This window comes from Mycobacterium sp. NGS24 (assembly GCF_059813065.1).
In genome coordinates, this window is sequence record NZ_JCALDW010000032.1 from 1 (window position 1) to 41,736 (window position 41,736).

Annotated in this window: 44 protein-coding genes and 1 pseudogene; 26 read left to right on the forward strand and 19 right to left on the reverse strand. The window is 66.7% G+C overall.

Annotated features, from left to right (window positions below):
* The 3 genes and pseudogenes from AC5Y6Y_RS25095 to AC5Y6Y_RS25105 all read left to right on the forward strand — a co-directional run.
* Nucleotides 1-674: pseudogene (locus AC5Y6Y_RS25095) on the forward strand (hypothetical protein); the annotation flags it as partial.
* A gap of 58 nt (nt 675-732) precedes the next feature.
* Nucleotides 733-996: a hypothetical protein gene (locus AC5Y6Y_RS25100; RefSeq protein WP_499930788.1), complete on the forward strand. Its 264-nt coding sequence runs from the start codon at nt 733-735 to the stop codon at nt 994-996.
* 53 nt (nt 997-1,049) lie between these two features.
* Nucleotides 1,050-2,132, forward strand: coding sequence for a methyltransferase (locus AC5Y6Y_RS25105; protein WP_499930746.1), 1,083 nt, complete (start codon nt 1,050-1,052; stop codon nt 2,130-2,132).
* A gap of 83 nt (nt 2,133-2,215) precedes the next feature.
* On the opposite strand, the gene coaA is transcribed toward AC5Y6Y_RS25105, so the two are convergent.
* Nucleotides 2,216-3,154, reverse strand: coding sequence for a type I pantothenate kinase (gene coaA, locus AC5Y6Y_RS25110; protein WP_463828824.1), 939 nt, complete (start codon nt 3,152-3,154; stop codon nt 2,216-2,218).
* A 114-nt stretch (nt 3,155-3,268) separates the two neighbouring features.
* On the opposite strand from coaA, the gene glyA reads away from it, so the two are divergent.
* The 5 genes from glyA (at nt 3,269) to AC5Y6Y_RS25135 (ending at nt 9,461) form a co-directional block, all read left to right on the forward strand.
* Entirely contained in the window at nt 3,269-4,558 is a 1,290-nt protein-coding gene (gene glyA, locus AC5Y6Y_RS25115) for a serine hydroxymethyltransferase (protein ID WP_463828859.1), read from the forward strand.
* 111 nt (nt 4,559-4,669) lie between these two features.
* A complete protein-coding gene (locus AC5Y6Y_RS25120) occupies nt 4,670-5,497 on the forward strand; it encodes an acyl-ACP desaturase (RefSeq protein ID WP_499927876.1) in 828 nt (275 codons plus the stop codon).
* Nucleotides 5,498-5,749: 252 nt separating this feature from the next.
* Nucleotides 5,750-7,051 carry an RNA 5'-3' helicase PhoH2 gene (gene phoH2, locus AC5Y6Y_RS25125; RefSeq protein WP_499930748.1) on the forward strand — a complete coding sequence of 434 codons (1,302 nt, stop codon included), beginning with the start codon at nt 5,750-5,752 and terminating at the stop codon, nt 7,049-7,051.
* Between the two features lie 39 nt (nt 7,052-7,090).
* The gene (locus AC5Y6Y_RS25130; RefSeq protein ID WP_463828828.1) at nt 7,091-7,966 is read left to right on the forward strand and encodes a polysaccharide deacetylase family protein; all 876 of its coding nucleotides are present in this window, start codon (nt 7,091-7,093) and stop codon (nt 7,964-7,966) included.
* A 55-nt stretch (nt 7,967-8,021) separates the two neighbouring features.
* Complete coding sequence (locus AC5Y6Y_RS25135) at nt 8,022-9,461, forward strand: adenylate/guanylate cyclase domain-containing protein (RefSeq protein WP_463828860.1); 1,440 nt, start codon at nt 8,022-8,024, stop codon at nt 9,459-9,461.
* 7 nt (nt 9,462-9,468) lie between these two features.
* Here AC5Y6Y_RS25135 and AC5Y6Y_RS25140 read toward each other — a convergent pair whose 3' ends face one another.
* From AC5Y6Y_RS25140 to glpX, 3 genes are all read right to left on the reverse strand, one after another.
* On the reverse strand, nt 9,469-10,434 hold the full coding sequence (locus AC5Y6Y_RS25140) for a hypothetical protein (protein WP_499927873.1): 966 nt from the start codon (nt 10,432-10,434) through the stop codon (nt 9,469-9,471).
* A gap of 94 nt (nt 10,435-10,528) precedes the next feature.
* Complete coding sequence (locus AC5Y6Y_RS25145; RefSeq protein WP_463828830.1) at nt 10,529-11,944, reverse strand: class II fumarate hydratase; 1,416 nt, start codon at nt 11,942-11,944, stop codon at nt 10,529-10,531.
* 24 nt (nt 11,945-11,968) lie between these two features.
* Entirely contained in the window at nt 11,969-13,051 is a 1,083-nt protein-coding gene (gene glpX / locus AC5Y6Y_RS25150; protein ID WP_463828831.1) for a class II fructose-bisphosphatase, read from the reverse strand.
* A 53-nt stretch (nt 13,052-13,104) separates the two neighbouring features.
* Here glpX and AC5Y6Y_RS25155 point away from each other — a divergent pair, with 53 nt between their 5' ends.
* The gene (locus AC5Y6Y_RS25155; RefSeq protein WP_499927871.1) at nt 13,105-13,746 is read left to right on the forward strand and encodes a DUF4245 domain-containing protein; all 642 of its coding nucleotides are present in this window, start codon (nt 13,105-13,107) and stop codon (nt 13,744-13,746) included.
* Nucleotides 13,747-13,759: 13 nt separating this feature from the next.
* Nucleotides 13,760-14,557 (forward strand): dienelactone hydrolase family protein, encoded by a 798-nt coding sequence (locus AC5Y6Y_RS25160; RefSeq protein WP_499930750.1) that lies wholly within the window; start codon nt 13,760-13,762, stop codon nt 14,555-14,557.
* 159 nt (nt 14,558-14,716) lie between these two features.
* On the opposite strand, the gene AC5Y6Y_RS25165 is transcribed toward AC5Y6Y_RS25160, so the two are convergent.
* Together AC5Y6Y_RS25165 and AC5Y6Y_RS25170 are read right to left on the reverse strand one after the other, a co-directional pair.
* Nucleotides 14,717-15,154, reverse strand: a complete 438-nt coding sequence (locus AC5Y6Y_RS25165; RefSeq protein ID WP_499930752.1) for an NUDIX domain-containing protein — start codon at nt 15,152-15,154, stop codon at nt 14,717-14,719.
* A complete protein-coding gene (locus AC5Y6Y_RS25170; RefSeq protein WP_499930754.1) occupies nt 15,154-16,293 on the reverse strand; it encodes an AI-2E family transporter in 1,140 nt (379 codons plus the stop codon). The genes AC5Y6Y_RS25165 and AC5Y6Y_RS25170 overlap by 1 nt, the downstream gene beginning before the upstream one ends.
* Before the next feature lie 72 nt (nt 16,294-16,365).
* On the opposite strand from AC5Y6Y_RS25170, the gene AC5Y6Y_RS25175 reads away from it, so the two are divergent.
* Entirely contained in the window at nt 16,366-17,907 is a 1,542-nt protein-coding gene (locus AC5Y6Y_RS25175) for a carboxylesterase/lipase family protein (RefSeq protein WP_499930756.1), read from the forward strand.
* Here the strand turns inward: AC5Y6Y_RS25175 and AC5Y6Y_RS25180 are convergent.
* Genes AC5Y6Y_RS25180 through AC5Y6Y_RS25195 form a run of 4 tightly spaced genes read right to left on the reverse strand, consistent with a single transcriptional unit; the run spans nt 17,894 to nt 21,147 of the window.
* The gene (locus AC5Y6Y_RS25180; RefSeq protein ID WP_463828837.1) at nt 17,894-19,009 is read right to left on the reverse strand and encodes a 3-beta-hydroxysteroid dehydrogenase; all 1,116 of its coding nucleotides are present in this window, start codon (nt 19,007-19,009) and stop codon (nt 17,894-17,896) included. The genes AC5Y6Y_RS25175 and AC5Y6Y_RS25180 overlap by 14 nt on opposite strands.
* 59 nt (nt 19,010-19,068) lie before the next feature.
* Nucleotides 19,069-19,302, reverse strand: coding sequence for an exodeoxyribonuclease VII small subunit (locus tag AC5Y6Y_RS25185; RefSeq protein WP_463828838.1), 234 nt, complete (start codon nt 19,300-19,302; stop codon nt 19,069-19,071).
* Nucleotides 19,292-20,545: an exodeoxyribonuclease VII large subunit gene (gene xseA, locus AC5Y6Y_RS25190; protein ID WP_499930758.1), complete on the reverse strand. Its 1,254-nt coding sequence runs from the start codon at nt 20,543-20,545 to the stop codon at nt 19,292-19,294. The genes AC5Y6Y_RS25185 and xseA overlap by 11 nt, the downstream gene beginning before the upstream one ends.
* Nucleotides 20,542-21,147, reverse strand: coding sequence for a lipid droplet-associated protein (locus AC5Y6Y_RS25195; protein WP_499930760.1), 606 nt, complete (start codon nt 21,145-21,147; stop codon nt 20,542-20,544). The genes xseA and AC5Y6Y_RS25195 overlap by 4 nt, the downstream gene beginning before the upstream one ends.
* A 99-nt stretch (nt 21,148-21,246) precedes the next feature.
* On the opposite strand from AC5Y6Y_RS25195, the gene AC5Y6Y_RS25200 reads away from it, so the two are divergent.
* Complete coding sequence (locus AC5Y6Y_RS25200; protein ID WP_499927858.1) at nt 21,247-22,254, forward strand: 4-hydroxy-3-methylbut-2-enyl diphosphate reductase; 1,008 nt, start codon at nt 21,247-21,249, stop codon at nt 22,252-22,254.
* On the opposite strand, the gene AC5Y6Y_RS25205 is transcribed toward AC5Y6Y_RS25200, so the two are convergent.
* The gene (locus AC5Y6Y_RS25205) at nt 22,251-23,474 is read right to left on the reverse strand and encodes a DUF6542 domain-containing protein (RefSeq protein ID WP_499930762.1); all 1,224 of its coding nucleotides are present in this window, start codon (nt 23,472-23,474) and stop codon (nt 22,251-22,253) included. The two genes, AC5Y6Y_RS25200 and AC5Y6Y_RS25205, sit on opposite strands and share 4 nt — an antisense overlap.
* A gap of 84 nt (nt 23,475-23,558) precedes the next feature.
* On the opposite strand from AC5Y6Y_RS25205, the gene ychF reads away from it, so the two are divergent.
* Both ychF and AC5Y6Y_RS25215 read left to right on the forward strand, forming a co-directional pair.
* On the forward strand, nt 23,559-24,629 hold the full coding sequence (gene ychF / locus AC5Y6Y_RS25210) for a redox-regulated ATPase YchF (protein ID WP_463828843.1): 1,071 nt from the start codon (nt 23,559-23,561) through the stop codon (nt 24,627-24,629).
* Between the two features lie 55 nt (nt 24,630-24,684).
* Entirely contained in the window at nt 24,685-25,140 is a 456-nt protein-coding gene (locus AC5Y6Y_RS25215) for a DUF2834 domain-containing protein (protein ID WP_499930764.1), read from the forward strand.
* Between the two features lie 283 nt (nt 25,141-25,423).
* Here AC5Y6Y_RS25215 and AC5Y6Y_RS25220 read toward each other — a convergent pair whose 3' ends face one another.
* The gene (locus tag AC5Y6Y_RS25220) at nt 25,424-25,819 is read right to left on the reverse strand and encodes a DUF732 domain-containing protein (protein ID WP_499927852.1); all 396 of its coding nucleotides are present in this window, start codon (nt 25,817-25,819) and stop codon (nt 25,424-25,426) included.
* A 281-nt stretch (nt 25,820-26,100) separates the two neighbouring features.
* On the opposite strand from AC5Y6Y_RS25220, the gene AC5Y6Y_RS25225 reads away from it, so the two are divergent.
* Entirely contained in the window at nt 26,101-26,379 is a 279-nt protein-coding gene (locus AC5Y6Y_RS25225; RefSeq protein WP_473140304.1) for a hypothetical protein, read from the forward strand.
* Nucleotides 26,380-26,777: 398 nt separating this feature from the next.
* Nucleotides 26,778-27,290, forward strand: coding sequence for a hypothetical protein (locus AC5Y6Y_RS25230; RefSeq protein WP_499930766.1), 513 nt, complete (start codon nt 26,778-26,780; stop codon nt 27,288-27,290).
* A gap of 202 nt (nt 27,291-27,492) precedes the next feature.
* Here AC5Y6Y_RS25230 and AC5Y6Y_RS25235 read toward each other — a convergent pair whose 3' ends face one another.
* Nucleotides 27,493-28,182, reverse strand: coding sequence for a guanylate cyclase (locus AC5Y6Y_RS25235; RefSeq protein ID WP_463828848.1), 690 nt, complete (start codon nt 28,180-28,182; stop codon nt 27,493-27,495).
* Between the two features lie 42 nt (nt 28,183-28,224).
* On the opposite strand from AC5Y6Y_RS25235, the gene AC5Y6Y_RS25240 reads away from it, so the two are divergent.
* Nucleotides 28,225-28,428 (forward strand): hypothetical protein, encoded by a 204-nt coding sequence (locus tag AC5Y6Y_RS25240; protein WP_463828849.1) that lies wholly within the window; start codon nt 28,225-28,227, stop codon nt 28,426-28,428.
* On the opposite strand, the gene AC5Y6Y_RS25245 is transcribed toward AC5Y6Y_RS25240, so the two are convergent.
* Complete coding sequence (locus AC5Y6Y_RS25245; RefSeq protein ID WP_499927846.1) at nt 28,386-29,213, reverse strand: adenylate/guanylate cyclase domain-containing protein; 828 nt, start codon at nt 29,211-29,213, stop codon at nt 28,386-28,388. The genes AC5Y6Y_RS25240 and AC5Y6Y_RS25245 overlap by 43 nt on opposite strands.
* Before the next feature lie 153 nt (nt 29,214-29,366).
* Here AC5Y6Y_RS25245 and gnd point away from each other — a divergent pair, with 153 nt between their 5' ends.
* Nucleotides 29,367-30,389, forward strand: a complete 1,023-nt coding sequence (gnd, locus tag AC5Y6Y_RS25250; RefSeq protein WP_463828861.1) for a phosphogluconate dehydrogenase (NAD(+)-dependent, decarboxylating) — start codon at nt 29,367-29,369, stop codon at nt 30,387-30,389.
* On the opposite strand, the gene AC5Y6Y_RS25255 is transcribed toward gnd, so the two are convergent.
* Nucleotides 30,386-31,237 carry an alpha/beta fold hydrolase gene (locus tag AC5Y6Y_RS25255; RefSeq protein ID WP_499930780.1) on the reverse strand — a complete coding sequence of 284 codons (852 nt, stop codon included), beginning with the start codon at nt 31,235-31,237 and terminating at the stop codon, nt 30,386-30,388. The genes gnd and AC5Y6Y_RS25255 overlap by 4 nt on opposite strands.
* 634 nt (nt 31,238-31,871) lie before the next feature.
* Nucleotides 31,872-32,942 (reverse strand): NAD(P)H-dependent amine dehydrogenase family protein, encoded by a 1,071-nt coding sequence (locus AC5Y6Y_RS25260; protein WP_499927882.1) that lies wholly within the window; start codon nt 32,940-32,942, stop codon nt 31,872-31,874.
* A 128-nt stretch (nt 32,943-33,070) separates the two neighbouring features.
* On the opposite strand from AC5Y6Y_RS25260, the gene AC5Y6Y_RS25265 reads away from it, so the two are divergent.
* The 3 genes from AC5Y6Y_RS25265 (at nt 33,071) to AC5Y6Y_RS25275 (ending at nt 35,746) form a co-directional block, all read left to right on the forward strand.
* Entirely contained in the window at nt 33,071-33,544 is a 474-nt protein-coding gene (locus tag AC5Y6Y_RS25265; protein ID WP_463828851.1) for a VOC family protein, read from the forward strand.
* Between the two features lie 64 nt (nt 33,545-33,608).
* Complete coding sequence (locus tag AC5Y6Y_RS25270; protein ID WP_499927843.1) at nt 33,609-34,511, forward strand: alpha/beta fold hydrolase; 903 nt, start codon at nt 33,609-33,611, stop codon at nt 34,509-34,511.
* Nucleotides 34,512-34,519: 8 nt separating this feature from the next.
* On the forward strand, nt 34,520-35,746 hold the full coding sequence (locus AC5Y6Y_RS25275) for a WS/DGAT domain-containing protein (RefSeq protein ID WP_499930782.1): 1,227 nt from the start codon (nt 34,520-34,522) through the stop codon (nt 35,744-35,746).
* 3 nt (nt 35,747-35,749) lie between these two features.
* Here the strand turns inward: AC5Y6Y_RS25275 and AC5Y6Y_RS25280 are convergent, their stop codons facing one another.
* Nucleotides 35,750-36,355 (reverse strand): MarR family transcriptional regulator, encoded by a 606-nt coding sequence (locus tag AC5Y6Y_RS25280; RefSeq protein ID WP_499930769.1) that lies wholly within the window; start codon nt 36,353-36,355, stop codon nt 35,750-35,752.
* Entirely contained in the window at nt 36,352-37,824 is a 1,473-nt protein-coding gene (locus tag AC5Y6Y_RS25285; protein ID WP_499930771.1) for a pyruvate, phosphate dikinase, read from the reverse strand. Before AC5Y6Y_RS25285 ends, AC5Y6Y_RS25280 begins: the two co-directional genes overlap by 4 nt.
* A gap of 122 nt (nt 37,825-37,946) precedes the next feature.
* Between AC5Y6Y_RS25285 and AC5Y6Y_RS25290 the strand changes: the two genes are divergently transcribed.
* The 4 genes from AC5Y6Y_RS25290 to AC5Y6Y_RS25305 all read left to right on the forward strand — a co-directional run bounded on the left by AC5Y6Y_RS25290 (nt 37,947) and on the right by AC5Y6Y_RS25305 (nt 39,575).
* Nucleotides 37,947-38,459, forward strand: coding sequence for a DoxX family protein (locus tag AC5Y6Y_RS25290; RefSeq protein ID WP_463828855.1), 513 nt, complete (start codon nt 37,947-37,949; stop codon nt 38,457-38,459).
* Nucleotides 38,460-38,575: 116 nt separating this feature from the next.
* On the forward strand, nt 38,576-38,971 hold the full coding sequence (locus AC5Y6Y_RS25295; protein ID WP_499930773.1) for a hypothetical protein: 396 nt from the start codon (nt 38,576-38,578) through the stop codon (nt 38,969-38,971).
* Nucleotides 38,972-39,091: 120 nt separating this feature from the next.
* Nucleotides 39,092-39,277, forward strand: coding sequence for an excalibur calcium-binding domain-containing protein (locus AC5Y6Y_RS25300; protein ID WP_499930784.1), 186 nt, complete (start codon nt 39,092-39,094; stop codon nt 39,275-39,277).
* Nucleotides 39,252-39,575 (forward strand): excalibur calcium-binding domain-containing protein, encoded by a 324-nt coding sequence (locus tag AC5Y6Y_RS25305; RefSeq protein WP_499930775.1) that lies wholly within the window; start codon nt 39,252-39,254, stop codon nt 39,573-39,575. Before AC5Y6Y_RS25300 ends, AC5Y6Y_RS25305 begins: the two co-directional genes overlap by 26 nt.
* A gap of 38 nt (nt 39,576-39,613) precedes the next feature.
* On the opposite strand, the gene AC5Y6Y_RS25310 is transcribed toward AC5Y6Y_RS25305, so the two are convergent.
* Nucleotides 39,614-40,039, reverse strand: a complete 426-nt coding sequence (locus AC5Y6Y_RS25310) for a DUF222 domain-containing protein (protein WP_499930786.1) — start codon at nt 40,037-40,039, stop codon at nt 39,614-39,616.
* A gap of 149 nt (nt 40,040-40,188) precedes the next feature.
* On the opposite strand from AC5Y6Y_RS25310, the gene prpD reads away from it, so the two are divergent.
* Nucleotides 40,189-41,694, forward strand: coding sequence for a 2-methylcitrate dehydratase PrpD (gene prpD, locus AC5Y6Y_RS25315; protein ID WP_499930777.1), 1,506 nt, complete (start codon nt 40,189-40,191; stop codon nt 41,692-41,694).
* Nucleotides 41,695-41,736: the final 42 nt, after the last annotated feature.

Consider the following 41,736-nt stretch of genomic DNA (forward strand, 5'->3'; position numbering starts at 1 on the left):
GGGTGGAAGGAGCTACCATCCCGATCAACTTCCCGGCGATTCCGATCGATCTGGTGGCGGCTACCAACGTGGCCATCCCCATCACCGGATTCTTCTACCCGATCACCATTCAACCGATCCCTCAGTTCGGCATCCCAGTCGACGTCTCGATTCAAGTTCTCTTCACTTTCACTTTCGAGGGAACCCTCCTGTCCCCGGTGGTGGACCCCATCGTCATCAACCCGATCGTCCTGAAGGACCTCATGGTCGGGGCGAATATCCAGATCCCCATCGACATGACACTGCTGGGCCAACTCAACCTCACGGCACCGGGCCTGCTCGGTATCGGGAACTCTTCCGGGTCGCTGTCGTCGGGTTTCTTCAACGGCAGTTCCAGTGGTACGTCCGGGTTCTTCAACTCCAGCGATCTGAGTTCGGGTTTCGCCAATGCCAACGGGGCGTTGACGTCGGGTTGGTACAACTCCGGTTCGTTGCTGTCGGGTTGGCAGAACCTGGGCGAGGCGATGTCGGGCATCGCCAACACCAGCGATGTGGCCGGGGCCGCGTTGATGTCTGGCGTCGGCAACATCGGCAGCCAGGTCTCCGGTTTCCTGCACGGCCAGATGAGTGCGCTGCAACAGGCGCTGGCAGCCATTTCGCCGTTCCGGGCGAGCCTCGTCACCACCACCACGTAGCGGCGTAGGCCGGCTGCTGACGCAGCGATGGCAAGTTGGCCGTGCCAAACTAGGTTGCATGGCTGCGTTGTCGGTGGCGGTGTGCCCACCGAGCGGGTGGCTGGGTCGGTATTTGCTGGGCCGCGATCCGCGTAAGCCCGTGCCGGTGCTGGCCTCAGCCGGGCTGTGCGGCTTCGCGGCAGGTCTGGATCCGGCCGCACGCCAGGCAGGGCAGTGGCTGGTCACCGAGGTGCCGCAGCGCTCGCTGCGCAACTGGCAGTATGCGGCGGCGAAGCTGATCGCCGCCGATCTGCGCGGCCGGGTCCCCGTTTCCAACGACTGACCGTCGTCGCCCGAAGCCCGACTGCGCTTACGCGCGCAAGGAAAGGACATCCCATGCCCAAACTTCCCCCGCCCAGAGTTGTTCAGCTGATCGACACCGCGCGCCATCATCTGGCCGCGCTGCACCGCCGCATGGTGCCGCCGCCGGTCGCGATGATGGAGATGGTCTCCAACGCGTGGGTGTCCCAGGCCATCGTCGCGGCGGCCGAACTCGGCATCGCCGACGCGCTCGCCGACGGGCCGCTGACGGCCCAGGAATTGGCGACCGCGGTCGACGCCGATCCCGATGCCGTGGCCCGCCTGCTCAGGGCGCTGATCAGCAGGGGCGTGTTCCGGCAGCGCCGCGATGGTCGGTATGACCTGACTCCACTGGCCGGCACGCTGCGCCGGGACGCCGAGGTGCCGCTCACCGGCTGGGCCCGCTGGCTGGGGTCGCCTCAGCACCGGGAGCACTGGAGCCATCTGACCGACGCGATCCGTACCGGCCGATCCGTCATACCGGCGCTGCGCGGCAAGCCGGCGTTCGAGTACCTCGCCGCTGAGCCGGAACTCGGCGAGATCTTCAACCAGGCGATGACCGGCGGATCGGCGTTGTCGATCGGCCCGGTGATCGCCGCCTACGACTTCAGCGCGTTCGCCACCATCGTCGACGTCGGCGGTGGGCACGGCCGCCTGCTGGCGGAAATACTGGCGGCTACCCCGACCGCGCGCGGGGTGTTGTTCGACCAACCGCAGGTGGTGGCGGGGGCCCCGGCCGTGCTGACCGAACGCGGTGTGGCCGACCGCATCGAGGTAGTCGAGGGGTCGTTCTTCGAGTCGGTCCCGGCCGGGGGAGACGCGTACGTCCTCAAAAGCGTGATCCACGACTGGCCCGACGACGACGCGGTGCGGATCCTGCGCAACGTGCGGGCGGCGGCGGAAGTGGGCAGCCACCTGCTGCTGATCGAGTTTGTGATCCCCGAACACCACCGGGAATTCGTAGGCAATTGGTTGGACCTCGAGATGCTGCTCGCCCTCGACGCGCGGGAACGAACGGCAGCGGAATTCGAGCGGCTGTTCGACCGTGCCGGCTACCGGTTGCGCCGGGTGGTGGTGACCGCCTCGCCGTTCAGCGTGCTCGAAGCGCAGGCGGTCTAGGACGAATCGCGCTGACGTTGCGCCCTGGGCGACTAAGTGCGGCTGCCCGCCGCCCGCACCGCAGAGCCGACGCGGGGCCGCCGTCAGAGCTTGCGCAGCCGGAGCCGGTTGATCGAGTGATCGGCGTCCTTGCGCAACACCAACGTGGCGCGGGGCCGGGTCGGCAGGATGTTCTCGATGAGGTTGGGCCGGTTGATCGAGCGCCAGATTTCCTTGGCGGCGACCACGGCCTGCGGGTCCGACAGCGCCGCGTAGTGATGGAAGTGCGATTCCGGGTTCGCGAACGACGTGCTGCGCATCGCCAGGAACCGCGAGACGTACCACTGTTCGATGTCCTCGATCCGGGCGTCGACATACAGCGAGAAGTCGAACAGGTCCGACACCATCAGCGTCGGACCGGTCTGCAACACGTTCAGACCCTCGAGGATCAGGATGTCGGGGTGGCGGACCACGTGTTTGGCACCCGGGATGATGTCGTAATGCAGGTGCGAATACACCGGGGCGCAGGCGGCCTCCGAACCGGACTTCACCGAAGTGACGAACCGCATCAGCGCGCGACGGTTGTAGCTTTCGGGAAACCCTTTGCGGTGCATCAGGTTTCGTCGATCGAGTTCGGCGTTGGGGTAGAGGAAGCCGTCGGTGGTCACCAGGTCCACCCGGGGATGGTGATCCCAGCGGGCCAGTAGTGCCTGCAGCACCCGGGCGGTGGTCGATTTGCCGACGGCCACACTGCCGGCCACTCCGATGATGAACGGCACCGGACGGTTCGGGTTCTGCTGCTGTTCGCCCAGGAACTCCGCGGTAGCCGCGAACAGTCGTTGACGGGCCGCGACCTGCAGGTGGATCAGCCGGGCCAGCGGAAGGTAGACCTCTTCGACCTCCAACAGGTCGATCTGCTCACCGAGGCCGCGCAACCCGATCAGCTCTTCTTCGGTGAGGGCCAACGGGGTGGCCATCCGGAGCGCGCGCCACTGCCGTCGGTCGAACTCGACATACGGGCTCGGCTCGCTCGGCCGCGGCATTGGCCTATTTTTGCAGCAACGTCAGCGGGCCTCACGGGTGGGCCGGTCAAATATGCGCTGGATAGACTGACCACCGTGACTGCCGCACCTGACGCCCGCGTTTCCTCCCATGTGATGTCCGCCCCGCTGGCCGAGGTCGACCCCGACATCGCAGAGCTGCTGGGCAAGGAACTCGGGCGCCAACGCGACACCCTCGAGATGATCGCCTCGGAGAACTTCGTGCCGCGTTCGGTGTTGCAGGCCCAGGGCAGCGTGCTGACCAACAAGTACGCCGAGGGGCTGCCCGGGCGGCGCTACTACGGCGGCTGTGAATACGTCGACGTCGTGGAGAACATCGCCCGCGACCGGGCCAAGGCGCTGTTCGGTGCCGACTTCGCCAATGTGCAACCGCACTCGGGCGCACAGGCCAACGCTGCGGTGCTGCACGCCCTGATGGCGCCCGGCGAGCGGCTGCTGGGCCTGGACCTGGCCAACGGCGGCCACCTGACCCACGGCATGCGCCTGAACTTCTCCGGCAAGTTGTACGAGAACGCCTTCTACGGTGTAGACCCGACCACCCACCTGGTCGACATGGACGTGGTGCGGGCCCAAGCGCTCGAGTTCCGCCCGAAGGTGATCATTGCCGGCTGGTCCGCCTACCCGCGGGTGCTGGATTTCGCCGCGTTCCGGTCCATCGCCGACGAGGTCGGCGCCAAGTTGTGGGTGGACATGGCGCACTTCGCCGGTCTGGTCGCCGCGGGTCTGCACCCCTCGCCGGTGCCGCACGCCGACGTGGTGTCCACCACGATTCACAAGACGCTCGGCGGTGGCCGGTCCGGGATGATCGTGGGCAAGCAGGAGTACGCCAAGGCGATCAACTCCGCGGTGTTCCCCGGCCAGCAGGGTGGGCCGCTGATGCACATCATCGCCGGCAAGGCGGTCGCGCTGAAGATCGCCGGCACCCCGGAGTTCGCCGAACGTCAGCAGCGCACGTTGTCCGGCGCCCGGATCCTGGCTGAGCGGCTGCTGGCCGACGATGTCGCCAGTGCCGGTGTCTCGGTGGTCAGCGGCGGCACCGATGTCCATTTGGTGCTGGTCGACCTGCGCAATTCGCCGCTGGACGGCCAGGCCGCCGAGGACCTGCTGCACGAGGTGGGTATCACCGTCAACCGCAACGCCGTCCCCAATGACCCGCGACCGCCGATGGTGACGTCGGGCTTGCGGATCGGAACCCCCGCGTTGGCGACCCGCGGCTTCGGTGACGCCGAGTTCGCCGAAGTCGCCGACATCATTGCGGCGGCGCTGGCGGCCGGCACCTCGGCCTCCGAGGGGCAGGTGGCCGGGCTGCGGGAGCGGGTGACGCGGCTGGCCCGCGAGTTCCCGTTGTACGACGGCCTCGAAGACTGGAGCCTGGTCGGCCGCTGAGCCGGGAGCCGGAACAGCCCCGAAAACGGGTGCTCTGCGCCTGTCGCGGGTGGTGGCGATCACGGCGCGTCAAATTTGAAAGCGTCTGTGTATGCGAGTTACAGTTACCGCATGGCACAGAAACCTGTCGCTAATGCGCTGACGCTGGAACTCGAACCCGTGGTCGAAGCCCTCCACGATCGCCACCTCAGCACAGAGGACCTGTGGTTCGCCCACGACTACGTACCGTTCGACCGCGGTGAGAACTTCGCGTTCCTCGGTGGGCGCGACTGGGATCCCTCTCAGGCCACGCTGCCCCGGCCGCTGATCGACGCCTGCGAGATCCTGCTGCTCACGAAGGACAATCTGGCCGCCCATCACCGCGAGCTCATCGACCACTTCATCCTCGAGGACTACTGGGGCCGGTGGTTGGGTCGCTGGACCGCCGAGGAACACCACCACGCAATCGCTTTGCGCCAGTACCTGGTGGTCACGCGCGAGATGGACCCGACAGCCAACGAGCAGGCCCGCGTCCAGTACGTGACGAAGGGCTACCGCGCCGAAACCTACTCGCAGGTCGAGACGTTGGTGTACATGGCCTTCGTGGAACGTTCCTACGCCACGTTCTGCCGCAACCTGGCCGCCCGGATCGAGGAGCCCATCCTGGCCGGCCTGATCGACCGGATCGCCCGAGACGAAGCGCGGCACGAGGAATTCTGGGCCAGCCTGGTCACCCACCTGTTGGGTTACACCCACGACGAGACGATCACGGCGATCGCCACGTGTGCGGCCGAGCTTCAGGTGCCCGGTGCCGACATCGACGCCTACCGGGACAAGCTGCAGAACGTGGCCGACGCCGGCATCTACGACGAGGCGCAGTTGCAGCAGGTGATCTCCGAGCGCATCAGCGCCTGGGGTCTGGCCGACGAGCCGGCGCTGCACCAATTCGTCACGGACTGACGAGCAATTCGGCACTGATCAACCGGTTTCCGGTGTCTCGGCGCGCCTGCACTGCGGCGGTGCAGCCACCGGAGTAGCGTCGCTTCCGATGGCCAGCGATCTGCTCTGCTGCCAGGGCGGCACTCCCGGTTCCTGCACCGGTCATTGCACCGGTCGTTGGAAAGGCAGGACCGGCCCCGGTCCTGGTGCCGCGGCCCCCGCCGACACGCTCGAGTGGGTCCGCCCGGGCGTCATTCGCTCGAGGAGCGCCCCGTGACCGAAACCCGGACGTACGTGCTCGACACCTCCGTGCTGCTCTCCGACCCGTGGGCATGCAGCCGGTTCGCCGAGCACGAGGTGGTGGTTCCGCTGGTTGTGATCAGCGAACTGGAAGCCAAGCGCCATCACCATGAGCTGGGTTGGTTCGCCCGTCAGGCATTGCGGTTATTCGACGATCTGCGGTTGGAGCACGGCCGGCTCGATCAGCCGATTCCGGTTGGTGCACAAGGCGGTTCGCTACACGTCGAGCTCAATCACACCGACCCGGCGGTGTTGCCCGCCGGTTTCCGGACCGACAGCAACGACTCCCGGATCTTGAGCTGCGCCGCCAACCTCGCTGCCGAGGGCAAGCGAGTCACGTTGGTGAGCAAGGACATTCCGCTTCGGGTCAAGGCGGCCGCCGTCGGTCTGCCGGCCGACGAGTATCACGCGCAGGACGTCGTCGTCTCCGGTTGGTCGGGGATGCGCGAGATCGAGACGGCCACCGAGGACATCGACGCGTTGTTCGCCGACGGTGAGATCGACCTGGGTGAGGCCCGGGACCTGCCGTGTCACACTGGAATTCGGTTGCTCGGCGGTACCTCGCACGCGCTGGGCCGGGTCACCCCGGCCAAGCGGGTTCAGTTGGTCCGCGGCGACCGGGAGGTGTTCGGGCTGCGTGGCCGTTCCGCTGAGCAGCGGGTGGCCCTGGACCTGCTGCTCGACGAGTCGGTGGGCATCGTGTCCCTGGGCGGCAAGGCCGGGACCGGCAAATCGGCGCTGGCGCTGTGTGCCGGGCTGGAAGCCGTGCTGGAGCGCCGCACCCAGCGCAAAGTGGTCGTGTTCCGTCCGCTCTACGCCGTGGGCGGCCAGGAACTCGGTTATCTGCCGGGCAGCGAGAGCGACAAGATGGGGCCCTGGGCGCAGGCCGTCTTCGACACCCTCGAAGGGCTGGCCAGCCCGGCGGTGCTGGAGGAGGTGCTGTCCCGCGGCATGCTCGAGGTGTTGCCGCTGACCCATATCCGGGGCCGGTCGCTGCACGACTCGTTCGTGATCGTCGACGAAGCCCAGTCGTTGGAACGCAACGTGCTGCTGACCGTGTTGTCCCGGTTGGGCACCGGGTCCCGCGTGGTGCTCACCCACGACATCGCTCAACGCGACAACCTGCGGGTCGGCCGCCACGATGGGGTCGCCGCGGTGATCGAAAAGCTCAAAGGTCACCCGCTGTTCGCCCACATCACGCTGCTGCGCAGCGAGCGTTCGCCGATCGCGGCGCTGGTCACCGAGATGCTCGAGGAGATCGCCGGGCCGCACTGACGGCGCTGTCGCCGGGCGGCGGTTCGGTAAACTGCCTGCGTGCCGAAACGACCCGACAACCAGGCCTGGCGCTACGGGCGCATGGTCTTCGGCGTCGTTGCCGCGGTGGTCATCCTGGTGATCGGTGGTTTGACCGGCCACGTCACGCGCGCCGACAGCCTGAACTGCTCGATCGTCAAGTGCATCGCCCTGACCTTCGACGACGGGCCGTCCCCCTACACCGACCGGCTGTTGCAAATCCTGCGGAACGACGACGCCCGGGCCACGTTCTTCCTGATCGGCAACAAAGTGGCAGCCAATCCTGGCGGCGCGAGACGCATCGCCGACGCGGGCATGGAGATCGGCAGCCACACCTGGGAACACCCCAACATGACGTCCATCCCGCCCGAGGCGATCGCCAGCCAGTTCACCCGCGCCAACGACGCGATCGCCGCCGCGACGGGCCGTCGGCCCACCCTCTACCGGCCGGCAGGCGGCCTGTCGAATGCGCAGGTGCGTCAGACCGCCGCGCAACTGGGCATGGCCGAGATCCTCTGGGACGTCATTCCCTTCGACTGGGCCAACGACGCCAACACCGCGGCAACCCGCCAGGTGCTGATGGCCCAGATCAAACCGGGCTCGGTGGTGTTGTTCCACGACACCTACTCGAGCACCGTCGACCTCGTCTACCAGTTCATCCCGGTGCTCAAGGCCAATGGCTACCACTTGGTGACGGTCAGCGAAATGCTCGGGCCCCGCGCCCCCGGCAGCAGTTACGGCAGCCGGGAGAACGGGCCGCCGGTGCACACCTTGCGCGATATCCCGGCAGTCCAGGTGCCGCCGCTGCCCAACACTCCCTCGCCCAAGCCGATGCCCAATCTGCCGATCACCGATATTCCGGGGCAGAACTCGGGCGGGCCGAACAACGGTGGTTGAGGGTAAGCAGGCGCCGAAGTCCGCGGTGCGGCTCTCGTTTCGGTACGCAACCGACCTGGCGTTGGCCTATCTGCTGGCCGTCGCCGACGCCGCCGCGATCCTGATCCCGCTGCGCGGTCACACGCCGGGCATCGCCAGCGCCGACTTCGCCGAGAAGAATACCGGTCTGGTGGTGCTGCTGGTGTTGCTGGCAACCTGCGGGGTCGCGATCGGCGGTGCCGCGATCATCGCCCCGACGCTGCGCTGGTATGCCCCGGGCCACGAACCCACCCCCGAGCAGCGCGAGGCCGCGATGAAGATCGCGGGCCGCCAGTCGCTGCTGATGGCCGCGGCCTACACGGCGTGCGGCGTGATCCTGATCCTGCTGAACCTCAGTGGCGGAGCAGCGCTGATCGTGCCCATCGCGATCGGAGTGGTGATCGGCGCCGCCGCCGCCGCAGGCACCGGCCTGCTGCTGGCGCAGCGCACCCTGCGGCCGATCATGGGTGTCGCCACCCGGGGTTGCGAGCCGCGCCTGGCCGTACCGGGCGTGTTCGCCCGGATGGTCCTGCTGTGGTTTCTGGTCAGCGCGCTGCCCATCGGCGTGATCGCAACGGTCGTCGCCCTGCGCTCGGCGGGGTGGCTCATCGACTCATCGGCCGCCCTGGACGTGCCGGTGCTGGTGGTGGCGATGGCAGCGCTGGTCCTCGGACTGCCGACGATGATCCTGACGTCCCGCTCGATCTCGGATCCGCTCGGCGAGGTTGCCGACGCGATGGGCGAGATCGAGCACGGTCACATGGCCACCTACGTCGGGGTCTACGAGCGCTCCCAGATCGGGCGGCTGCAGAGCGGCTTCAACCGGATGGTCGCCGGCCTGGAGGAACGCGAGCGGATCCGCGACCTGTTCGGCCGCCACGTGGGAGCCGACGTGGCCCGCCGGGCGCTGGAGGAAGGTACCTCCCTGTCCGGTGACGTGGTGGAGGCGGCGGTCCTCTACATCGACCTGGTCGGCTCCACCCGGCTCGCGGAAAACCTGCCGCCGCAAGAGGTTGCCGAGTTACTCAACGATTTCTTCCGCATCGTGGTGGACACCGTGGACGAATATCGGGGACTGATCAACAAATTCGAAGGTGACGCGGCCCTGGTGATCTTCGGTGCTCCGTTGCGCACCGACGAGCCGGCGTCGGACGCGCTGGCCACGGCGCGCGCGCTGGCCCGCAAGCTGCGCCGACTTCCCTTGGTGGACTTCGGCATCGGGGTGTCGGCGGGCCGGATGTTCGCCGGCAACATCGGTGCGGAGAACCGGTACGAATACACCGTGATCGGCGACGCCGTCAACGAAGCCGCCCGGCTGGCCGACCTCGCCAAGACCTCCGAACGGCGAATCCTGTGCTCGGGTGCCGCGATCGAGCGCGCCGGCGCAGAGCGCAACTGCTGGGCCGAGTGCTACTCCACGGTGTTGCGGGGCCGCTCCGAACCCACCCGTGTCTCGGCGCCGACCAGCATCGACTAGCGCCCGGCTACTTGCGCGAAACCTTCAGTGCCGCGATGACACTGTCGACAACGGCTTGCGACGCCGAGTCACCGATCGGGACGGCGGCGAAGAAGACGGTGACCGGTTTGGTGTCGACCGCGATGACCGTGACCGTGTCGCCCTTGACGCCGCGCGTGGTGTCGGCGATCGAGATGTCGGCCTGCACGCGGGCCGCCTTCACCCCGTCGACCGTCGTCGACGACGTCGTCTTGGGTCCCAGCGTCGGCGAAACCTGGTTGTAGCCGGGACCATTGGCCAGGCAGTCCAACAGCTTGCCGGCCTGCGCGCTGACGTCCATGCTGGTCACGAAGTTCGTCACGGCCACTTCGACCTGCATCATCCACTGGCTGCCGCCGGGCACTTCGCGGCCCAGGCCCACCGCGTCGATCAGATTCGGATTCTGATCGTCGATGAACGGCGCCCACCCTGGTGCCGCGCTGGCGGGGAACGACAATTTGCCTGCACTCACCGTGTCACCGGTGGGCTTGGCGCCGCCGGACACGTTGGAGGCGCAGTCCGTTGCGGTCTGCTGGCCGCTGCCCGGGCCCGAGGGGGCCTCGGTGCTGGTGCTGGTCGACGACGCGGTCGAGGCGGGGTCATTGCCGCTGTTGAGCGATGCCACGAAGATCACCACCAGGATGATGACGCCCACCAGTGCGATGCCGGCGACGATCAGCCATGGCAGCTTCGAGTTACGCGGCGGCGGCCCCGGCGGGTAACCGCCCGGACCCCAGCCCGGCGGCACCTGCTGGCCGGGCTGCGCATACTGCTGCGGTGGGTAACCCGGGGCGCCCCAACCGTCGGTGCCGTGCTGCGCAGGGGGTGGGTAACCGTAGGGCTCACCCTGTGTCGGGGGCTGGCCCTGCGGCGGTCCACCCCAATAGGGTTGCTGCCCATAAGGATTCGGTGCGTAAGGATCCTGGCCGTAAGGGCCGCCGGGAGGCACCGTCATAGGTCAACCACTCTCATTCTCGTTATCCGCCTTCCCCGCGGCGACCACGGACCAGCGTCACCGATTATCCGGGGGACGCGGCAGCTCTGCTCGTTCAGTCGATCGGTTCGACTTTGGCCATCGCCAACACGTCGAGTCGGCGATCCAGTTCCTCTTCGGACAGCTTGTCGCCGATCAGGCCGCGATCAATGACAGTCTGGCGGATGGTCTTGCGTTCTTTGAGCGCCTGCTTGGCCACCGCGGCGGCCTCCTCGTAGCCGATGGCCGAGTTCAGCGGCGTCACGATCGACGGCGACGATTCGGCCAGTTCGCGCAGCCGTTCTTCGTTGGCGACCAGTCCGGTGATGCAGCGCTCGGCGAACAACCTGGAGACGTTGGTCAACAGCTTGAACGACTCCAGGATGTTGCGGGCCATCATCGGGATATAGACGTTGAGTTCGAACGCGCCCGACAACCCGCCGACCGCCACGGCGGCGTCGTTGCCGATCACCTGCGCCGCGACCTGCGTAACCGCCTCCGGCAGCACCGGATTCACCTTGCCCGGCATGATCGAGCTACCCGGCTGCAGGTCGGGCAGCTGGATCTCGCCCAACCCGGTCAGCGGGCCGGACCCCATCCAGCGGATGTCGTTGGCGATCTTGGTCAACGACACCGCGATGGTGCGCAACGCGCCGGAAGCCTCCACCAACCCGTCGCGCGCTGCCTGCGCCTCGAAAGAGTTTGACGCCGTGCGCAACTCGGATATGCCGGTCTTTTCCACCAGCACCGCGACCACCTTCACGCCGAATCCTTCGGGGGCGTTGAGCCCGGTTCCGACCGCGGTGCCGCCGATGGCCAGTTCGCCCAGCCGGGGGAGGCACCCGCGCACTCTTTCGATACCGGCCTCGATCTGGCGGGCGTATCCGCTGAACTCCTGGCCCAGCGTCACCGGAACGGCGTCCATCAGGTGCGTCCGACCCGACTTGACCACTGTCTGCCACTCCAAAGCCTTGGCCGCCAACGCATCCTGCAGCACCTGCAGCGCCGGGATGAGATGACTCACCGCGGCTTCGGTGGCCGCGATGTGGGTGGCGGTCGGGAAAGTGTCGTTGGACGACTGTGACATGTTGACGTCGTCGTTGGGATGCACCGTCACGCCGTTGCCGGCTGCGATGCTGGCGATCACTTCGTTGGTGTTCATGTTCGAGCTGGTGCCCGAACCGGTCTGGAAGACGTCGATCGGGAACTGATCGTCGTGCTGGCCGTCGGCGATCTCGTTGGCGGCGGCGATGATCGCGTCGGCCTTCTCCGGTGCCAGCAAGTCCAGGTCCTTGTTCACCTGGGCGCACGCTCCCTTGAGCAACCCGAGCGCGCGGATCTGGGCGCGCTCGAGCCCGCGCCCGGAGATCGGGAAGTTTTCTACCGCCCGCTGAGTCTGGGCGCGCCACAACGCCTTTGCCGGCACCCGGACTTCACCCATGGTGTCGTGCTCGATGCGGTAGTCGCCGTCGTTGCTGGCGGAGTCGGCCATAAGTCAGATCCTCACTGAGAGTGGTTACGGCAGGGGATAGGCGGCGTTGGTGTCGCCGGTGAAGTCGATTGCGGAATATTCGTTGAGCTTGGACAACCGGTGGTAGGCCTCGATCATGCGCACGGTGCCGGACTTGGACCGCATCACGATCGACTGGGTGGTGCAGCCGCCCGGCTGATACCGCACGCCCTTGAGCAGGTCGCCGTCGGTGACTCCGGTGGCGCAGAAGAAGACGTTCTCGCCGGACACCAGGTCCTCGGTGGTCAGCACCCGCTCCACGTCGTGGCCGGCGTCCAGCGCCTTGCGACGTTCGGCGTCGTCCCTGGGCGCCAGCTGTGCCTGGATCGCCCCGCCCATGCAGCGGATCGCGGCGGCGGTGATGATCCCTTCGGGCGTGCCGCCGATGCCGGCCAGCATGTCGGTGCCGGAGCCGGGCCGGCACGCCGAGATCGCGCCGGCGACGTCGCCGTCGGTGATCAGCCGGATGCGGGCGCCGGTGTCGCGGACATCGGCGATCAACTGTGCGTGCCGGGGGCGGTCCAGGATGCACACGGTCATGTCGGCCGCCAGCAGTCCCTTGACCTTCGCGACTGCGCGGACGTTCTCACCGATCGGTGCGGTGATGTCCAGCACGTGTGCGGCCTCGGGCCCCACGGCGATCTTGTTCATGTAGAACACCGCCGACGGGTCGAACATGGCGTAGCGGTCGGCCACCGCCAGCACCGAAATGGCGTTGGGCATGCCTTTGCTCATCAGGGTGGTGCCGTCGATCGGGTCGACGGCGAAGTCGCACTCCGGTCCGTCGCCGTTGCCGACTTCTTCGCCGTTGTAGAGCATCGGCGCTTCGTCTTTCTCGCCCTCGCCGATCACCACGACGCCGCGCATCGACACCGAATTCACCAGCTCGCGGATGGCGTCGACCGCGGCGCCGTCGCCACCCTCCTTGTCGCCGCGCCCCACCCACCGGCCTGCGGCCATCGCGCCCGCCTCGGTGACCCGGACCAGCTCCATGGCCAAGTTGCGGTCGGGAGCTTCACCACGGGGCGGTCGGGCGGCCGACGGGCTTGCAACGGCGCTGTGCGGCGCGCCGGATCCCTGTGCAGTCATGGCGCGATTGTCCCAGAAGCGGAACGCCGGGCTGGAGCTGGGATACTCGGGGAGTGACCACTGAGCCGCAACCGACCCCCAAGCCGGCCAAGCCGCGGTTGCTGCAGGACGGTCGTGACATGTTCTGGTCGCTGGCCCCGCTGGTGGTGGGCTGCATTTTGCTGGCGGGCATGGTGGGGATGTGTTCGATCTCCCCCGGCGGCCCCAACCGGGGCACGGTCCCGTCCTATGACGCGGCCACCGCGTTGCGGGCCGACGCGGCCACGCTGGGCTTCCCGATCCGCCTGCCGCAACTGCCGGGCGGCTGGCGACCCAATTCGGGCGGCCGGGGCGGTATCGACGGCGGTCGCACCGATCACGACGAGCACCTGCACGCGGCGACGTCGACCGTGGGCTACCTCAGCCCGACCGGGATGTATCTGAGCCTGACCCAGAGCAACGCCGACGAAGACAAGCTGGTCGGTTCCATCCATTCGGGCATGTACCCGCGGGGCGTCGAGAACATCGCCGGGACCAGCTGGGTGGTCTACCAGGGCGCGGACCGCGACGGTGCCGTCGAGCCGGTGTGGACCACTCGCCTGGCCAGCCCGGCCGGCCCCACGCAGATCGCGATCACCGGCGCCGGCAGCCCCGACGAGTTCCGTACGCTGGCTGCCGCGACGCAAGCGCAGCAGCCGCTGGCCGCTACCCGATAGAAGGGCACCCCGGATGACCGCACCCGAAGCAGATCTGTCCGGCTGGTCGGCGGCGCCGTTCACCGCCGCCGGCTACACCCACGACGTGTACCGCAAGGGGTCGGGTCCCGGGGTGGTGCTGATCCCGGAGATGCCGGGCATCCATCCCGGCGTGCTCGGGTTGGGAAATCATCTGGTGGACAACGGGTTCACCGTCGCCATCCCGTCGCTCTTCGGCCGTCCCGGCCGAAAGATATCGATCCCCTATGTCCTGGCCGAGATCAGCCGGGGTTGTGTGGCAAAGGAATTCGCCGCGATGGCCACCAACAAGGAGCGGCCGGTATCGCTGTTCCTGCGGGCGCTGGCCCGCGATCTGAACGCCGCGACGCCCGGCAAGGGAGTCGGGGTGATCGGGCAGTGCTTCACCGGTGGGTTCGCGCTGGCCGCCGCCGTCGATGACAGTGTGTTGGCCCCGGTGCTCAGCCAGCCGTCGGTGCCGTTTCCGCTGACCGGCAAGCATCGCCGCGACCCCGGGCTCAGCGAGTCCGAACTTAGTGTCGTCGCCGATCGCTGCGCCAACGATGGCTTGTGCGCAATGGGACTGCGGTTCAGCGCGGACGCGATGGCACCGGGTGAGCGGTTCAAGACGCTCAAGGCACGTCTGGGTGACGCCTTCGAGGTGATCGAAATCGATTCCGGCCCCGGCAACGAGCACGGGTTCAGCCGGATGGCGCACTCGGTGCTCACCGACCAGGTCCGTGAGATCGACGGTCAACCCGCCTTCGAGGCGCGCAAGCGGGTGGTCGAGTTCCTCACCGAGCGGCTCACTTAGCCTGCTGAACTCATGCCGCGGGTGTTGAGCACCCCGAATTGAATTGCGGCTCACGACAGCTTTTTGGCGCCCGTTGTTGGGTGGCCGATGTCCGGGGAGTCGGCGGCCGAGTGGTGCAACTCAAGGACGCTGCGGCGCCCCGGTCACGCTGATGTGGGCTTACCCGAACAGCGACATCGGATGGATGAACGCCCCCTCGAGCACCTCGCGGGCGAGGTTGGCGACTTCGGCCCCGCGCAGCGGCAGGCGGGCCATCTCCTCAACGGTGAACCACGCCGCGCCCAGGGACTCGTCATCGGGCACCGACTTCGGCGGAGTGTCATCAGCTGGGTGGGCCACGAAAATGACACGCATCCGGGCGTTGCCCGGCAGGGGCGTGTGCTGAATCCGCAGCACCCCGTCCAGCACGATGTCGATGCCGGCCTCCTCCCGCGTCTCGCGGCGCGCCGCGATGGCAAAGGTCTCGCCCGGCTCGACCCGTCCGGCTGGCAAATACCAGAGTTGGCCGTGTTTGCGTTCATGCACCAACAGGAACCGTCGGCCCAGCCGAACCAGCACCAAGGAGAAGTTCCACGTCGGGATGGGTTCGCGCGCCATCAAGCCCCGTCCCTCTGGTGTGTATTCTTCTGGCGCCCAAACCACTTGCGCTGCACCGGTTTATCGTGCACCGGTTTGAGTTCGACACCCTTGTAGACCGCAAGGTAGACATCGATGGTGGTGACGATGACGATCATCAGAACCGGGCCGATGATGATGCCCCACGGACCGAACATCCTGATCCCGGCGAACACCGAGAGCAGCATCAGCGCCGAGTTCAGCCGGGCATCACGCGGCACCAGCACCGGCCGCAGGAAGTTGTCGATGTTGGTGACCACGATCAGGTGGAACAGGACCACGAACAGCCCGCCGCCGATGTGTCCGAAGAAGCACATCCCGATGCCGAACGGTATGGTCACGATCCCGCCGCCGAGCGGAATGATCGACAACGCCGTCAGCAAGATCGCGAAGATGAAGAAGCCCTGGTGGAATCCGGCCAGGTAGATCGACGCGGCGCCGGCGACACCCTGGCAGAGGGCGATCACGAACTGCCCGTTGACGGTGCCGCGCACCATCGACCCCATCTTCTGCAGATACAGGTCGGTGACTTCTTCGCCGAGCGGGTTGAGCTGGGCGATCAGGTTCCGGATCTTCTCCCGGTGCACCAGCAGCGCGACGAACACGTACAGAAAAATGATCGCCGACGTGATGGTGCCGGCCAGACTGCCTGCCGTGTTCTGCAGCACGTTCAGTAGCCAGTGGCCCGCGTTCTGTGCGACCGAGACCATCGACTTGCGCAGGTTCTCCGCCGTGAGCGTGACGTGCACGAACGGCACCCGGCCGAGCAACTCGTTGACCAGGTGCAACGTCTTGTCGCCCAGCGTGCTCAGGTCGGTCGATTTGACCCACTCGGCAACCGAGTCGACCATCCGGGCGATCTGCACAACGGCCAGGCTCACCAGCAGACTCAGCGGCACGATCACAATCGCCAGCGCGGACAGCAGGGTACAGGTGGCGGACAGCCCGGTGTTGAGGCGCTTGTTGAACCACTCGAAGAGCGGGGCGAACAGGTAAGCCCCGACGGCGGCCACCACCACGAGGACGAAATAGCTGCGCAGAAAGTACAAACCGAACAACACCGCGAGGATCGTGACGATAGCAAGCGCGCGCTTCTGGGTAAGCGTGAATTCGGTGTTCATGCCCTGACCGAGACCGCCCTCCGCGGGTATGTTGAGCGCGCTCCGTAACCTTAACGGTTGGGAAGGAACAGCATGACTGTGGTCGAGACCAGCTACGGTCCGGTGCGTGGCGCCGACTTGGCCGGCCCGCCGGGCCGCGTCACCGCGTGGAAAGGCATCCGGTTCGCCAAGGCGCCCATCGATGATCTGCGGTTCCGGGCGCCGGCGCCGCCCGAGCCGTGGACCGAGGTCGCCGACGCCACCGCCTACGGGCCAGCCTGTCCGCAGTCGACGCTGCCCAACATGAAGCTGGACCTGGGTGCACCACAGGGCGAGGACTGTCTGCGGCTGAACATCTGGGCGCCGGCCGGCACCGACCCGGGCGCCGGGAAACCGGTGCTGGTGTGGCTGCACGGTGGCGCCTACGTGCTGGGTTCGGGCAGCCAGCCGTTGTACGACGGTCATGTCCTGGCCGCCGACGGTGACGTCGTGGTGGTCACGGTCAACTACCGGGTCGGGGCGCTGGGATTCATGGACCTGTCGTCGTTCAGCAGTGCGCAGCGGCAGTTCGACTCCAACATCGGGCTGCGCGACGTGCTGGCCGCGTTGGCCTGGGTACGCGACAACATTGCGGCGTTCGGCGGCGACCCCGACAACGTGACCCTGTTCGGCGAGTCCGCCGGTGCCGGAATCGTGACGACGCTGTTGGGCGTCGCTGCCGCCGCGGGGTTGTTCGTTCGGGCTATTGCGCAGAGTTCGCCCGCCACATCGGTGTACGACCAGGACAGGGGCCGCCGGGTTTCGGTGGCTGTGCTCAACAAACTGGGTATCGCCGAGTCCGAGGGGCACAAGGTGGCCTCCGCGTCCACCGAGGCGCTGATCGCGGCGACCAGTGAAGTGTTCAACGAGATCCCCGTCAGCAATCCGGGCACGCTGGCGTTCGTCCCCATCGTCGACGGTGACCTGTTGGAGGATCAGCCGGTCAAACTGGCGCAGGAGGGCCGCCTGTTGCCGATTCCGTTGATCATCGGGACCAATAAGCACGAGGCGGCGTTGTTCCGGTTGCTGCGCTCACCGCTGATGCCGATCACGCCGCATGCGATCACCACGATGTTCAGTCAGATCGCCGTCGAGCAGCCCGACCTGCAACTGCCCACGTTCGAGGAGTTCGGGTCGGCCTACTCGCGCCGGCAGAAGTCGCGCAGCGTCGGGATGGCCACCGACATCGGCTTCCGGATGCCGTCGGTGTGGCTGGCCGACGGCCACAGCAGGGTAGCGCCGGTGTACCTGTACCGGTTCGACTATGCGACACCGGTGTTCAAGCTGTTGACGGTACGAGCCGCTCATGCCACCGAATTGCCTTATGTGTGGGGCACTCTCGGCGCGCCGCAGGACATGTCGCTGAAGCTGGGGGGTGCCAAGACCGCCACCGCCGTCTCCCACCGGATGCGGACGCGGTGGCTGAATTTCGCGGCGCACGGTGAGCCCGATGGCCCGGCCGGTGAGCCGGCCTGGCCGCGCTATTCCGAGCCGAATCGCCCGTGTCTGGTGATCGACAAGCGCGACACCATCGTCGACGACGTGGATGCGCGCATCAGGGAAGCCTGGGGCGCCCAGATGGTCAGCTTCCGGTAGCCGCGCCGGCTTTCTTGCCGGCCTTCATTTCGCTCTTCATCTTGTGGAAGAGGTCGACGTAATAGGGCAGGCATTCCTTGAGGGCCTGCTCGGTGGTGAACAGCGGCTCATAGCCCAGGTCGCGGCGGGCCTTAGCGATCGAGAAGTAATTGTTGATGGCAATGCGCTCGATGGCCAGCGGCTCGAGTAGCGGTGCGGGAGCGCCGAATTGGAAGTGCAGCCGCTGCCATGCCGTCATCGCGAGGCGTACCGGGGGGGCGGGAACCCTTACCTTGGGCCACTTTTCGCCGCATGCCTCGACCACCGGACGGGCGAATTCGAACATGTTGATCGGTTCGCCGTCGTTGATGAAGTAAGCCTGCCCCGGCGCGGTGCCGCCGTCCACCAGGTGTTCGCCGGCCAGGATGAAGCCGTGAATCAGGTTGTGCACGTAGGAGTTGTCCAACTTTGCCGACTTGGGTCCGACGAGCACTTTGGTGTGGCCCTTGATCACGCTCTCGAACAGCTTGCGGAACATCGTCTGGTCACCGGTGCCCCAGATGCCGCTGGGTCGCACCGAGCAGGTGAGCATGCCGTCGACACCGTTCTGGCCGAGCACGTATTTCTCAGCGGCGACCTTGGTTTCGGTGTAGAGGTCGTTGAACCGGTCGGTGTAGGGCATCGTCTCGTCGCCGTTGGTGATGTCCTGCCCACCCATCACCACGCTGTTGGAGGCGGTGTAGACGAACCGCTGCACACCCGCTTTGCGGCCGGCCGTGACGAGGTTCTCGGTGCCACCGACATTGACCGAGAAGCTGCGCTGCCGGTATTCCTTGGTCGCCGACGCGCCACCCATCAGGTCGATGATCGCGGCCGTGTGGATGATCGTGTCGATGCCGTCCACCGCCGCGGCGCAGACGGCGGCATCGGTGATGTCACCCTGCAGCACCTCCAACTTCGGATGCTGGGGCAGGGGCGAGGGGGCGCGGTCGAAGGAGCGGACCTGATGTCCGCGCTCCAGCAGGGTCCGGACCAGGTTGGCGCCGACGAAGCCGGATCCGCCGGTGACAAGGACGCTGCCGAGTTCGGTTGTCAGTGCTGCATCACCCATACCGGGGAGCATAACTGAAACGTGTTCCAGTTTGGAATAGAACAGGTGTCCGAGTTTGACCGCAGCCGGCCCTATTCAGGGTCGCCCGCGGCGAGTGCATCGGTCACCCGTTGGCGGGCACCAGCTAAGTGCTCCTCACACCTTTTCGCGAGTTGCTCGCCTCTTTCCCAGAGTTTCAGCGACGCATCGAGGTCCAGGCCGCCCTGCTCCAGCAGTCGCACAACGTCGATCAACTCGTCGCGGCAATCTTCATAGCCGAGCTGACTAATAGGTGTAGTCGTCTCGTGCCGGGGATCAGGATCCATCAGTGCGTCCCTCGCTCACCGCTGCGATGGCTCCGTCGGCGACCCGCACCCGCAGCCCGGTGCCGGCCGGTGCGTCGTCGGTGCGTCGCAGCACCTCGGCGCCGGAGGGGGTCACGACCTGGACCACGGCGTAGCCGCGGGCCAGGGTTGCCGCCGGGCCCAGTGTCGACAACCGGGCAGAGAGGTGGCCTACGCGCTCGGTCTCCCCGGCGAGCAACCGCTTGATGTCACGCCGCAGCGCCGAGCGGGCTCGTTGCACTTCCTCCTCGCGCGTGATCACCATGCGCAGCGGGTCGGCCAGCACCGGACGGCTGCGCAACTGTGCGAGTGCCCGCTGCTCGCGTGACACCCAGTTGCGCAGTGCCTGAGCAGTGCGCTTGCGCAGCTCGTCGATCCGGCGTTGCTCGGCGGCGGTGTCGGGCACCACCATCTTGGCGGCGTCGGTGGGGGTGGCCGCCCGCACGTCGGCGACCAGGTCGCAGAGCGGATTGTCCGGTTCGTGTCCGACGGCGCTGATCACCGGAGTGCGGCAGGCCGAGATTGCTCGGCACAGGGTCTCGTCGGAGAACGGCAACAGATCCTCGACGCTGCCACCGCCGCGGGCGATCACAATCACGTCGACATCAGGGTGCCGGTCGAGTTCTGCCAGCGCAGCGACAATCTGTGCGACGGCGTTGACGCCTTGGGTCGCGGCGTGCCGGATGGTGAAGCGCACCGCCGGCCAGCGGGTGGTGGCCACCGTGGTGACATCCCGCTCGGCGTGGCTGCCTCTGCTGGTGATCAGGCCGATCATGGTGGGCAGGAACGGAATCGGGCGCTTGAGCCGCGGATCGAACAGCCCTTCGGCATCCAGCAACCGGCGCAGCCGGTCGATACGGGCCAGCAGTTCTCCGACACCGACAGCGCGAATCTCGTTGAGGCGCAACGAGAATGTGCCCCGCACGGTGTAGAAGGAGGGCTTGCCGCACACCACCACCTGGGTGCCCTCGGTAAGTTTCACCGGAGCGTTGAGTACCAGCTCACGCGAACAGGTGACGGTCAGCGACATGTCGGCCGCCGGATCACGCAGCACCATGAAGACCGTGTTGGTGTTGGGTCGCAGGTTGATCTGGGCCAGCTGACCCTCCACCCAGACGGTGCCCAGCCGGTCGATCCAGCCGGCGACGCGGATGGCGACCGCGCGGACCGGGAAGGGGTTGTCGACAGAGTTCGCCGTGGGTTTCTGCTGCGGAGCTGGTGTCACTTCGCGGACGCGCGGGTGATCCTGTTGGCGAGCAGCGTCTGGAACGGCGCGCGGGCCTTGGTGGCCTGCTCGTAGGCCAGCAGGGCTTCGAGTTCGGCAACGTCCAGAGATTGCAGCCGGGCCCGCAACTGCGCCAGGGTCAACTGCGGGTAGTCGAGTTCGGTCGCCACCGCCGGGACCGGTACGCCGGCCGCAGGGGTGCTGGGCTGGTCGGTCGGCGGCCTCGCGGAGTCGGCGGCTTCGGCGGTGTCGGACACCGAGTACAGCGCAAAGCGGCCCTCGGTGCGGCGCTCGCCGTCCACGCCGTCGACCGGGATGGCGGAGAAGCCGCCCTGACCGCCGCCGTCCAGCACCTCGAGGTCCTCGTCGAACGTCGCCCACTCGGGTTGCTCGTCCTTCGGCGGAAACAGCGACTCCAGCGTGGTATCGCCCTTGATGGCCAGTTCAGCGAGGTTCTGTTGAAAGCGCATCACGATATGAGCCGCCTGGGACGCCAACGTCATCGGGTACATGAGGATCGTTCGCGGGAGCTTGATTGTCTCCTCGACGGCGACTGTCGCCGCGCCGACCAGCAGCCGAAACCCATACGGTGCAGTAGTCATGAGTCCAAGACTGCCTCAAGCAGCGGCTAAGTCCAAGCTGAGCGCGCGCCCTGCTCGCGAAATGGCGACGGGGTATCGGCGGAACGTACCCTGAAGGACATGGTGCCCACTGTTGACATGGGGATTCCCGGTGCTTCGAGCTCGGTGGTCGACTCCCCGACCCGTAAGCGGGTGCTGCTGGCCGAGCCGCGTGGTTACTGCGCCGGGGTGGATCGCGCCGTGGAGACCGTCGAGCGTGCGCTGGAGAAGCACGGCGCCCCGGTCTACGTGCGGCACGAGATCGTGCACAACCGGCACGTGGTGGACACGCTGGCCAGCGCCGGTGCGGTGTTTGTGCAGGAAACCGACCAGGTGCCCGAGGGGGCCATCGTCGTGTTCTCCGCGCACGGCGTCGCCCCGACGGTGCATGCGGCCGCCGCCGCGCGCAACCTGCAGACCATCGACGCGACCTGCCCGCTGGTCACCAAGGTGCACAACGAGGCCAGACGGTTCGCCCGCGCCGACTACGACATCCTGCTGATCGGCCACGAGGGCCATGAGGAAGTCATCGGCACCGCCGGCGAAGCCCCAGATCACGTGCAGCTGGTTGACGGTGTCGAAGCCGTCGACCACGTCACCGTCCGGGACGAGGACAAGGTGATCTGGCTGTCGCAGACCACGCTCTCGGTCGACGAGACCATGGAGATCGTCGAGCGGTTGCGCGAGCGTTTCCCGAAACTGCAAGATCCGCCCAGCGACGACATCTGCTATGCCACCCAGAACCGTCAGGTCGCGGTCAAGGCGATGGCGCCGGAATGCGAGCTGGTGATCGTCGTCGGCTCCCGCAACTCGTCGAACTCGGTACGGCTGGTCGAAGTGGCGCTGGGTGCCGGCTCCCGGGCCGCGTACCTGGTGGACTGGGCCGACGACATCGACCCGGCGTGGCTGGACGGTGTCCACACCGTCGGGGTGACCTCCGGTGCATCGGTCCCCGAGGTGCTGGTGCGGGGTGTGCTCGAGCGGCTCGCCGAGCATGGCTACGACATGGTGCAACCGGTGACCACGGCCAACGAGACGCTGGTGTTCGCGTTGCCCCGGGAGATCCGCCCGGCGCGGTCCAAGTCTTAAGCCTCGTAGTCCCAGGGATCAGGGGTGCGCCTGCGCGGTGCCCGGGAGCCATTGCGACGCTCCGGACGCGCCTCGTCCTGGGATTCACCTCGCGCGGCTTGACCGGCTTGACCGCGGTACCGCACCTGGGAGATCGGATGATGCGTCGGGTTGGACCCGTTCGATCCCGCGGGTGCGGCGCGACGGCTGCGGGGCTCGTAGGACGGTTCGTACGGCGGATATGGTTCGTAGCCACCGCTGCGCCGCTCGTGTCGGCTGCGGCGTTCACCACGGGCAGGTGACTCGGGACGGTCGTAACTGTCGTACGGATCGAAGCGGCTGCTACGGGGCTCCGGCCGTTCGTAGGACCGTTCGTAGGAGCCGCGACGCGGGCGCGGTTCTCGACGCACGTCCCGCGGCGGCGGGGCGCCCCGATCGGTGTCACCCTCGTCCGGTCGGCGACGACGGGGGCGGCGGGGCGGGTCGGCGGGGTCGAAGTCGGGTTTGTCGGCCACCGAACTGCGACGGGCGCTGCGGCGGGGGCGCTCCTCGTCGGTCTCGTACGGATCGTCCGGCCGAGCATGCCGGGAGCGGGTCCGGGCCGGGCGCTGCGCCGAACGGCTGGTTCGCGCGGTCCGGCTGGTCTTCGCGGTCCGAGACCTCGCATGGGCCGGCTGGGGGGCCTCAGTTGCATCGACGTCGTCACCCGAGAGACCGGCCAACAGCGAGCTCACTCTGGCGGCGATGCCGCTGAACAGCGAGGGCCGCTCGGGCGCGGTCTCATCGTCATTGGCGGCATCGGGAACAGCTGCGGCGTTCTTGCCGAAGTACCAGCGGATCATGCCGATCAGCAACACCCCGCCCGCGGTGCCCAACATCAGTGGGAAACGCTCGATGAGCGGATATCCGCAATTGATCAGCAGGTCTTTGAACTTGTCGACCTTGCCGCCATGGAACAGCCAATAGGCCCCGGGCACGCTGCAGAACAGGATGAGCGGCGGCTGGATGACCGCGGTGAACACCGCGGCGTGCCGTACCGCCAGGACCGCCGCCACACATCCGGCGATGTAACACCCGGCGAAGACATGGGTCAGCTCCTTATGTCCGGAGTCGATCAGATACCCCACCGCGGTGGTTCCGACCGCGATGAGGACCGCCGCCCACCAGGGCACACCCGGGATGGTAGGGACGATTGAGCGGTGGCTGGGCTGCACCGTCGACCTGTCCCGCTGCGCTGACACACGTTGACCGTACCGGCAATTCGGGCGAGAGCCCGTATATCGCCAGGCACTCGCCGATAGCGTCCCCCGTAGACTTGCCTTCCCGTGAGCCTGAGCCTCGGAATCGTGGGTTTGCCCAACGTCGGCAAGTCGACCCTTTTCAACGCGTTGACGCGCAACAACGTGGTGGCGGCCAACTACCCGTTCGCGACGATCGAACCGAACGAGGGTGTGGTGTCGCTGCCCGATCCGCGGCTGGACAAACTGGCCGAACTGTTCAAATCCGAGCGGACCGTGCCGGCGCCGGTGACCTTCGTCGACATCGCCGGTCTGGTCCAGGGGGCGTCGGAGGGAGCCGGCCTGGGCAACAAGTTCCTGGCCCACATCCGCGAGTGCGATGCCATTTGCCAGGTGGTGCGGGTGTTCGCCGACGACGATGTGACGCATGTCTCAGGCAAGGTCGACCCGGGATCCGACATCGAGATCGTCGAGACCGAGTTGATCCTGGCCGACATGCAGACACTCGAGCGTGCGCTGCCCAGGCTGGAGAAGGAAGCCCGCACCAACAAAGAGCGCAAGCCGCTGTACGACGCAGCGGTGGCCGCCCAGCAGATCCTCGACGGCGGCAAGACGCTGTTCGGTGCCGGGATGGATGCCACGCTGCTGCGGGAGTTGAACCTGCTGACCACCAAGCCGTTCCTGTACGTGTTCAACGCCGATGAGGCGGTGCTGACCGATCCCGAGCGGATCGCCGCGTTGCGTGCGCTCGTCGCGCCGGCCGATGCCGTATTCCTCGACGCTGCAATCGAATCCGAACTCATCGAACTCGACGACGAATCCGCCGCTGAGCTGCTGGAGTCGATCGGGCAGACCGAGCGGGGTCTGGATGCGTTGGCGCGGGCCGGATTTCACACATTGAACCTGCAGACCTATCTGACCGCCGGGCCCAAGGAAGCGCGCGCGTGGGTGATCCACCAGGGTGACACCGCGCCGAAGGCGGCCGGCGTGATCCACACCGACTTCGAGAAGAAATTCATCAAGGCCGAGGTCGTGTCGTTCGACGACCTCGTCGCCGCCGGTTCGATGGCAGCGGCCAAAGCCGCCGGCAAGGTCCGGATGGAGGGCAAGGACTACGTGATGGCCGATGGGGACGTGGTGGAGTTCCGACACGGATAGCCGTCGGGCCGGGATTCTGCTGTGAAAACAGGTCGTGGCCTTTTAGCGTTGGTGAATGACTCCAACTGACAACGCCGAGGCCCCGTCCCGCGGCTTCACTTCCCGGACTGTGCGGTGCGCGGTCTACGGATGCATCGCCTTCGTCGGACTCTTTGCGACCTGGGTGCCCAATCTCAGTTACACCTTCGGGGGGTTCATGCACGACTTCATGAACGACCTGAAAGTCACTCCGGCAAGCCGGTCGTACACCGGTGATCTTGTCGTGTTGGCGCTTGCCGCTGTGGTCCTGATGGTGGTCGAGGCTCGAAAGCACGGCGTGAAGTTCGTGTGGCTCTATGTCTTCGGCGGGTTCGTTACCGCGATCAGCGTTACGTTCCCGCTATTCCTGATTGCCCGCGAGATGAGGATGAGCCCGGCCGACAACGTGCGCATCCGCCCGGTCGACGTGGTCCTGTTGGTGGTGGTCGCCGTCCTGGTCGCAGGCCAGATTGGGTGGGTTGGGCTGGCGTGACCGGGAGCGGTGGCGATCGAGTTTCGGTTTGGAAATCCACCTGCAATCGAACAGGACCGCTTAGTAGGCAGGTGATGTGTGGCGCCGCGGTAGAGAACTTGCTCGTCGAGTTCCTCGGTGGCGTGCGCTGAGGGCTGCCAGCGCGGACTTCCTCAAGTGGCCTGAGAGAGACATACACCCTCGACGAGGTGCCAGAGGAGGTGCGCGCCGTCGGGCGGCTGCCGCGGTGACCTATCGCGTCGAACTCACCGGCGCCGCGAGGAGGGCACGCGCCGACCCGCCGTCACGCTGACTGGACGCTCGGTGTCGTCGGTCCCGCCGGGGCGGTGCTGGGGGGCGAGGTGGGAACCTTGCTGGGAACGCTCGGCGGAGTCAGGGCACCGCCGTATTGGGGGCAGTACGCCTGGATGGCGGCGCCGGTGAAGTAGGCGGCGGTTAACGACGGCCAGTTGGTCGCATCGATGACCTTGGCGATCAGCTCCGCATTGGTATTGCCGGGATTGTCGTGCAGGGACCCGCAGACGATGGTCTTCGCGACCGCGATCGCTCTGTCCGGCGGACCGAAACTCATGCCGGAGGTGTTGAGGTTGGCTAGGAACGCGTCGTCTTTGGTGTCGGCGAAGGCCGGTGCGGCCAACCCCACGGCCACGACCAGCAACGCGAAGGCTTTCGGCACCATGATCTGTCCCCTCGAGTCTTGAGTCCATCGCAGTTTAGCCAGCAACGGGCTGGTGCCGCCTGCGCTTGACATCAGCACTTGCCTTCACACGCGGTCGAGGAAATTCTTGAGAGATGCGGATGGCACAGCGGTCGAAGGGGCTCTTGACCCGCGCCGCGCCGGCGAGCTCGGTTGCCGGCCTGACGGGTGGCATCGCCCGGCCCCGGCCCCGATGCCGAGCAACCACTGGACTCCGGTGTAAGCACCGGCAAGGACGACGGGAGACGCAGATGATCAGATTGTTGGCAGTCCTGGTTATCGCGGGCGCAGTCCTGACTCTCGCGCCCACCGCGGCAGCGGAACGGACGGTGACGGCGACGCAGGCCTGCGCGGAGGCGATGCCGGGGTCCATTCCAGTACAACTCACCTTCGAGCTGTCCTGCCAGGACCCCGAAACGTGGAAACGGGTGGGAACCTTGCCCGGAACCGAGGCCATGCCGGCGCTGATGGCCCGGGTCTTCCCCGGTGCGTATCGGGTCAACCCGGCCAACCGGTGGTCGGACTGGGTGATCCCGGAGTAGGCGCCGCATGGTCGCTGGGACGGCGAAAGTGACGTATCCCTCGTGTAGACATCGATATGACCCACGCCACGCAGTGGAGACACGATTCGGTGTTCATTGAGCGGCTCTGCACCGGCCGCGACCATTGATTTTCGAGTCCAAGTCATCTCTCGGCGTCCACGTTGCAGCATTGCTCCGCTCAACCGAGGATAGCTGTCCTAGCACGTCAAACGTTCACACGTTTGCGTAGCGTAATTTGCTGACCAATTACAATAATCACACTGATCACATCTGTTTCACTTTATTGATTGATACGTGACATCGCTGCTGTAAGCGCAGGTCAATCCGCTATTGGAAACGGCGTGACCGGCACCACAAATTTTGATTACCTATAGAACCCGTCGGTAGCGTGCCGATTCATGATTGCACTAGCCACGCTTTTAGCACTCGTTAATCAGGTGTCCGGGACGCCGTACATTCCGGGTGGAGATTCGCCGGCCGGGACCGACTGTTCAGGATTGGCTTCGTGGGTCGCAAATGCTGCCAGCGACCAACCCGTATTCGGCAACAGGTTCAATACCGGAAACGAAGCGGCCGCATTGGCGGCTCGAGGCTTTCAGCCCGGTACCGCTCCCAACGCGTTGGTGATCGGCTGGAATGGCGGGCACACTGCGGTGACGCTGCCCGACGGCACGGCCGTGTCCAGCGGAGAAGGTGGTGGCGTGCGTATCGGTGGCGCCGGTGCCTACCAGGCCGGCTTCACCCACCACATGTTCTTGCCCGCAGGCGACCTGCCTGAAGGGGAATTGCCGGTGCCGGACGGTCCGCCTGTGCTGGTGGACGCGGCGGCGCCGGAGATGGCTCCACCCGCTGCTGAGGCCGGCGAGCCTACCCCGGGTCCCGCCGGCGAACCCGACGCGCCAGTCGCCTGACCAACGTTTCCTGTCGCAGCAAACCATCACCGCAGCCACACCCTGCGGCGCATTTGTGGGTTGAATCACAATGTGCCCAGGGTGTGGTTGGCGTCAAATTCCCCAACCTGCTTATCAGACTTTGTGGAATATACCCGCGAAGCTCCTTGCGTATTCCTGGTCGCATTGTCGGAATGTCGAATTCCGAATGCGGGAATTCAGTTCAACTGACCGCGATCTCTTTGCCGAGTCGGTAGCCGGGCGCCAACGGCAGCGTGTCGCCACTCCAGAACTTGCCGGGGTCGAACCAGTTCGTGTCCTTGTCGGTGAGAAGCAGGCCCATCTCCTCGTAGGTGATAGCGACCGTCTCCGCGCAGTACGCCGTGGCCATGCCCATGTTGCGCTGCGCCGCTTTTCTCCGCTCGCTGTGTGCGCGAACCTTCTTGTCCACCAACGGGATTCCGCGGAACCAGTCGTTGATGGTCGGTAACCGCCCGCGTAACCAGCGGCCGGTCAGCCGAGCGGTCGTCGGGAAGGCCGTGCCGTTCATCCGGGCGATCACCTGCAGCAGCGCGTTCTCCTGCTCGCGGCTGGCATACGGCGTCAGTTGACGTAACCAGCAGCGCTGGTGGTAGTTCTGCGTCCACCGCTGGAACACCTCGCGCGCGTCGTTGAGTTGGACACCACGATGGTTGGTGCCGGTCCACACGTCCACCAACTTGTCGCCCAGTTCGGCGTGCCAGATCAGCGGTGGTAGATCGTCGATGGCCACGGTCATGCCGACGTGATTCACCGGGGCATTGGTCAAGGTCTGGATGGCGCGGTCCGGTCCTGAGCCGCCCCGGAACAACCACAGGTCACCGGTGCGGGTTTCGGTCAGCGCTTGCTCCAGGGTGAGGGTGCTCGAGTCCACCAGAGCACTTTAGGCAGGATCAGGCCGTTATAGCCTGTGCTGATGCGCAACATCTGGAAGTGGATCGGGTTGGCCGGTGCCGCGGGCGTCGTTGCCGGTGGCGCTGTGGTGGTGCGCGATCAACGCAAACGCCGTGCGTACACGCCGGACGAGGTCCGGGCCCGTCTGCATCAGCGGCTGGCCGAGTCCGCTGCGGACCGCGATCAGTCCGAATCGGATCCGACCCCCACCGCGAACAACCGGTAACTGCCGGAGAAGCCTTTCAGCTCCACCTCCCGACCGTCGTCGAAAGTGATGTCGTCGCACTCCCGAACGGCGTCGCGCACCGGTTCGCTCACCAGGATCTCGCCGCCTTCGGCCTGCGCGGCAACCCGGGCGGCCATCGCGACGTTGCGACCGAACAGATCCTCGCCGCGGCGTACCGAGCGTCCCATGTGGATGCCGATCCGGACCCGAATCTCCTGGTGGCGCTTGCGTTGTCCGTCTTTGAAGATCGCGTTCTGCACGTCGATTCCACACCGGACCGCCTGATCGGCTCGGGCGAACGCGACCATGTATCCGTCGCCCTGGCTCTTGACCACGTGACCTTCGCGCTTTCGCACCCGCTCCTGCACCAGCTTGTCGTGCGCGCCGATCAGCTTGACCCAGGCGCGGTCGCCGATGCGCTCGTTGAGTGCGGTGGATTCCTCGATGTCGGAGAACAAGATCACCACACGCCCATCCTTGGTGACCTTGGCCAGGTCGGGCCGCTCGACCTCGGCCCAGTCGGCCAAGTCTTCGATGGAGCCGCGCACCGCCGCTCCGAAACCTTCTTTGCGCACCAAGTTGGCGGTGTTCCACACCGTTTTGACCGCTTCGCGGCCGCCGGACCACAACCGGGTGCGCACGTCGGCGCGGTGCTGCAGTTCGGCCAACTCGGCGCGGCTACGGTGCAGCAGTCGCCACAGCACTACCAATCCGACGGCTTCGGCTACGGCGATGCCGCCCAGGATGTAGACCGCGATCCGCAGCGCATCGCCCATGCCGAACATCCTGACAGGCCGCTGTACGGCTATCTCGCCGGGCCGATGATGTCTAGGGTTGACGAGGGCGGCCCCGGGAAATACATGCTGACGGTGTAGTCGGCACCTCAGATCTGTTGGTGATTCGTGGAACTGCCGGTGACCCGGCACGAAGGAGACGAGATGCAGCTGGGCATGGTCGGCCTCGGCCGGATGGGCGCCAACATCGTCCGTCGCGTCGTGACGGGCGGACACCAGTGCGTGGTGTACGACCACAGCTCCGATGCGGTCAAGGCCATGGCCGGCGAGGAGAACGTCACCGGTGTCTCCTCGTTGCGCGAGTTGCGGGATAAACTGGCCGCCCCGCGGCTGGTGTGGGTGATGGTGCCCGCCGGAACCATCACCACGGGGGTGATCGACGAACTGGCCGGTATCCTCGAGGCCGGCGACATCGTGATCGACGGCGGCAACTCGTACTACCGCGACGACATGAAGCATGCGAAGACGTTGGCCGACAACGGTATTCGGTTACTCGACTGCGGCACCAGCGGCGGCGTGTGGGGCCGCGAGCGGGGTTACTGTCTGATGATCGGCGGCGACCAGGACGCCTTCGACCATGCCGAACCGATTTTTGCCACCATCGCGCCCGGGGTGAACGCAGCCGAGCGGACCCCGGGCCGCGAAGGCAGGGTCGCCCAACCCGAGAACGGTTACCTGCACTGCGGCCCGGCCGGAGCCGGCCACTTCGTGAAGATGGTGCACAACGGCATCGAGTACGGCATGATGGCTTCGCTCGCCGAAGGCCTGAACATCCTGCGCAACGCCGACATCGGCACCCGCATCGAAGAGGGCGACGCTGAAACCGCGCCGTTGTCCAACCCCGAGTATTACCAGTACAACTTCGACATCCCCGATGTCGCCGAGGTATGGCGCCGCGGCAGCGTGATCGGTTCCTGGCTGCTGGACCTGACCGCGATCGCCTTGCATGAATCGCCCGATCTGGACGGCTTTTCCGGTCGGGTCTCCGACTCGGGTGAGGGCCGGTGGACCTCGATCGCGGCAATCGACGAAGGCGTTCCAGCGCCGGTGCTCACCACCGCGTTGCAGTCCCGGTTCGCCTCACGCGACCTCGACGACTTCGCCAACAAGGCGCTGTCGGCGATGCGCAAACAGTTCGGCGGGCACGCGGAGAAGCCGGCGAACTAACCCTCGACGAACCGCACCACCGCCTCGCTGAAGGCGTCGTTGTCGTCGCCCGCCGCGGTGTGCCCCGCATCGGACAACTCGACGAATTCCGCGCCGGGCACCTGAGACAAAAAGTGTTGCACGCCTTCGGGACTGACTACATCGGACAACTTGCCCCGAATCAGCAGGACCGGGATGGTCAGGTCGGCGGCCGCCTGCTCGAAGCCCTCGGTGCGCAGTTCCGGGTCGTCGCCGGGCTTGGTCATGAACGCCGGATCCCAGTGCCAGTACCAGCGGCCGTCGCGCAGCCGCAGGTTCTTCTTCAGACCTTCCGGGCTGCGTGGCCTGGTCCGGTGGGGCAGGTAGGCGGCGACGGCATCGGCCGCCTGTTCGAGAGTTTCGAAGCCGTCGATGTTGGTCATCATGAAGTCCCGGATCCGGGCGCTGCCGTTCTTTTCGAACCGCGGCACCACGTCGACGAGGACCAGTTTGGTCACCTTCTGCGGCCCGGCCCGGTCGGCGACCAGGATGCCGGTCAACCCGCCCATGCTGGCCCCGATGATCACCACGGGGCGGCCGATCACGTCCAGGACGTGCATGACGTCGGAGGTCAGCGTCTCGACGTCATAGTCGGCATCGGGTGCGCGGTCGCTGTCTCCGTGTCCGCGGGTATCGATCGCGATGACGTGATAGCCGTCGTCGGCCAGGACCTGGCCGGTGTTCTTCCAGGAGAACCGGTTCTGGCCACCGCCGTGCAGCATCAGGATCGTCGGCCGGTCTGCCGGATCGGGCACGCCGCGGTTCCATTCGTCGGCGACCAGGGTGATCCCGTCGACCCCGGAGAACTCGACCGTCTGGGGGCTGGGCATGTGATGAGTCTCCTTCGGTTGGGGTGCAGAAGCCAGGTAGGCGCGAATGACCTCGACGAGCATCTCGCGGTTGTGGGTGCTGTCCAGCGGTGTGGGCCAGGTGAGCTGAAGGGCGACCAGGCCGCGGATGGTGCTCCAGATCAGGTTGCCCAGCCGGCTTGCCTGCCCCGGGGTGATGCCGGTGGCGAGGTGCTCACCGATCTCTGTCATGCGGGCCGTCATCGCGGTCAGGTGGGCGTTGGTTGACGCGGCGCGGGCTGCGCGGGTAGCGATCAGGATCTCCAGGGCGGCCATCGATGTCGGGCTGGAGAACGCGCGCCAGACCGCCTCGACGACAAAAGCCGGTCGGTCCTGCGACCGGATCTGTGCCACCTGCGCGGGCAGGTCGTCGAGGGTCTGCAGCAGGTCGGCAAATCCCTTGTCCACCACCGCCATCAAGATGCCGTTCAGGTCTCCGAAGTGGTATTGCACTGCGCCCCAGGTCAATCCGGCACGCTCGGTGATCTGCCGCATGCTGGGCGGGGCGAATCCCTCCTGCAGCACGTAGCGGACGGTCTCGTCGATGACGGCCTGGCGGCTGCGTTCGGCACGCGCCTGGCCACCGGACGGCGGTCGGCGCGGTGCTGTCACGGGGTCACCACATCACGCCGCGCAGGTGATCCAGCGGCCGCAGGTCGTGGGCGGCCAGGATCCCGCCGGGTGCGCGGCACACCGCCTCGATCAGATTGACAACCCTTGCCGCCGTCGCGATCACGCCACCGTCGTTGTGATCGACGCGGGCACTACCCAGGTGGGTGTTGATTTCCACGCCCGGGCTGCCTTCGACGACCACCCGGTGCACGCCGGGACGACCGTCCGGCGGATAGGCCCAGTCGGGAGCAGCTTGCGCGCCAAGACGATTGACGTGCTCCATGGTGATGACGACTGCGCCGGCCCGCACCCCTTCGACACCGAAGCGCACGGCCGCGACCTGTCCCGGTTCGACGTGCATCATCACGCAGTCGATGGGCTGCGGTGTCACCCACTTCTCGCACCGCTCGCGTATCTCGTCGAGCTCGACGCCCAGGTCCTGCGCCAGGCTGCGTACCTGCACACCCCACATCGAGGTGAGTACACCGGGGCTGAACATGATCGGCGTGTGATCCGGTGTGGTGCCGAAACCGAAACTCACACCGGTGAATTCGGCGTCATCGTAACTGGCGTAGTCGCAGATCTCCTGCACGGTGATGCTGGTGGCGCGCTCGGCCAGGCTCAGCGCGGTGTAGGCCAGGGTGTCGCCGGAGAAGCCGGGGTCGACGCCGTTGATGTAGAGCGTGGTGTCGCCGTCAGCACAGGCCCGCTGCAGTGGCTCGCGCAACCACCGACCGGCGTGTCCCGGTGCCACCAGCCACACGAAGGAGGACCCCACGACGTTGGTGCCGGCCCGCAGGAAACGGCTGATTTCCGACATCGCCTCCTGCGGCCGGGTTTCGGCCTGCGAGGTGTAGACGACGCAGTCGGCGTTCAAGGCGACCAAGGCATCGACGTCGTCGGTCGCTGTGATGCCTGTCGGCGCGGCGAGTCCGCACAGTTCGGCGGCGTCACGGCCCACTTTGCCCGGGCTGGACGCGTGCACACCCACCAGCTCGAGATCGGGCCGTTCGATCAGCATGCGCAGCGCGTGACGGCCGACGTTGCCCGTCGAATACTGGATCACCCGTCGCACGTCAACCACCCAGCTAAGTCCACCCGTCAGATGATTACACTCGTAATCTTTCGGGGCAAGCGCCGATGAGTTTCAGGCGCGGCCCGGGTCTATCTCGGTGCAGGTATTTCCAACAACCGGGAGGCGACATGCCAGCGATCACGCCCTCATTGTGGTTCGACGACAACCTCGAAGAGGCGGCCGAGTTCTACACGTCGGTGTTCCCCCACTCGTACGTCGAGGGGTTCACGCGGTACAGCGACGCCGGGCCGGGTGAACCGGGATCCGTGGCGTTCGGGACGTTTGTGCTGGACGGCACCCGATTCCTGGGCATCAACGGCGGACCGCACTTCACCTTCGACGAGGCGGTGTCCTTCACGATCCACTGCGCAGACCAGGACGAGGTCGACTACTACTGGCAGCGGCTGACCGAGGGCGGCCAGGAATCGCAGTGCGGTTGGTGCAAAGACAGGTTCGGCCTGAGCTGGCAGGTCGTCCCGGACCGGCTGATGGAATTGGTCGGCGACCCCGACCCGGCACGCGCAGCCGCGGCCACCAGGGCGATGCACGGGATGAGCAGGATCGTGGTGGCCGATCTGGAGGAAGCTGTCGTGCAAGTGTGAGCTCGGGCTTCTGCTCGCCCTGGCTGCCGGTTACGTTGGACTGAGCCGGTGAACAGGAGTCGTGTTGCCACAACCACGCTGGGTCGACGTGAGGAGTCCCAACGCCGACCTCAAAGCCCTGATGTGGGGTCCTGCGGATGCCCCGATTGCGTTGTGCCTGCACGGCTTTCCCGATACCGCCTACGGCTGGCGCAAGGTGGCGCCCCGGTTGGTCTCGTCCGGCTGGCGGGTGGTGGCCCCCTTCATGCGTGGTTACGCACCGTCGTCGATCCCGACCGACGGCAGCTACCACATCGGGGCGTTGATGGACGACGCGCTGCGGGTACGTGCGGCCGCGGGCGGCACCGAGCGCGACGTGGTGATCGGTCACGACTGGGGTGCGATGGCCGCCGCCGGGCTCGCCGCGCTGCCCGACACCCCATTCGCCAAGGCGGTGATCATGTCGGTGCCGCCGGTCGGTGCCTTCCGCCCGTTCGGGCAAGTGCCCGAGCGTGGGCGGCTGCTCCGTCAGATACCACCCCAGCTGGTGCGCAGCTGGTACATCAGCTACTTCCAGTTGCCGTGGTTGCCGGAACGGTCGGCGTCCTGGGTGCTGCCGCTGCTGTGGCGACGGTGGTCGCCCGGCTACCGCGCCGACGAGGACCTGCGCCACGTCGACGCCGCGATCGGCACGCCGGAGAGTTGGCGGGCGGCGCTGGGACCGTACCGTGCCACGATCCGCAATACCCGCCCGCCGCAGCAGTACGCCGAGTTGCACCGGCACTGGGTGCAGGCGCCCAAGTTGCCGAGCCTGTACCTGCACGGCAACGACGACGGCTGCATGACACCGGCTTTCGCGCGCTGGGTGCAGCCGGTGCTGCCCACCGGTAGCGAGGTGGCCATCGTCTCCGGCGCCGGACACTTCCTGCAGCTCGAACAGCCGGACAAAGTAGCCGACTTGGTGTTGGCGTTCATCGGCTCCCCCTGATGCCGCGGATGGCGGCCGTCGACGCCCAGTTCTATTGGATGTCGGCGAAAGTCCCCAACGACGAGTTCCTGCTCTACGCGTTCGACGGTGCACCCGACGACGCCGAGCATGCTCTGGAGCAGGTACGCCGACGGGCGCAGGCCAGCCCCGCATTGGCGATTCGCGCCGAGGACGACTGTGCCGTCCGCTATCCACGGTGGGTGCCCGCCGACGTCGGGCCCGCCTGTACCGCCCGGCACGATCTGGCCGACGACAGCTGGGACGGTTGTCTCGCGGCAGTGGCCGGCCTGGCCGACAACCAAATGAGCAGGGGTGGAATCCCCTGGCGCATCCATCTATTCACCCCGGTGCAGGGCATTCCGGGAGTATCCGGACCGGGCGCCGTTGTCGTTGTGCAGGCCACGCACGCGTTCGCCGACGGCCGCCGGGGCGCCGCGCTGGCCGCGTTCCTGTTCGGCAGGGCGGGCCCGGCGCCAGAGGTCCCCAGGCCGCGGTCCGGGCTGGTGCCGCTGCGGGCGCTCGACGCGGTGCGTACCCACCGGCAGTTGGTTGCCGATACCGAAGCCGGGCTGGTGGCGCCCGCCCTGGGCACCCGGCCGCCGCTGGCCACCAATGCCCGGCCACGGGGTGCGCGGTCCATTCGCACGTTGGTACGCCACCGTTCCCAACTACCGGGTGCCACCGTCACCGTCGGCGTACTGGCCGCGGTCTCGGACGCGATGTCGGAAATGCTGGGCGGTGACATCGATTCATTGGGTGCCGAGGTGCCGATAGCCAAATCGGGTGCCCGCCTGGGCTGCAACCATTTCGCCAACGCCGTGGTGGGGCTGTATCCGCAACTCGCGCACGCCGAACGGCTGCAGCGGATCGGCGTCGACCTGGCCAACGCGCGTCGTCGCCTCGAGCACCCCGCCGTCCGGGCCGGTGACCGTGCATTCGCCACCGTCCCCGCGGCGTTATTGCGTTGGGGAGTATCGAAGTTCGACGTCGACGCCCGGCCCGCGCACGTGGCCGGCAACACGGTGGTCTCCAGCGTGCATCGCGGCCCCGCCGATCTGCACTTCGGGGACGCCCCGGTGGTGCTGACCGCCGGGTACCCGTCGCTGTCCCCGCTGATGGGCCTGACCCACGGAGTGCACGGCATCGGCGACACCGTTGCGGTCAGCATCAACGCGTCGGGATCGGCTGTTCCCGATGTGGATGCCTACATGCGGCTGCTGGACACGGCGCTGTAGTCACTAGCCTGCGTCGCCGGATCGGGCAGCTTCCTCCCGGGTCAGACCGGCGGCCAGGATCAGTTCCTCGTGCAGTTCGAACCACACGGTGTGATAGGAATCGATGAGTGGCCTTGTCAGCCAAGGGATCTCACCTGACTTCACCCGGTTCAGCGCGACGTCCAACTTGGTCACGTAGGCGCTGAGGCGCGGCAGTTGCGCGGTGACCGGGCCGATGATCAGCACCAGGCGCCGGTGCACATCGTCGAGGCGGGCCAACACTGCGGCGTCGTAATCCGCATCGGCGTGATCGTTGGGCCGGCCGTCCTTGAGCTGCCAGTCGGTGACCAGAGATTTGAATTCGCCGTTGACCGAACGGAATTCGTCGTAGACCGCGGTGATCGTGGCCGGGGCGACATGCTGGCGTTCGGCGGCGAGCAATTCGGCGAGCCGGGCGCGACCCGTCGGGGAGATCCGTACCGTGGGTCCCTCGACCAGTAGCCCGGCGTCGGCCAGTCGATCTACTGTCTGGCCGACGGTGTCGTGGTCCATCCCCAGGGTCGCGGCCAGGTCGGGCACGCTGACCCGCCCTTTGAGGCGAACAGCCTGCAGCACAGCCAATTCGGTCACCGGTCGACTCCCGCCCGTCGCGCAATCTCGGCGAGTTCGCGCAACTCCGGAGTGTCGTCCTCGGACCATGCGGTGAGCGGCAGAATGCCCTGGCGTACCTCGCCTTCGTAACCGTCGACGGTGATCTGCTTGCCGGCCAGCGCCGCGGCGACACCGTGACCGCAGCCCACCACCGCCACCCGGCCCAGTTCGCGGCTGACGACGGCGGCATGGCTTGCGGCGCCACCGACTTCGGTGACAATGCCCTGCGCGGCCAGCATCCCGAGCACGTCCTCGGGTCTGGTGTGGTCGCGCACCAGGATGACCTGCTCGCCGCGGTCGGCGGCGTCCAGCGCCTCGTCGACGTCGGTGTATGCGGTGCCGGTTGCGACACCTGGGCAGGCCGGTAGACCCTTGGCCAAAAGCGCTGCGGATAACCGGCTTTCCGGTTGTAGCGCGGGTCGCAGCACCGCCTCGATGTGCGCGGAAGTCACCCGGCGCAGGACTTCGGCATCGTCGATGAGCTGTTCGTGCCGGAGCTGCAGAGCCAGGCGCACCGCGGCAGGTGCTGACCGCTCGGCCGCCCGGGTCTGCAGCAGCCAGAGTTTCCCGTCTTCCACGGTGAATTCGATCTCCTGCACGTCCGAGTGGAAGCGTTCCAGGCGTCGGGCGGCGGACATCAACTCGTCGAAGACGATCGGTTGCTGATCGCGCAGGGCATGGATCGGCTCGACATCGACAAGTCCCGACACCACGTCGTCACCCTGGCCGCCCGGCAACCACTCGCCGAACGGTTCATTGGCTCCGGTGATCGGATTGCGTGACGACAACACCCCGGCACCGGAGTCGGCGGTCAGGTTGCCGAACACCATCGCCTGCACCACGGCGGCCGTGCCGCCGCGCGCGTCGCGGCCGTAGTGTCCGCGGTATGCGGTGGCGCGCGGGGAGTTCCATGACGCGAACACGGCTTCGATGCCCGCGCGCAACTGTGCGTAGGGGTCCTCGGGCGGGTCGTCTCCGACCACGCGCCGGTACATGGTGGTGAACCGGCGGCGGGTGTCGCGGGCGAATGCCGCGGCCTGGTACCGGGCCAACGCCTGCTCGACAGCGTCGTTCATCCCGAGGTCGAGGATCGTGTCCATCATGCCGGGCATCGACTGGGTGGCGCCCGAGCGCACGCTGACCAGCAGCGGCCGCGGCCCCTTCCCGAAGGTGCGCGAGGTTTGCTCTTCCAGCCACCCCAACCGGTCCAGGACGGCGTCCCAGATTGCATCCATCGTCGGCGCGGGATCGGCCAGATACCGGGTGCCGACTTCGGTGCTGATGCAGAAAGCGGGCGGCACCGGCAAATGGTGCCTGCGCATGGTGTCGATGCCGTGGCCCTTGTTGCCCAGGATCTCCCGGGGCCGATCAGCCCGGCCGTCGAGCAATACGACGCTGTCGTGCAGGGTGCCGACGGGGGAATCATGGCGTGGTGCGACCCGAGCCATGGTGCACCCCCTAGTCTTTGAGCTGCCCGATCGGTGCTGCGGGCAAACGCCGGAACGCCCGCAATGGTCCCACACCGGTGGTTGGCCGCGTCCGTCACAAGCGATGATCTAGTTTGAACTGTATGACTGCCATCGATGTCGGGTTATTGATTCTGCGGTTGGTACTGGGTCTGACATTGGCCGCGCACGGCCTCAACAAATTCTTCGGCGGCGGCCGGATACCGGGGACCGCGCGCTGGTTCGAAAGCATCGGAATGAAGCCCGGGAAGTTTCATGCCACCGTGGCCGCCAGCACCGAGACCGCCGCCGGACTGGGCCTGGCAGCCGGTTTGCTGACGCCGATCCCGGCGGCGGGTTTCGTGTCGCTGATGATCGTCGCGGCGTGGACGGTGCACCGCCACAACGGCTTCTTCATCGTCAAAGAGGGCTGGGAGTACAACCTGGTGCTGGCGCTGAGTGCCGTCGCAGTGGCCACCGTCGGCTCGGGCAAGCTCAGCCTGGACTACCTGCTGTTCGGCGAGAAGCTGTGGATGACCGGATGGAGCGGCCTGGCGATCTCGCTGGGGCTCGGTCTGGCCGGCGCCATCGGGCAGCTGCTGATTTTCTATCGGCCACCGGCGCCGCAGCCGCAATAGCGCTACGGATCGTCGGCCTGGTCGATTTCAGGTCTTCATTCGGGTGGTGCAGCTCCGACGTCACCGGCGAAGAGCTCGGCCTCGCCCGACAGCGCGAGGACTGTATGGCGGTCTGCATGGCCCGGATACAGGCCGTGGTGGCGTGGGATCTCGACAGGTTGCATCGTCGTCCTTTCGAGTTGGAAGCATTCATGGCCCTGGCCCACCCGTTCCGAATGCTCTGGTGTGGCCGTGAGAACTGTGGTGGCTACCTGGTCGGCCTGGGCGACTACCAGACCAAGCGCCCTATGTACCGCTGCAAGACCTGCCGGAGCGTGTCGATCCGCGCCGAGTTCGTCGAGCCGATGGTCTACGCCCTGCGGTCGCCGCCTGGCTCGCGAGGATGCCGTGGATTTGCTGATGCCGAGATCGACGAGGCGGAAGCCGAGGAGCTTGCGGGCCGAGAAGTAGCTTTGTACGGGCGGTTGCCGAACTTCGGCTTGGCTGCTGGGTCGGCCATGTGGGGATGGTAAACCCCGCAACGAAGAGTTTGCCGAATCCGACCCGGGGACACCTGCTGCTCTCTTACGCTCCCTTCGTTCAACCACGAAGAAGGGAGTGGATCAATGTCGATCCGCGCTGTAATCCTGTCCATGGCCGCTGTCGGCGCCGTCCTGGGTATCGGAGTCTCTATCGCACCCGCTGCGCAGGCAGACCCGCCCTACGCGACCTGCGCTCAGGCGGCTGCCGACGGCAGATACAACATTCCCCGGGGCGACCCGGCCTATAGCCAGAAGCTGGACCGAGACAACGATGGCATCGCCTGCGAACGGCGATAAGCCCCCGCGCCTGACTCAGGCGCAGATCCGCGCCATCGTGTCGGTCATCGCGGTGGTCGTGGCGGTGGTGATGGTGTTTGCCGGGTACAAGCTCGACGAGGCCCAGCGACCGGCTGGGCCACCTCGCAGCACCAGCAGCCTGACCGTCAGTCCTGCGTCCAGCGACCTGCCCCACCATTACGCGAATTGTGCTGAGGCTTGGGCTGATGGCAGGACCAACATTCCACGGGGAGACATCGACTATCACCCGGCGCTGGACCGGGATGGTGACGGCGTGGCCTGCCAGCGTGGTGACTAGCCCGTCTTCGAACTTCAACCGCCAAGCGCTGCTCATGTTTAACGCGCTATTCGTGAAATTCTCGACGACCACGGTGACGATGATCCACCGTTCTGGGAACTCCCAATCATCACTGGGTTTGGCGAAGATGACTTTCGTACATTGCAGCATGAAATCGCGCGAATTTTGTCGCGGGCGACGGCTTCTTCGCCGGCGCGGCCTTCGATGATCGGGGCCTGGTCGTCGGGGTTGCACATGCCGGGGGCGGCCAGTTTGGCCAACGCCGGTTCCAGGGTGGCCCGGAATTTCGGGGTGATCAGGCCGCTGATCGTCGACATCCCGTCGGGCTGTTGGCGGCCCAGGGTGAGGCCGCGTGTGCGGGCCCGATCGGGCTCCCCGGGCAGGAAGTCGCCGTCGGGTTTGAGGCAGTCTTTGTAGACGCGGGCGTATTCGGTGAGCTGGTCGGGGCGATACCCGGTGGCAATGACGTCGGGGGGACGATCTCTGCGCTCGTGCTGCCCGACATACCCCGAACTCTAGGGACAGCCACCGACAACCCGGCCGGATGCCATGCAGCACAGCCCTATTCGCGCACAGCGAAGCGAAGTCGGCGCTGTTGCGTACTGTGCCGGTTATGCGTATCCATGAGGTGCGGGCCCGCCGCAGCGCTGACGACTTTCCCCGCTCTGAGCACCTGGCTTGGAAGATCGCCGAGGTGGCGACCGACCCGGTAGCCGTCCCAGCTGACACCGAGGCCATGGTGATCAACCGGATCATCGACAATGCCGCGGTGTCGGCGGCCGCAGCCCTGCGACGTCCGGTCGCAGTCGCACGCGCGCAAGCGCTGGCCCACCCGGTCGTTACCGGCGCGAAGGTGTTCGGCGTCGAGGGCGACTACTCTCCGGAGTGGGCCGCCTGGGCCAACGGTGCGGCAGTACGCGAATTGGATTACCACGACACGTTTTTGGCTGCCGAGTACGCACACCCGGGCGACAACATCCCCCCGTTGTTGGCGGTGGCTCAGCACCTCGAATTGTCCGGGGCGGACCTGATCCGCGGACTGGCCACCGCGTACGAGATTCAAATCGACTTGTCCAACGGGATCTGCCTGCACGAGCACAAGATCGACCACGTCGCACATCTCGGTCCTTCGGTGGCTGCCGGATTAGGCACCATGCTGCGACTCGACATGGCGACGATCTACCAGGCGATCGGGCAGGCGCTACACCTGACCACTGCGACGCGGCAGTCCCGCAAGGGTCTGATCTCGAGTTGGAAGGCATTTGCGCCGGCATGGGCCGGCAAGGTCGGGATCGAAGCAGTCGACCGGGCCATGCGGGGCGAGGGGGCGCCGGCGCCGATCTGGGAAGGCGAGGACGGCGTGATCGCGTGGCTGCTTTCCGGCCCGGAGCACACCTACCAGGTGCCGCTGCCCGAATCGGGCGAACCCAAGCGCGCCATCTTGGACAGCTACACCAAGGAGCACTCTGCGGAATACCAGAGTCAGGCCCTGATCGATCTGGCTCGCCGACTCCGCACGCGGATCGGCGACCTGGACCGCATTGCGACGATCGTGCTGCACACCAGCCACCACACCCACTACGTCATCGGCACCGGATCCAACGATCCGCAAAAGATGGATCCGGACGCGTCCCGCGAAACGCTGGACCACTCCGTGATGTACATCTTCGCCGTCGCACTACAGGACGGCACCTGGCATCACGAACGCTCCTACGCACCAGAGCGGGCACACCGGCCGGACACCGTCGAACTGTGGCACAAGATTTCGACCCGGGAGGACCCCGAGTGGACCAGGCGCTACCACTCCAGCGAACCGGCGGACCGGGCGTTCGGGGCCCGTGCGGAGATCACCCTGCGCAGCGGCGAGGTTATTGTCGACGAGCTGGCCGTCGCCGATGCACATCCGTTGGGCGCCAGGCCTTTTGGGCGCAAGGAGTATGCCGCGAAGTTCACCGGGCTGGCCGAGGGTGTGGTCGACGAGACCGCGCAACGACGCTTCCTGACTGCGGTTCAAGCGTTACCGGACTTGCCGGCAGGCGCACTGGGTGCGCTCAACGTCGTCCTCAAGCCGTCAGTGTTGGAGCAGGGACCGACGATTCCGGCCGGAGTTTTCGGGTGAGCCGGACTACCCGCCCCACTTGGCGGCTTCGGCGCCGTCGCG

Excerpts from the sequence above, each read along its gene's own strand:
- AC5Y6Y_RS25255 (WP_499930780.1), bottom strand. The coding sequence starts at position 31,237 with ATGCCCAGCCCCCAGACGGTCGAGTTCTCCGGGGTCGACGGGATCACC.
- AC5Y6Y_RS25185 (WP_463828838.1), bottom strand. The coding sequence starts at position 19,302 with ATGGATCCTGATCCCCGGCACGAGACGACTACACCTATTAGTCAGCTC.
- prpD (WP_499930777.1), top strand. The coding sequence starts at position 40,189 with ATGCGTATCCATGAGGTGCGGGCCCGCCGCAGCGCTGACGACTTTCCC.
- AC5Y6Y_RS25195 (WP_499930760.1), bottom strand. The coding sequence starts at position 21,147 with ATGACTACTGCACCGTATGGGTTTCGGCTGCTGGTCGGCGCGGCGACA.
- AC5Y6Y_RS25165 (WP_499930752.1), bottom strand. The coding sequence starts at position 15,154 with ATGGCGCGCGAACCCATCCCGACGTGGAACTTCTCCTTGGTGCTGGTT.
- gnd (WP_463828861.1), top strand. The coding sequence starts at position 29,367 with ATGCAGCTGGGCATGGTCGGCCTCGGCCGGATGGGCGCCAACATCGTC.
- AC5Y6Y_RS25240 (WP_463828849.1), top strand. The coding sequence starts at position 28,225 with ATGCGCAACATCTGGAAGTGGATCGGGTTGGCCGGTGCCGCGGGCGTC.
- AC5Y6Y_RS25295 (WP_499930773.1), top strand. The coding sequence starts at position 38,576 with ATGGCCCGGATACAGGCCGTGGTGGCGTGGGATCTCGACAGGTTGCAT.
- AC5Y6Y_RS25215 (WP_499930764.1), top strand. The coding sequence starts at position 24,685 with ATGACTCCAACTGACAACGCCGAGGCCCCGTCCCGCGGCTTCACTTCC.
- AC5Y6Y_RS25275 (WP_499930782.1), top strand. The coding sequence starts at position 34,520 with ATGGCGGCCGTCGACGCCCAGTTCTATTGGATGTCGGCGAAAGTCCCC.
- coaA (WP_463828824.1), bottom strand. The coding sequence starts at position 3,154 with ATGCCGCGGCCGAGCGAGCCGAGCCCGTATGTCGAGTTCGACCGACGG.
- AC5Y6Y_RS25300 (WP_499930784.1), top strand. The coding sequence starts at position 39,092 with ATGGCCGCTGTCGGCGCCGTCCTGGGTATCGGAGTCTCTATCGCACCC.
- AC5Y6Y_RS25305 (WP_499930775.1), top strand. The coding sequence starts at position 39,252 with ATGGCATCGCCTGCGAACGGCGATAAGCCCCCGCGCCTGACTCAGGCG.
- AC5Y6Y_RS25145 (WP_463828830.1), bottom strand. The coding sequence starts at position 11,944 with ATGGCCGACTCCGCCAGCAACGACGGCGACTACCGCATCGAGCACGAC.
- AC5Y6Y_RS25170 (WP_499930754.1), bottom strand. The coding sequence starts at position 16,293 with ATGAACACCGAATTCACGCTTACCCAGAAGCGCGCGCTTGCTATCGTC.
- AC5Y6Y_RS25175 (WP_499930756.1), top strand. The coding sequence starts at position 16,366 with ATGACTGTGGTCGAGACCAGCTACGGTCCGGTGCGTGGCGCCGACTTG.
- AC5Y6Y_RS25245 (WP_499927846.1), bottom strand. The coding sequence starts at position 29,213 with ATGTTCGGCATGGGCGATGCGCTGCGGATCGCGGTCTACATCCTGGGC.
- glpX (WP_463828831.1), bottom strand. The coding sequence starts at position 13,051 with ATGACTGCACAGGGATCCGGCGCGCCGCACAGCGCCGTTGCAAGCCCG.
- AC5Y6Y_RS25120 (WP_499927876.1), top strand. The coding sequence starts at position 4,670 with ATGGCACAGAAACCTGTCGCTAATGCGCTGACGCTGGAACTCGAACCC.
- glyA (WP_463828859.1), top strand. The coding sequence starts at position 3,269 with ATGTCCGCCCCGCTGGCCGAGGTCGACCCCGACATCGCAGAGCTGCTG.
- AC5Y6Y_RS25265 (WP_463828851.1), top strand. The coding sequence starts at position 33,071 with ATGCCAGCGATCACGCCCTCATTGTGGTTCGACGACAACCTCGAAGAG.
- AC5Y6Y_RS25105 (WP_499930746.1), top strand. The coding sequence starts at position 1,050 with ATGCCCAAACTTCCCCCGCCCAGAGTTGTTCAGCTGATCGACACCGCG.
- AC5Y6Y_RS25220 (WP_499927852.1), bottom strand. The coding sequence starts at position 25,819 with ATGGTGCCGAAAGCCTTCGCGTTGCTGGTCGTGGCCGTGGGGTTGGCC.
- AC5Y6Y_RS25290 (WP_463828855.1), top strand. The coding sequence starts at position 37,947 with ATGACTGCCATCGATGTCGGGTTATTGATTCTGCGGTTGGTACTGGGT.
- AC5Y6Y_RS25180 (WP_463828837.1), bottom strand. The coding sequence starts at position 19,009 with ATGCTCCCCGGTATGGGTGATGCAGCACTGACAACCGAACTCGGCAGC.
- AC5Y6Y_RS25140 (WP_499927873.1), bottom strand. The coding sequence starts at position 10,434 with ATGACGGTGCCTCCCGGCGGCCCTTACGGCCAGGATCCTTACGCACCG.
- AC5Y6Y_RS25160 (WP_499930750.1), top strand. The coding sequence starts at position 13,760 with ATGACCGCACCCGAAGCAGATCTGTCCGGCTGGTCGGCGGCGCCGTTC.
- AC5Y6Y_RS25100 (WP_499930788.1), top strand. The coding sequence starts at position 733 with ATGGCTGCGTTGTCGGTGGCGGTGTGCCCACCGAGCGGGTGGCTGGGT.
- AC5Y6Y_RS25200 (WP_499927858.1), top strand. The coding sequence starts at position 21,247 with ATGGTGCCCACTGTTGACATGGGGATTCCCGGTGCTTCGAGCTCGGTG.
- AC5Y6Y_RS25285 (WP_499930771.1), bottom strand. The coding sequence starts at position 37,824 with ATGGCTCGGGTCGCACCACGCCATGATTCCCCCGTCGGCACCCTGCAC.
- AC5Y6Y_RS25230 (WP_499930766.1), top strand. The coding sequence starts at position 26,778 with ATGATTGCACTAGCCACGCTTTTAGCACTCGTTAATCAGGTGTCCGGG.